The following is a 57,671-nucleotide window of genomic DNA, read 5'->3' on the forward strand; positions in this document are numbered from 1 at the left end:
TTATGCTCTGGCGCAAACGGCTCCTAAATCCATCGTCATTGCTAACCGGACGATGGAAAAAGCAAGAGATATTCAAAAAGAGTGTTTGAGAGAGCATGACAAGGTGATGAGCTTACAAGAAGCAGCTGCCGTTCTTTCAGATTTTCAAATCGTAATTAACACGACGTCTATCGGAATGAAAAATGATGGGAGCACTCCTATCGATCTCCTTCATCTTGCACCGGGTACAGTGCTCTCCGATATCATATACAACCCGTATAAAACTGCTTTTTTGCAGGAAGGTGAGAAGCGGGGAGCAATTATTGACAACGGAGTGTCCATGCTGGTTCTTCAAGGTGCTCTTTCTTTTGAGAAGTGGACAGGTATGCAGCCAGACATCGAACTGATGGAAACGATCGTGATCGAGAAATTGGGAGGAAATTATGTTAACAGGTAAACAAAAACGTTTTTTACGTTCAAAAGCAAATCCGATTCAGCCTATTTTTCAAGTAGGAAAAGGCGGAGTCAACAGTAATATGGTCAAGCAAATTGAAGATGCACTTGAGGCGCGTGAGTTAATCAAGATCAGCATCCTGCAAAATTGCGAGGAAAGCAAGGAAGACGTCGCTCAGGCATTGGTTAAAGGCGCAAAGGCCAACCTCGTGCAAGTGATTGGAAATGTCATTATTCTCTATAAAGAATCTAAAGAAAATAAAGAGATTGTACTTCCGTAAAGGATTGATTACATGGCGAGAATCGGTATTTTCGGCGGCTCTTTCCACCCTCCGCATAACGGGCATCTTCTCATTGCCCAGGAGGCATTAGCCGCATTTTCACTTGATAGGGTTGAATGGCTACCGGCAAGCCATCCGCCTCATAAGGATTTGGTATCAGGTGTTTCAGCAGAGGACCGGATCGACTTAGTGAAAGCTGCCATCCAGGGAAATTCTAAATTTTCCCTCTCTCTTATAGAGTTTGAAAGGGAAGGCCCTTCATATACTATAGATACCATCAGGGAACTGAAAAAGAGGGAACCGAACCATCATTATTTTTTCATTATTGGCGGTGACATGGCTGATTCGTTATCCACTTGGCATGGGATCGAGGAGCTTAGCCGGCTTGTAACCTTTATCGGTATTAACCGCAGTGGCCATCCCCTTGATGAAAACCAAAATCCTTATGGAGTCCAGTTGCTGGAAGTACCGGTTTTTGATGTTTCTTCGACCCTGATCAGAAAGAGAATAGCAGCTGGAGAGAACACAAAATATTTAATTCCGGATGATGTAAGAAAAATTATAGAGGTGAAGGGACTTTATGGATCGAGAAAAAGCCCTTGAAATTGTTAAGGCTCAATTAACGGAACATCGGTACATTCATACACTTGGTGTAATGGAAACGGCTATCGAGCTTGCAGACCGATATGGAGCATGCAAGGAAAAAGCCGAACTTGCAGCCATATTTCATGATTATGCCAAATTCCGTTCAAAGAATGAGATGCGGGAGATAGTCATGCAGCAGGGCATGCCAGAGAGCCTCCTTCATTATGGTACAGAACTTTTGCATGCCCCGGTCGGTGCTTATCTGGTGAAAGAAGAAGCAGGAATCGAAGACCTTGAGGTACTCGAGGCTATCGCCTATCACACGACGGGCAGAGCAGCGATGGGTACGCTTGAGAAAATTATTTTTCTTGCGGATTATATCGAACCGGGCAGGAATTTTCCGGGCGTTGATGAAGTCCGTCAACAGGCTAAGGAAAACCTGAACCTCGCTTGTATTCAGGCATTAAAAAATACTGTAGGATTCTTAATGAAACAAAACCAACTGATATACCCGGAAACAATTTATACGTACAACAGCTTGTTGGCTGAAGTGAAAAACAAAAAGTGAATGGAGGAATATAATTTTGAAAGAACAGGAACTAATTGAGTTAGTCGTAAAAGCGGTGGATGACAAACGGGCGGAAGATATTATGATGCTCGATATGAAAGGCATTTCCCTTGTTGCTGATTATTTCTTAATCTGTCATGGGAACTCCGAAAAGCAGGTGCAGGCCATTGCTAAGGAAATTAAAGATGTAGCAGCTGAAAAAGAGATCATCATCAAGCGCATGGAAGGCTATGACCAGGCGAGATGGGTCCTTGTTGATATGGGAGATATGGTTGTCCATGTATTCCATCGTGATGAGAGATCTTATTATAACCTGGAGAAACTTTGGGGAGACGCCCCTACCGTTGATCTGAATAAGATCCTTTCCTAATTGAGGAGCAGCGATGAGCTATCAACAATTTGCGTATTACTATGATCAGCTAATGGAAGATGCACCGTATGATCAATGGGTTGCTTTTTTTAAACAGGCCGTTCAGTCATATGGGGGAAACGTCAGCAGTGTCCTGGATCTTGGCTGCGGTACAGGGTCTGTGTCCATCCGCTTATCAAAACAGGGTTATGACGTAACTGGCGTTGACCTTTCTGAGGACATGCTGGTGATGGCAAATGAAAAATCCTTGCAGCAGAAGGTGCCCGTACAATACATTCAGCAGGATATGACGGAACTGGAAGGGCTTCAGGAATTTGATGCTGCCGTCATTTTTTGTGATTCACTTAATTATATTCTTTCTGAAGAAAAGGTCTTGGCTGCGTTTCAATCCGTTTATCAGCATTTAAAAGAAGACGGCCTCTTTTTATTCGATGTACACAGTCTTTATAAAATTCATAACATATTTATGGGCAGCACGTTTGGATCCAACGAAGAGCAGCTTTCGTATATTTGGCAGTGCTATGAAGGGGAAGAACCAGACAGTGTTGAACATGAGCTTAGTTTCTTTGTTCAAGAGGACGAAAACCGTTATATACGATTTGATGAAGTACATATTCAAAGAACCTTGTCAATTGAGGTTTATAAAAGGATGCTTCAAAGCACCGGATTTCGAGTTCTGGCAGTAACAGGAGATTTCTCTCAGGATGATATTCAGCCTGAAGCCGAACGGATATTCTTCATCTGTAAAAAATAAAAAATAAGCCATGGATTGGCTTATTTTTTATTTTATTCTTGAAGGAATATTTCAAATGCTGCCGAATGATTACTTTAATTCCTCTTTTACCTCGAACTGTTCACTGATTTTTTCACACTCATCGTGGTATTTTGCATGCGTACGGTCTATGACTTTATCGAAAACATCACCTGCTCCCTCGTTCAATATTCTTATTCCTTCACCAGTAATTCCGCCCTTCACGCAAACTTTCTCAATAAGTGAAGGCAAAGAAAACACTTCGTTCTCCAGCAACTTTCCCATTCCAATAATCATTTCACTGGCAAGCAATGTCGCCTGGTTTTTTGTCAAATCTGTTTTTTTAATGGAACTGTCAACAAAACATTGTACGAGATACCCAATGAATGCCGGGCCGCAGCTTGCGATATCGGATGAGATGCGTGTCACATTTTCATCGATGATCACCGGTTTAGAGATAAACGACATCAATGATAAGAGTTTCTCTTTGTATTCCGTGTGGCATTTCGAACCAAATGTGATCAATGAGGTTCCTGAAAGGGCCCGGTTTGTGATGCTTGGAATGGCGCGGGCGACACTGCAATCAAGCAAGTTTTCAATTTGTTCACAGGAAATGGGGCTCGTGATCGAGACCACGAGTTTATGTTTGGATATAAACTTTTTATTTTCAGAAAGAACATCATAGAATTGATGCGGCTTTACACAGATGAAAAGGATATCGGCAAAACGGATCACCTCTTCAGCTGTTGCTCCCACTCGGAGTTTGGGGTGGGCAGACTGCAGACGTTCTGCTTTAGAAAGCGTCCGGTTTGTGACCATTATACGTGAAGGCTGTACAGCCGATGATTCTATAAAAGATGACACTAAAATGCTCCCCATGTTCCCGGTTCCAATAAAACCTAGTTTCACTTTAACTCCTCCTCTCCCTTATCTTTCCTACCTTGATGTATATGCTTGATTTGCCCAGAATATGAAAATTGAAATAAACGTATTGAAAGGAGACGAATGATGATCAGAAAATATGATGGAGCCGTTCGCAAACTCAGGTACATTCTTCCTGCTGCGGCATGCTTGTTAGCCGCATTTTTCTATTTTGCAGGAAAAATGCCGGATGAAGTAGAGCCTGCGCAAGGCATTCCGGTCGAATTGATGGAGAATAAAGGGGCAGCGAGTAAAATAACCCCTATTGCAAAGGACGCAGATTCTCAGAGAATTGAGATCGATATAAAAGGTGAAGTCAGGAAACCGGGAGTGTACGAGATGAAGCAAGGGGACCGAGTGATTGATGCAGTTAATCGAGCAGGAGGTTTTTCGAAAAAAGCGGAGGAAAAAGGAGTTAACCTTTCAGCACGGGTGAAGGATGAAATGCTTCTTTACATCCCAGCTAAAGGCGAAGAACGGTTGCCGGTTGGACCTGATGCAGGAGGACAGGATGGTGGTGGCACAACAAAGGTTAATATTAATTCTGCAGCAGAGCAGGAGCTGGAAACGCTGAATGGCATAGGTCCTTCTAAAGCCAAAGCGATCATGGCCTATCGTGAAGAGAACGGACCGTTTAAAACAATTGAGGATTTGCTGAATGTACCAGGAATTGGAGAAAAGTCTCTGGAAAACATGAAGGAACAGATTGAGGTTGACTAAGTTATCATTGACTCAAAGCAGCGTAAATGCCTACACTAAAAATAAATAAGATTGGAGGAGAAAAGATGGACCGTATTTCCTGGGATGAATATTTTATGGCACAGAGCCATCTGCTTGCCTACAGAAGCACATGTACAAGACTTGCGGTGGGAGCAACAATCGTAAGGGATAAAAGGATCATTGCGGGTGGCTACAATGGTTCCATATCCGGGGGCGTGCATTGCATAGATGAAGGTTGTTATGTGATAGACGGCCATTGTGTGAGGACGATCCATGCCGAGATGAATGCCATTTTGCAATGTGCAAAATTTGGTGTACCAGTGGAGGGGGCAGAAATGTATGTCACCCATTTTCCTTGTCTGCATTGCTGCCGTACGATTATTCAGAGCGGAATAAAGACACTTTACTATGCCAAAGATTATAAGAATCACCCGTACGCAATTGAACAATTTAAAGAAGCAGGACTGGTTGTGAAGCAAGTCCCTTTTAATGACCATAATATCAACCCTCATTACATAGAACAGATGGAATTAACCTTTGAACTGTTGCGAGCTGTAGAGGAAGGTGGAGCGGGAGATCAAGAAAAACTTGAGGCTTTGAAAAGCAAAGTGCAGCATCTGTATCCCCGTTCTTTGCACTTGGAATAAAACATGAGAGCTGGATACTTCTACGCGATAAGTGCGGCAGCAGGCGTTTTTTTATCATCTTACCATTACATCTGGGCGATCGCTGGCATCGCTCTTTTTTATGGCAAAAAAGGTGCGAATACGTTGACCATCAGCTTTTGCTTAGCCGTATTTGTATTCTTTTACGCCTATTACCAGTTTACCGATAAGCAAAATGTGACGAAGTTTTCTGGAGATGAACGAACCTTTACCGGGACCGTCATGACCATTCCGGAGATTGACGGAGATTTACTATCCTTCAAACTTCAAACAAAACATGAGAAATTTGTTGTTCACCATATCATACCATCTCATGGGATGCAGAAACGGCTTAAACAGAATCTTCATCAGGGGATGGTCTGTACGTTTGATGGTGAACTGATCGTCCCTGAGGGGCGGGGGAATTTCGCAGGAATGGATTACGCCTTGTACTTAAAACGCCAGAGAATCCACTGGAGCATTAAGGCGGCCCATCTTTCAGTCTCTGCTTGCCGGGATAAACCGCCTGATCTTTTGGGGCATGCAGCTGCTTTTCGTGAAAAGGGCATCCGTCTGATAGAAAAAGTGGTTGAAGAGGATGTCTCCGGGATAATCAATGCTCTGGTATTTGGCTATCGTGAAAAAATACCGGTCGATATTGATGAGGCCTACCAGCGAATGGGTTTGTCACATTTGCTTGCGGTATCAGGGTTTAATGTGGCGATCATCATGGGCATGCTCTTTGCGGGCAGTCTTCGAATGGGCATCACCAGGGAAAGAGCAGCTCTAGGTATCGCTTCGGTCCTGCCTCTTTATGTTGTGATGACCGGCAGTGAAGCTTCCATCGTCCGTGCAGGTATTATGGGTATGGCGCTGCTGATGTTCCGGCGATATAGAAGGAGGATTCATCCGTTGTCACCTGTGAGTGGTGTGTGCCTTCTTATGCTTCTGATGAACCCTTATTACGTTTTTCAACTTGGTTTTCAGCTATCTTTTATGAATGTGTTTGCTTTACTGATATCATCGCGTCTGATCTTCAGCCGATATACCTCCTACTTAGCTCAAGCTTTGGTAACTACCCTCATATGCCAAATTGTTTCTTTCCCCATCATTATCTATCATTTTTATGAAACGTCATTATGGTCAGTGCCTCTGAACCTTCTGTTTATTCCTTTACTGTCTTTTGTGGTTCTGCCCCTTGCCTGTCTTTCACTTCCGATTTTGTTCCTATCGCTCAATGCAGCTAAAATAATCCTTTATCTTCCTGTCATCCTCATGAAATTCACAAATTCAATCCTTCTTCACGCGCAGAAGAACAATCTTGATTTTGTGTTTGGACAGCCTCCTGCCTATCTTATCCCGATCTATTATTTTGGGATCTTCAATTTGTTCGTACAATGGGAAAGGTATGGATGTCATAAGCGTCTGCTTTATCCTGCTTCCTTTCTTGTTTTGGCCGGTGTTTTTCATTGGAATGTTCATTCCCTTGATCCAAGCAGCACAATTACCTATTTAAATGTTGGGCAGGGAGACAGTACCTTGATTGAACTTCCATTCAGGCAAGGGGTTTACTTAATAGATACGGGAGGAACACTGAATTTTGAAAAGGAAGAATGGAGAAAAAGAAAGGTGGATTATAATTTTACGAAAGAGGTCGTTCTGCCCGGGTTAAAAGCGCGGGGAATCCGGAAGATCGATAAATTGATATTGACGCATGGAGACATGGATCACATCGGCGGGGCGGAAACGGTTCTGTCTGGAGTCAGGATAGGTGAACTGTTGTATCCAAAAGGCACAATTGACGGAGTGCTGGAAACCAGTGTGCTGAATCATGCGGCCAGTCTGGATATTCCTATTCGTGTTACTCAGCGCGGGCAAAGGTGGTCGGTTGGGGATCATCTTTTTTATGTACTTTCTCCTTATGGTGATGAGACAGAGAGCAATGCCCAATCCATCGTCCTATTAGCAAAGATGAAGCGTTTTTCCTTTCTATTCACTGGGGATTTAGAAGAAGAAGGGGAAAAGCGTATTTTAAGTGGAAATATCCCTTTAAAGGCAGATTTTTTAAAGGCTGGCCATCATGGGAGTAAAACATCGTCCTCACAGGCTTTTATCGACGCTGTTGATCCCATTTATGCCTTCATATCAGCCGGGAAAAACAATCGGTACGGACATCCACATCCGGATGTTGTGTCACGTTTCAAAAAAAATGCTGCTGTCATTTTGCGTACCGATCAGCTTGGGGATATCGAGATCCAAATGCTGGGTCACAAGTTAAAGATACATCACAGTGTAACCGGATCCAAATAAAAAGAAGCCTTTTTCAGGCTTCTTTTTATTGATTATGTAGCGATAAGTTTGATAATAACTCCAATTGCAAAGATTAACGTGAAAAAACCAAAGGACCAAACGAAGCCCATGCCTGAATCGATTAAATCATTGCGTTTGCTTTGGACGTCTTTTTCGAAATGATTCATTTCCGCAACCCTCCCGTTTCGATAATAAGTATAAGTCATTCAGATAAAAAAATCCATATTTGATTGGAAGCGTTGTCTATAAAATGCATATTCTTTTCCTTTTTTGCTAACTGTTGTCACCAATACTGCAGATTGGCATAGGATATCATAACATTACAAGGAATAGAGCGGTTTACTCGCTGTTCACTGGGAGTCCCGGGGTCTTGGTGATCAGCGTTTAATATAAATGAAGAAGCAGCAAAAGCTGCTTCTTCTTTTTGGTTTGATTCCTATTGAAAAAAACAGCTATACGGCATACGATAGGAACAGAGAAAGTTTGAGGTGAGTGGTTTTGTCGATCGTCCCATTACAAAAAAAGTTGAAACAGAAGGAATTTTCTCCGTATTATGTTCTGTACGGAACTGAATCTTATATTATTGAGCAAGCCATATCCGCCATTGTGAAGCATTCGCTGAATGAAGAGGATAAGGATTTTAACTTCTCTGTATATGATTATATGGAAACTCCTATACAAGCGATTATGGAAGATGCGGAAACGCTCCCGTTTATGGGGGACAGGCGTGTTGTCGTCGTGAAAAATGCTTATTTTCTAACGGGGGTAAAGGACAAGAGCAAAGTTGAGCATGATCTTGCAACCGTTGAAAGATATATTCAGAATCCAGCTGAGTTTACGCTTCTCGTTTTCGTGGTCCCAGCTGAGAAATTAGATGAACGAAAGAAAATAGTTAAAACGCTGAAAAAGTCAGGAGAACTGATCGCAGCTACCCCTTTAAGCGGTGATTCGGCAGTGGAATGGATTAAGGACCGGGCGATTCAGCGGCAAGTGCACATCGATACAGATGCAGCGCAATATTTGACGGCCAAGGTAGGAAATGAATTGATGGCACTCATTCAGGAAATGGACAAACTGGCATTATTCGTTGGGGATGGCGGAAATATCACGATACCCGTCATTGATGAACTTGTACCGAGAACACTGGAAGATAATATTTTTTCGCTCATTGATGATATTGTTCATAAAAAAATTGACGCTGCACTAAGAACTTTTTATGACCTAGCCAAGCAGAATGAGGAACCGATTAAAATTCTCTCCCTAATGGCAAGACAGTTTCGTATTATATATGGGGTGAAAGAACTTTTTTCAAAAGGCTATGGAGAAAAACAGATTGCAGGAGCTTTAAAGCTGCATCCCTATGCAGTAAAGCTGGCTTCCAGACAAGCGAGGCTTTTTGAGGAAGAAGAGCTTCTCAGCATGCTGGATCGCATAGCTGAGGCGGATTATGAGATGAAAACAGGGAAAATGGATAAACAGCTTATTTTGGAACTGATTATGCTGAAGATGGCAAATTAAAAAACGTCCAGCCGATTGGATATCGGCTGGACATTTTTTGTTCATGCTGTTTTAAATCATACTGTTGATATTGTTTTAGGTTGCCAAAAACCATCCATTTGGCAATTATAGGGTCATTTTTTTAAGGGAAATGAAAAATACCGATTTATGTTTAAAATTTACGCTTTTATTTTCAAGTCGTTTATACGCGACAACTTACGACAGGGTTCAACGCATTCGTTTTAAACCAGAACATCACGGACAACATGGTGTATCTTTTATTATTATTATTAATATGGATGTCATTTTTTTGAAAAGCGACTGTTAACAGTAGCTTTCAAAAAAAGACATGAAAAAAACGACCTGTAAGGCCGTTTCGTGTCATTTCCCGTGATTATGCGTTGATTCCGTTTAACGCTTTAGCAAGACGAGACTTCTGACGGGAAGCTGCATTTTTATGGATAAGTCCTTTAGTTGCCGCTTTATCAACTTTTTTAGTAGCAACTGTGAAAGCCTCTTTAGCACCTTCAGCATCTTTGTTAGCGACCTTAGTTTCAAAGTTTTTCACAGCTGTACGCATAGCAGACTTTAAAGAAGCATTATGAGCACGGTTCTTATCATTTGTTTTTACACGTTTAATAGCAGATTTAATATTAGCCAATCCATTCACCTCCCTAACATTGCAACTGGATTGCAAAAAAATAGGACACAGAGTATTTTATCAGTTTAATTCTTCAATTGCAATACAAGAATGAAATGGCTTTTTAATGGCAAAAATAGAGACAATATATCTCTATCACAGGACGGTGCCAAAATGAACAACAAAGATTTGGATCTGAACAACTATTCCATTCGGACAGACTTAGCGATCGAAGCACATGAAATGCTGGTAAATGAAGAGAAGATGAAGGAGAAGGAGAGCTCTGTTAAAGGCATCATCATTAAAGAACGGGATCATGATGGAATTAAATATACGAGGGTAGAGATAGATAAAAATGGGGCACAGGCTACCGGGAAAAAACCGGGTACATATTTAACATTCGAGATGCAGGGGATTAGGGAAAAGGATTCGGAGCTTCAGGAACGGGTGCAGGAGGTCTTTGCCCGTGACTTTAAAAACTTTATTAATGAACTTGGAATTCAGGATAATGACACGTGCCTGGTTGTCGGTCTTGGAAACTGGAATGTTACTCCTGATTCTCTAGGACCCAACGTAGTGGAAAATCTATTGATCACAAAACATTTATTTGCTCTGTCGCCTGAAAATGTGGAAGAAGGGTTCCGGCCGGTCTGTGCCATCTCGCCTGGGGTCATGGGGATAACAGGGATCGAAACGAGCGATATTATTGAAGGCGTCATTCGAAAAGTTAACCCTGATTTTGTGATCGCGATCGATGCTCTGGCTTCGAGATCTCTCGAGCGGGTAAACACGACTATTCAAATCTCTGACAGTGGAATCCATCCAGGGTCTGGTGTCGGCAACAAAAGAAAAGAGCTGAGCAAAGACACATTGGGTATCCCGGTTATCGCGATTGGTATTCCTACCGTTGTCGATGCCGTTACGATCACGAGCGATGCCATTGATTATATCCTCAAACATTTTGGCAGGGAGATCAAAGAAAAGGATAAGCCGTCCAAGTCTCTCGCACCAACATGGATGACGTTTGGGGAAAAGAAAATTCTGAAAGAGGACGATCTTCCGCCAGAAGCGGAACGGCAATCCTTCCTGGGAATGATAGGAACCCTTGATGAAGATGAAAAAAGAATGCTGATTCGGGAGGTCCTCTCTCCAATCGGACATAATCTCATGGTAACGCCAAAAGAGGTGGATACATTTATAGAGGACATGGCAAATGTTCTTGCCGTAGGATTGAACACAGCGCTTCACAGACAGGTTGACCAATCCAACAGTTCTTCCTATACGCACTGACACATAAAAGGACAAGCTGTTTCATAGGATGTAAAGAAACCAATGGTAAACGGGGTGGGTCCTGTGGGTAAATTTATGCTGAAGTGTTTTCTGATCACGGCTGTTTTGTTTTTCGGTGTCCTGCTTGGAATGCAGAGGGCCTCAGTAGGGATGAATCATTTAAAAGGCAATACGGACACAGGTAAAGCTTTAGCGATAAAGGAAAGCAAAGGACATACTGATGCTGAAGTACTGGGGGCTGCAATAGATGCTAAAGATTTAACGGCGAAACAGAAACAATTAGAAGAGTCTAAAGCCTTCAACTTCTTTTCTTCGCTGGGTGAGAAAGTGTCTGTTCTCATTTCATCTCTTTTTCGAGCGGTCATCGGTCTTATCTCCGCAATACTTTCACAGATATTTGGATCATTAAGCTGACAGTTATTTTCATTTAAGAAAAATAACTGTTTTTTCATGTTTGTTATCCAGTGGAACATTTCAAGGCGTCTCCACTTTTCATTTGGTTCAGCATTGAACAACGGTCTTTGTATTGCTATAATCTAAAATAGTGTACTTTGCGCAAAATGTAGGAGTGAAATGAATGAATCGAGAACAAAAACTGGACAGGCAATCAAGGATTCGCAATTTTTCCATCATTGCTCATATTGACCATGGAAAATCAACGCTCGCTGACCGGATCCTTGAGAAAACCAGCGCCTTGACTCAAAGAGAAATGAAAGAACAGCTTCTGGACTCCATGGACCTTGAACGTGAACGGGGGATAACCATAAAGCTGAATGCTGTTCAGTTAAACTACAAAGCTAAAGATGGAGAAGTGTATACATTTCACCTGATTGATACTCCAGGACATGTTGACTTCACGTATGAAGTATCAAGAAGCCTTGCAGCCTGTGAAGGGGCGCTTCTGATTGTTGACGCTGCCCAGGGAATCGAAGCCCAAACCCTTGCTAATGTTTATCTTGCACTAGAGAATGATCTGGAAATCCTTCCTGTCATTAATAAGATCGACCTTCCGAGTGCTGAACCGGAGAGAGTGAGGCAGGAGGTTGAAGATATCATCGGGCTTGATGCATCCGAAGCTGTTTTAGCTTCAGCGAAAGCTGGAATCGGGATTGAAGAAATACTGGAACAGATTGTCGAAAAGGTGCCAGCGCCATCTGGAGATCCGGACGGCCCGCTTCAAGCTCTTATTTTCGACTCGCTTTATGATCCATACCGGGGAGTAGTAACGTATATCCGTGTAACCGAAGGCACGGTTAAAATCGGCGATAAAATCAAAATGATGGCGACAGAGAAAGAATTTGAGGTGGTGGAACTCGGTGTGTTCACGCCAAAAGCTGTCAACAAGGATTTCTTAACAGTCGGTGACGTAGGCTACTTGACTGCTGCCATTAAAAATGTAGGCGATACTCAAGTCGGGGATACCATTACGAGTGCTGTCAAACCAGCCAGCGAACCGCTGCCTGGGTACCGAAAAATGAACCCGATGGTATATTGCGGATTATATCCAGTTGATAACGCAAAATATAATGATTTGCGCGAAGCATTGGAACGGCTTGTTTTAAATGATTCTGCACTTCAATATGAACCTGAGACCTCTCAAGCACTCGGGTTCGGCTATCGCTGCGGATTCTTGGGGCTGCTTCACATGGAGATTATTCAGGAGAGGATCGAACGTGAATTTAACATTGACCTCATTGCAACAGCACCAAGTGTAATTTACAATGTTTTGTTAACTGACGGTGAAGAGATGATCGTTGATAACCCGGCCAACATGCCGGAAGCACAGCTCCTGCAAAAGGTAGAAGAACCTTATGTAAAAGCGACGATTATGACACCGAATGATTATGTAGGGACCATCATGGAAATCTGCCAGAAAAAACGCGGGATTTTCCAGACGATGGATTACCTGGAAAATAACCGGGTAAACGTGCTTTACGAAATCCCTCTCTCTGAAATTGTCTATGATTTCTTTGACCAGCTGAAATCGAGCACGAAAGGCTATGCTTCACTTGACTATGAGTTGATCGGCTACAAGCCTTCCAAGCTGGTTAAGATGGATATATTGCTAAACGGAGAAAAAATCGATGCTCTTTCTGTCATCGTTCATAAAGATTTTGCTTATGAACGCGGAAAAGTAGTCGTTGAAAAGCTTAAAGAACTGATTCCTCGCCAGCAGTTTGAGGTACCTATTCAAGCCTCAATCGGACAAAAGATCATTGCAAGGTCCAATATTAAAGCACTTCGTAAAAACGTTCTTGCCAAGTGTTACGGCGGAGATATTTCCCGTAAAAGAAAATTGCTTGAAAAGCAAAAAGAAGGTAAGAAGCGCATGAAAACCATTGGACGAGTCGAGGTGCCGCAGGAAGCCTTCATGGCGGTACTGCGAATGGACAACGATTAATTCCACAACGAAATAAAATAAGCAACAGGACGAGACCGCATATTTTTGCGGTCTTTCACAAATTTTAGACAAGAAAGCAGGGATCATATGCCAGAAGCGGCTTATTTTCATATCCCGTTCTGTGTGAACATTTGCCATTATTGCGATTTTAACAAGGTGTTCTTAAAAGGACAGCCCGTTAACGAATATTTAACGTATATGGAAAAAGAAATGATCAACACAGTTAGACAGACCCCATATTCCAGGATGAAAACCATCTTTGTCGGCGGAGGTACGCCCACTGCACTCGATTATGAACAATTTGAAACGTTTCTTAAGATGGTGAACCGACACTTTTCTTTTGACGAACTCGATGAATTCACCGTAGAAGCTAATCCGGAACAAACCGATCGAAAGAAACTGGAGATCATGGAGGCCTATGGAGTGAACAGGCTGAGCATTGGTGTGCAGGCCTTTCAGGAACAGCTTTTAAAAGAACTTGGACGGACACATGTGAAAGAGGACGTTACTCGAACAATCTCAGAAGCAAAAGCTGTTGGCATCGAGAATATTTCTCTGGATATTATGTTCGGACTGCCCCATCAAACCGTTGATATGCTAAAAGAAACGCTCGAAATTGCATTTTCATTAAACGTCCCCCATTTCTCGGCCTACTCCCTTCAGCTTGAAAAAAAGACGGTGTTTTACAATCGTGCGGTAAAAGGGGACTTGCTGCTGCCGGAGCAGGAGGAAGAAGCCCAAATGTATGAAGTCCTTATGGAACAGATGGAGAAGCACGGTTATGTCCAGTATGAAATTTCAAACTTTGCGAGACCCGGTTATGAAAGCAAGCATAATCTGCAATACTGGGATAATAACGAATACTATGGCATAGGAGCCGGTGCCCATAGCTATGTAAATGGCAAACGAATGGCCAATGCAGGGCCATTGAAGAAATATATGTCGTTGATCGATGAGACAGGCTTTCCTTATGTTCATTCTGAAACGCTGGCTCCATCAGCTAAAATGGAGGAAGAACTTTTTATGGGATTGAGAAAAATGGATGGTGTATCTGATACCCGATTTAAACAAAGATACGGAAAGTCCATGTATGAAGTATTTGGCCCGCAGATCGAACAGCTGCTGGCAAAGGGGTGGCTTAAAAAGTCCGGTGACAGGGTATCACTGACGAAGGATGGAACGTTTTTAGGGAATGAAGTGTTTCAGGAATTTATCGGTGTGGTTTAATCGTTGACAATCTTCAGTTGCTTTTGGTAATTTAATATTAGATTTAGCACTCGCTCTTTCGGAGTGCTAACAGCCTCGGAGGTGAAAGGATGTTATCTGAAAGACAGCTTTTTATACTTCAAGTGCTGATTGATGATTACATCCAGCATGTTGAACCTGTAGGATCAAGGACCATTTCCAAAAGAGAAGATGTCCATTTCAGCCCGGCGACCATCCGGAATGAGCTGGCGGACTTGGAGGATTTGGGATTCCTTGAAAAGACTCACACTTCATCAGGCAGGATTCCGTCCGAGAAAGGGTATCGCTTTTACGTCGATCACCTTTTGAGCCCCACGGTTCTTTCGACAGCGGATATTTTTAATATACAGGCGCTATTCAACGAGAAATTGGAAGAAACCGAACGTATTTTTGAACAATCTGCTAAAATTCTTTCTGAACTTACCAACTACACATCAATCATCCTTGGACCGGAAGCGATTGAAACGACATTAAAACACATTCAGTTGATTCCTTTAGGATCCCAGCAGGCCGTTGCTATATTTGTGACGAGTACGGGACATGTTGAAAACAGGCATGTGATCCTGCCCGAAGGAATTGCGCCCGAAGAGATTGAGAAGCTGCTCAATATCTTAAATGAGAAGCTGGCAGGGGTGCCTCTCGCTGAACTTCACAAAAAAATCCAGGATGAACTCAACGTTGTTTTCAGAAAGCATCTGATGAATCATCGGCAGGCTTCCCTGTTTATTGATGATATCTTTAAATGGAGCAACAAAGATAAGATATTTTTTGGCGGTAAAACCAAAATGCTGTATCAGCCTGAATTCAGGGATGTAGAAAAAGTTCGTATTCTTTTGGACGCCCTGGAGGAAAAGGCGGTCATTGAACAGCTGCTTACAGCGAATAATGATGGCATAACCGTAACGATCGGACAGGAAAATCAGGTAGAAGCTGTCAGAAACTGCAGCCTGATCAAAGCTTCCTATTCGTTTCACGGCAAGCATATCGGCACGATTTCCTTGATCGGGCCTACCCGAATGGAATATAAACGCGTAATCGGTCTGCTTGACACGATCAGCAAAGAGTTTACGAACTTATTTAACGCTAGGTTCTAACAATAACAATAAACTCCGATTATTTTAGGGAGGTGACAACATGGAAGACAAACAAAAGGAAACTGCTGAATTTGAACAAACGGAAAACGCTGAAACGTATGTGGAAGCTGATCAAACAGCCGGCTCTGAGCCTTTGGAAAATGAAGGGGAAACGGCTGAGACAACTGAAGAGAAGCAACGAATTTCAGAGCTTGAAACCAATCTTGCTGACACTGAAAACCGATTGCTCCGCGTACAGGCTGACTTTGAAAACTTTAAGCGGCGTACACGTGAAGACAACGCCGCTCAGTTAAAATATAAATCACAGAGCCTTTTGACACAGCTGCTGCCTGCTCTTGATAATTTCGAAAGAGCATTGGATGTGAAGGTTGAGGATGCTCAAGCTGCTTCTGTCCTTCAAGGGGTGGAGATGGTATACCGCCAGCTGCTTGAGGCCATGAAGAGTGAAGGCTTGGAAGTGATCGACTCCGAAGGCTCAGCGTTTGATCCAAAACTGCATCAGGCAGTTATGCAAGTCCAGGATGAAAAATACGGATCCAATGTCGTTGTTGAAACCCTGCAAAAGGGCTACAGACTTAAGGATCGTGTCATTCGTCCAGCAATGGTTAAAGTAAATCAGTAATATTAAGTTCTTAATATTACATATAAAAGTGGAGGGTATGTAACATGAGCAAAATTATTGGAATTGACTTAGGTACAACAAACTCTTGTGTTGCCGTTATGGAAGGCGGAGAAGCAACAGTTATCCCTAATCCTGAAGGAAACCGTACAACTCCTTCAGTTGTCGCCTTTAAAGATGGCGAACGTTCAGTAGGGGAAGTTGCAAAGCGTCAGGCTGTCACGAACCCAAATACAATCATCTCCATCAAACGCCATATGGGAACAAACCATAAAGTGGATGCAGAAGGAAAAGAGTATACTCCTCAAGAAATCTCTGCAATCATTCTTCAAAAATTGAAAAATGATGCTGAGAGCTACCTTGGAGAAAAAGTAGAGCGCGCCGTTATCACGGTTCCAGCATACTTCAACGATGCACAACGCCAGGCAACAAAAGATGCCGGCCAGATTGCAGGCCTTCAAGTTGAACGTATCATTAACGAACCTACAGCAGCTGCACTAGCTTATGGTTTAGAAGAAGACAACGATCAAAAAATTCTAGTATTTGACCTTGGCGGCGGTACATTTGATGTATCCATCCTTGAAATCGGCGACGGAAACTTCGATGTAATTGCTACATCTGGTGACAATGAACTGGGCGGAGACGACTTTGACCAAGTCATTATCGACTATCTTGTTGATCAGTTCAAAAAAGAGAACGGCATCGATCTATCTCAAGACAAAATGGCGCTTCAACGTTTAAAAGATTCTGCTGAAAAAGCGAAAAAGGAATTATCAGGGGTTACACAAACTCAAATTTCTCTTCCGTTCATCACAGCAGATGCTACAGGACCTAAACACTTAGAGGTTTCCATGAGCCGTGCGAAATTTGAAGAGCTTTCATCTGACCTTGTTGAACGCACGATGGGGCCAACTCGTCAGGCGCTTAATGATGCAGGATTCTCTCCAAACGATATCGACAAAGTCATCTTAGTTGGTGGTTCTACACGTATTCCTGCTGTACAAGAAGCGATCAAGAAGTTTACTGGTAAAGATCCGTTTAAAGGGGTTAACCCTGATGAAGTAGTTGCACTTGGTGCAGCGATTCAAGGCGGTGTTATCACAGGAGACGTTAAAGATGTTGTTCTTGTTGACGTAACTCCACTTTCTCTAGGAATTGAAACACTTGGCGGCGTATTTACGAAGCTTATTGACCGAAATACGGCTATCCCTACAACGAAGTCTCAAGTGTTCTCAACAGCAGCAGACAATCAGCCATCTGTAGACATTCACGTACTGCAAGGTGAGCGTGAAATGGCTGCTCACAATAAAACATTGGGCCGCTTCCAGCTTACGGATATTCCTCCAGCACCGCGCGGAGTTCCGCAAATCGAAGTATCATTTGATATCGATTCAAACGGAATCGTAAATGTTCGTGCCAAAGACCTTGGAACGAACAAAGAACAATCCATTACGATTAAATCTTCTTCTGGCCTTTCAGATGATGAAATCGAAAAAATGGTAAAAGATGCGGAAGAAAACGCTGAAGCAGATAAAAAGAAACGTGAAGAAATTGATCTTCGAAACGAAGCTGATCAGCTGATCTTTGCTACTGACAAGACATTGAAGGATCTTGAAGGAAAAGTGGAAGAAGCTGAAGTAACAAAAGCAAATGACGCGAAAGATGAGCTTAAAAAAGCGCTTGAAGGCCAAGATATCGAAGCAATTAAAACAGCGAAAGACGCTTTGAACGAGATCGTTCAGCAGCTTTCTGTCAAGCTTTATGAGCAGGCTGCACAAGCACAGCAAGCTCAAGGCCAAGAACAAGGCGAGAAAAAAACCGATGACAACGTAGTCGATGCTGAATACGAAGAAATGAACGACGACGAAAAGAAATAATAACTGATTTTCAGTGAGGAAAAAGTCAAAGTCAGGCGAGCATCTTGGCTTTGACTTTTTTTCCGTTTTAAGATGTAATGTCTAGCTCCAGCGCCTAGTACGAAAATGAATTGCAATTTTCGTCATAGGTCCTCGGGGACGAATTAAACAATTGGTCGCTTCACTCTTACCCCTCAACACAAAAAGCGTGTTGCTGTGTAAGAATTCCAGCGCTTGTCGGACCTAGCAGGGCGCTTGCGCTTTTCTAAATAACCCTTCACATATTTAAAGATCTTTCTTGAAAAAAGAAAAGGAACAATGGTAAGATAATTTTTATGTGAAGATTCGGGAGTGGGATTTCTATGAGTAAACGAGATTACTATGAAGTGCTAGGACTGGATAAAAACGCATCCAGCGATGAAATAAAAAAAGCTTACCGGAAAATGACGAAGCAATACCATCCGGATGTTAACAAGGAAGCGGATGCAGCTGAAAAGTTTAAAGAAGTCCGTGAAGCGTACGATACATTAAAGGATCCACAAAAAAAAGCGCAGTATGACCAATTCGGGCATACCGATCCAAACCAGGGTTTCGGCGGTTTTGGAGGAGCAGGAGCCGACTTCGGCGGTTTTGGAGACATATTTGATATGTTCTTTGGCGGCGGCGGTGGTGGAAGAAGAAATCCAAATGCTCCTCGCCAGGGATCCGATCTGCAGTATAATATGAACTTGAAATTTGAAGAAGCTGTTTTCGGAAAAGAAACCGAAATTGAAATTCCTAAAGAAGAAACGTGCGGAACATGCCACGGTTCAGGTGCTAAACCGGGTACCCATCCGGAAAATTGTACCCATTGTAAAGGAACGGGCCAGCTGAATGTTGAACAAAACACACCGTTTGGCAGGATTGTCAATAAACGTGTGTGCCAATATTGCAGCGGAACAGGCAAGCTTATAAAAGAAAAATGCGGAACATGCCACGGAAAAGGGAAGGTAACGACTACAAAGAAAGTCAAAGTTAAGATTCCTGCGGGAGTGGACAATGGACAGCAGATCCGTCTTTCAGGGCATGGAGAACCAGGAGTGAACGGCGGTCCAGCCGGCGACCTTTATGTTGTCTTCAGGGTGCTTCCTCACGAGTTCTTTGAGAGAGACGGAGACGACATTTTCTGTGAAATGCCGATTACCTATGCTCAGGCCGCATTAGGTGACGAAATTGAAGTCCCTACCCTGCATGGCCGGATCAAGCTTAAGATTCCAGCAGGAACGCAGACCGGAACTCATTTCCGCCTAAGAGGCAAAGGAGTTCAAAACGTAAGGGGAAGAGGCCAGGGTGATCAGCATATCCAGGTAAAAGTTTTGACTCCTACGAAATTATCTGAGAAACAGAAACAGCTGCTCCGTGATTTTGCTGAAATCGGCGGCGATGTGCCTGATGAACATGAAGAATCATTTTTTGATAAAGTGAAAAGAGCCTTTAAAGGCGAGTAAAGGATCATAGGAATGGAGTTGATAGAATTGAAATGGTCAGAAATTAGCATTCACACTACCCAGGAAGCGGTTGAACCAATCTCAAACATTCTACACGAAGCAGGTGCAAGCGGAGTCGTCATTGAGGACCCGGAAGATTTAGTTAAAGAGAGATCATCCGTTTATGGGGAAATCTATCAACTCGATCCTAATGATTATCCTGATGAGGGAGTTATTGTTAAGGCCTATCTGCCTGTGACCAGCTTTCTCGGGGAAACGGTTGATGAGATTAAAGAAGCTATCAATAATCTCATGACCTACGATATTGACCTTGGACATAATAAGGTTACGATCAGTGAAGTAAATGAAGAAGAATGGGCAACGGCTTGGAAGAAATATTACAAGCCCGTTAAGATCTCTGAAAAAATAACCATTACGCCGACATGGGAAGACTATAAGCCGGTTAGCTCTGATGAAGTCATCATCGAACTAGATCCGGGGATGGCATTTGGTACCGGGACCCACCCAACGACTGTCATGTGTCTGCAGGCGATCGAGAAATACCTGCAAAAAGATGATGAAGTCATTGATGTTGGAACAGGATCCGGGGTTTTAAGTATCGCTGCGGCCCACTTGGGAGCAAAGCATGTTCAGGCATATGATCTGGATGATGTAGCAGTTGCGAGTGCCAGGCTTAATGTAAAATTAAATAAAGTAGCCGATTCTGTTACTGTAAAACAAAATAATCTGTTGAACGGAATTGAAGGTCCTATTGATTTAATTGCAGGAAATCTGCTCGCGGAAATTATTTTGCGATTTGTCCCAGATGCGGCAAGGGTACTTAAAAAAGGCGGTTTATTTATTACATCAGGCATCATTCAAGGGAAAAAGAATGATGTGAAGGAAGAATTGAAACGCAGCGGTTTTTCAATTGTTGAAATTTTAGAGATGGAAGACTGGGTAGCCATCATTGCACGAAATGATGGACCATTTGCGAAAGAGGTTTAACCCATGCAGAGATACTTTGTCTCATCTGCAGAGATGAATGATTCTTCCGTGACCATTATCGGAGACGACGCTAACCATATTGTTAAGGTGATGAGAATGGAAATCGGCGACCATGTCATCTGTTCTGATAATCAAGGCAGAGTGGCGCTTTGCGAAATAACGGAAATCGATCGTGATACCGTACAGACCAGCATTATAGAGTCTATTCAGGAGAGTAAAGAGAGTCCAATACGGGTTACCATTGCCCAGGGAATTCCAAAAGGGGACAAACTTGAAACCATCGTCCAAAAAGGCACAGAACTGGGTGCTATGGCCTTTTTGCCTTTTTCTTCTTCGAGGTGTATTGTTAAATGGGATGAAAAGAAAGGGCAGAAAAAAACACAGCGGCTGGAGAAGATAGCAAAAGAAGCTGCAGAGCAATCGCATCGAAGCCGTATACCCGACATTTTATCTCCTGTTTCTTTTAAGTCTTTATTAAAACAAGCCGCGGAATTTGACTATAAGATCGTTGCCTATGAAGAAGAGGCTAAAATAGGGGAGACCAAGCGTCTTTCTGAGCTTTTTAACCAAATGGCTCCAGGTGCTTCCATCCTGTGTGCCATCGGTCCAGAGGGCGGTTTGAGCGAGCAGGAAGTTGATGAGTTAAAAGAAGCCGGCTTTATCCCATGCGGGCTGGGACCAAGGATACTCCGTACGGAAACGGCAAGCTCTTATATACTTTCCGCAATATCTTACCATTTTGAATTAATGAGGTGATTGAAATGCCATCAGTGGCTTTTCATACATTAGGCTGTAAAGTAAACCATTATGAAACAGAAGCAATCTGGCAGCTGTTTCAAGGTGATGGCTACGAACGCAAGGAGTTCGAGCAGGCAGCTGACGTTTATGTAATCAATACATGTACTGTTACGAATACAGGCGATAAAAAAAGCAGGCAGGTCATCCGCCGTGCGATCCGAAAAAATCCCGACGCTGTGATCTGTGTTACAGGGTGCTATGCCCAGACTTCGCCTGCCGAAATTATGGCGATTCCTGGAGTGGATATTGTTGTAGGAACACAGGATCGATCTAAAATGCTTCTTTATATTGCTCAATATAAAGAAGAACGTCTTCCGATAAACGGGGTCAGCAACATTATGAAAGCACGCGTCTATGAGGAGCTTGATGTTCCGTCCTTTACTGACCGTACTCGTGCGTCACTCAAGATTCAGGAAGGATGCAACAATTTCTGTACGTTCTGCATTATCCCATGGGCTCGTGGCCTTCTGCGTTCCCGGGATTCAAAGGAAGTCGTCCATCAGGCGCAGCAGCTTGTTGATGCAGGATATAAAGAAATCGTCCTGACAGGCATTCATACTGCCGGCTATGGAGAAGATTTAAAGGACTACAATTTTGCCATGCTTCTTTCTGAATTGGATGAAAAAGTGGATGGATTAAAGCGTCTTCGAATATCATCCATTGAAGCTAGCCAAATTACTGATGAGGTTATTGAAGTAATGGATCGTTCCGATAAGATCGTTCCTCACCTTCATATTCCACTGCAGTCAGGCTCTAATACTGTGCTGCAAAGAATGCGAAGAAAATATACGATGGAGCTGTTTGCAGATCGGATCACGCAGCTTAAAAAAGCTTTGCCTGGCCTGGCTATCACATCAGATGTTATTGTAGGGTTTCCAGGCGAAACAGAAGAAGAATTTATGGAAACGTACAATTTCATCCGTGATCATAAATTTTCAGAACTTCATGTCTTTCCATATTCAAAACGGACAGGCACTCCGGCGGCAAGAATGGATGATCAGATTCCTGAAGATATTAAGAACGAACGCGTCCATCGGTTGATTGAACTTTCTGACCAGCTGGCAAAAGAGTATGCATCCGACTACGAAGGGGAAGTGGTAGAAGTAATCCCTGAAGAAGCGTACAAGGAAGAAGCCGGTACAGGCCTATATGTAGGGTATACACCTAACTATTTGAAGGTTAGATTCCCTGCGAATGAAGAAATGATCGGAAAACAGGTGCTGGTAAAAATCGAAAAAGCAGGCTATCCATATAGTGATGGACAATTTGTTAAAGTGATAGAGGACCAGTCATCAAAACAGATCGTTAACCTATAAAATTCACAATCGTATAGTCCGGGAAACCGGGCTTTCTTTTGCTTAATCACAACTATCTCGAATTTGTAGAGAAGTTTTGGTAAAATATATAAGAATGTACTAATGGCTGAAGGGATGATAGAAGATGTCTGCTATGGATCTTGCAAAATTAATTGACCACACAGCATTAAAACCTGAAACAACAAAGGAAGATATTCTGAAACTTTGTTCAGAAGCAAAAGAATATAATTTCTTCTCTGTCTGTGTTAATCCAACCTGGGTGTACACAGCCTTTGAACAGCTTAAAGGATCAGATGTAGCTGTCTGTACAGTGATCGGCTTTCCACTTGGAGCGAGCACGCCGGAAGTAAAGGCGTTTGAAACGAGAAATGCCATTGAAAATGGTGCGACCGAAGTGGACATGGTCATCAATATTGGAGCTTTAAAAGGGCAGGATTATGATCTTGTAGAGCGGGATGTACGGGCTGTGGTTGAAGCAGCGAAAGGAAAGGCCTTAACTAAGGCAATTATCGAAACATCGCTCCTTACGGATGAAGAAAAAGTTAAAGCGTGTGAAATTGCTGTTAAAGCAGGAATTAATTTTGTGAAGACTTCGACTGGTTTTTCTTCTGCAGGGGCTACAGCTGAAGATATTCAATTAATGCGCAAAACAGTCGGTCCTAATATCGGTGTAAAGGCTTCAGGCGGTGTACGCGACAGAGAGACCACACTGGCTATGGTTGAAGCAGGTGCATCAAGAATTGGTGCAAGTGCTGGGATTGCCATTGTAAAAGGCGAAGATTCCAATTCTGATTATTAAAACTAAGCGGTTTCTTATTGACCATTACCGATTGGTATATTATAATGGCAAAAGATATGTGACGCATTCCTGACATGGTTTTCATGCCGGAATGGTCTGGAGGGAGGGAAAGAAAATGGCAGAAACTCGTGTTCGCAAGAACGAATCCATTGATGATGCTCTTCGTCGTTTTAAAAGATCCGTTTCCAAAGATGGAACTTTGGCAGAAGTTAAAAAGCGCAAGCATTATGAAAAGCCAAGCGTGAAACGTAAGAAGAAGGCTGAGGCAGCAAGAAAGCGCAAGTTCTAAGAGAGGTGTAAGTTATGAGTCTTCTTGATCGATTAAACCAGGATATGAAACAAGCGATGAAGGACAAAAACAAGCAAAAGCTTTCTGTGATTCGTATGTTGAAGGCATCTCTTCAAAACGAGTCAATCAAGCTCGGGCACGACCTGAATGAAGAAGAAGAGCTCACTGTTCTTGCACGTGAAATGAAACAAAGAAAAGACTCCCTCCAAGAATTTGAAAAAGCCGGCCGTAATGACTTGGCGGATGCGTTGAAAGACGAAATTGTCATCATTACGGATTACATGCCGGAACAGTTAAGTGAAGAAGAAGTTAAAGACATCGTCCTGGCAGCAATTGAACAAGTTGGAGCTGTATCTAAAGCAGATATGGGGAAAGTGATGGGAGCGGTAATGCCAAAAGTTAAAGGCAAAGCCGATGGTGCTCTTGTCAATCGCCTTGTCCAACAAAATTTATCTTAAACTCGAACAGACGTCTGAAAGGTTTCTAACCTTGAGGGCGTCTTTTTGCATGCGTTAAAAGCTGGAGAAGTTCTGGTCCTACAAGAGTACATCCTGTAAAATAAATATGAGTTCTTTCCAATATTTGAAACTTTTTCACTCGTCGAGCGTAATCATTAAAGAGGGAACAAAAGGGGGGGCTAATAGTGAAAAAAGTCCGATTCGTATTTTTTCTTGCGTTAATCATGATCCCTCTGATGGTTTCAATTCAACCTGTAAGCGGTGAGGGAAGCGGTAAAAAGGTGTACGTTATCCCTGTTCAGCAGGAAATTGAGAGAGGACTGGAAGCGTTTTTAAAACGCAGTATTAAAGACGCAGAAAGTGCAGGGGCAGACCATATCATTTTTGAAATCAATACGCCTGGGGGAAGGGTGGATTCAGCAAATAACATCGCTGAAGTGATAAGAGATACTAAGATACCTACTACAGCATACATAGTGAAGGATGCCTTTTCTGCAGGAGCATATATTGCATTGAATGCAGATGAAATTGTGATGAAACCCTCCACAACGATAGGTTCAGCAGCTGTTATAGACTCGCACGGGAATACAGCTGGAAAAAAGGCAGAATCAGCATGGATCGCAGAAATGGAAGCAGCAGCAGAGTTAAATAACCGAAATCCAAAGTACGCTCGTGCGATGGCTGATGATGATATGGAGTTAAAAGAGCTCTCCCTAAAAAAAGGAGAATTATTAACATTGACTGCTAATCAGGCGGTTAAAGTCGGCTATGCAGAAAAGATTGTAAAAGACCGTTCTGAATTGCTCTCTTATTTAAAACTGGATGATGCTTCTGTCACACAAGAAGATTTAAGTTTAGCGGAAAGGGTTGCCCGGTTTGTTACCAGTCCGGTCGTTGTTCCGATCTTGCTCTCGATTGGCTTCCTCGGAATGGTTATCGAGCTGTTCACAGCTGGTTTTGGCGTAGCTGGAATCATTGGGCTTTCTTCAATGTTTCTATACTTTTTCGGACACCTTCTTGCAGGGCTAGCGGGATGGGAATCGATTGCCTTATTTATTTTAGGAATCATTTTTCTGTTGCTTGAAGTTTTTGTTCCGGGCGGTATTGTCGGGATATTAGGGCTGACTGCGGTGATTGCCAGCCTGGTCATGGCTGCAGGGTCATTAACCACCATTGTGACCTCAATCGCCATCGCCATACTCGTGACAATCATTGGAGCATTCTTGTTCCTTAGATTCTTCGGATACAAAGGCCCGCTCCGAAAACTTGTTTTGTTCGACAGCACGAGTACCGAGAAAGGCTATGTTTCAAGCAGGCAGAGGCATGATTTAACCGGAAGGATTGCAGAGTCTATTACCCCGCTGAGGCCGTCCGGAACAGCAGAACTGGATGGAGAATACTTGGATGTTGTGACTGAAGGGTCTTTCATTCAAAAAGGAAAGCGGATTAAGATTGTAAAAGTTCAAGGTTCAAGAATTGTAGTAAGAGAAGTGAAAGATCATCATGAAGGAGGAATGTAAATGTTTACAGGACCTATTGCTACACTGGTTCTAATAGGAGTCATCGTTATCGTCCTGGCCGTTTTGTTTACCTTTGTTCCAGTTGCTCTTTGGATTTCTGCACTGGCTGCAGGTGTGCGGGTTGGCATCTTTACATTGATTGGAATGAGATTAAGAAGGGTTATCCCTTCCAGAGTTATCAATCCGCTGATCAAGGCTCAGAAAGCAAGGGCTTAACTTAACGACGAATCAGCTGGAAAGCCACTACCTGGCAGGGGGAAATGTGGACCGTGTTGTAAACGCCTTAATAGCCGCGCACAGGGCGGATATCGAACTGAGCTTTGAACGGTCGGCAGCTATTGATCTGGCTGGAAGGGATGTACTGGAAGCGGTTCAGATGAGTGTTAATCCGAAGGTCATCGAAACTCCGTTCATTGCCGGTGTAGCGCTCAATGGGATTGAAGTGAAAGCGAAGGCTAGAATTACCGTAAGAGCCAACATCGAACGGCTCGTCGGCGGTGCGGGTGAGGAAACGGTTATTGCAAGGGTCGGTGAAGGGATTGTATCCACCATTGGTTCAAGTGAAAATCATAAGAAAGTGCTGGAGAACCCTGATACGATCTCACAGACTGTTCTTTCAAAAGGTCTGGACTCAGGCACTGCATTTGAAATTTTATCCATCGATATTGCGGATATTGACATCGGCAAAAATATAGGTGCTGCACTGCAGACAGATCAGGCTCTCGCCGACAAGAATATAGCACAGGCAAAAGCTGAAGAGAGAAGAGCGATGGCGGTTGCAAACGAACAGGAAATGATTGCGAAAGTACAGGAGATGCGAGCGAAAGTAGTGGAAGCTGAAGCTGAAGTTCCGTTAGCTATGGCTGAAGCGCTTCGTTCCGGAAAGCTTGGAGTTCTTGATTATGCCAACTTAACAAATGTGATGGCTGATACTTCGATGCGGGAGTCCATCGGAAAATCTGCAGATCCGAATGGTGACGATGAACTTCCAGGAAAAAAAGGAAAATAACCGATGGATCATATCCTGGATGCCATTGGTGACCTGATCCCTTTTTTAATCTTTGTGGTTGTCGGGATGTTAGGATTAATCAAAAAAAGACTGGAGCAGAAGTTTTCAACCCCTCCAAAGCGCACGGCCAAGCCGCAAAGAAGTGCCAGCACGTTTTCTCATCCTGAAACGAAAGAATCAAAGGAAAAAGCGCCTCCGTTGTATGAAGCGACCTACCAGCAAGCCAGAAGAAGTGCTCAGGAAACCTTTACAATAGAACCACTTAAGAGTAACCGTTATAAAGACAGAAGCAATGAGATCTTTACAGTTAAAGTAAAAAAAGAGAACCTTGTGCAAGGTATCATCTGGTCAGAGATATTAGGAAAACCAAGGGCCATCAATCCACTGCACGGAAGAAAAAAATAAGATTAGACGAAAAGGACTGCCAGATTTGGCGGTCTTTTTTCATTTAGGTGTGATAGTTTATCCCACGTCTTCATAAAAATGAGATGAGAGGGGTGTTGCGGATGGCAAAGTGGAGACAGCAGGTAACAAAGTGGCTTGTGGAAAAATTGGATCTCCCTGCGGATGCCATGATGGATTTGCCCCGTATTACAATGATTGGCCAGTTACATATTTATATAGAAAATCACAGGGGAGTCATAGCTTTTTCAAAAGAGGAATTAAAACTCCGTTTGAAGCAGGGCAACCTCGTGATCAAGGGCCAGGATTTTGTAATTAAAACGATATTGCCGGAAGAAATTCTGCTTGAGGGCAGCATAGATGGAGTTTATTATGACAAAGCCACGTAAACCTGTGGACAGGAGGCTGTTATGAAAAAGGACTGGCTGGAACCTATAAACAGTTATGTGAAAGTTGAAATACGGGGAGAAAACATCGAAGACTTTATTAACGAATGTCTCGCTCAAAATATCTCGATATGGAACATTAGGCGGACGAATGAGAACGCCGTAACAGCTTATCTTTATACTAAGAATATTAAGGGTTTCCGGCCCCTCTTAAAACAGACAGGGTGCAAAATTCGTTTTATAGAAAAGAACGGTTTGCCGTTCTGGGCAGCCAGAATGTGGAGGAGAAACGGCCTTATCTTAGGTCTTGCAGGCTTTTTAGTCATTCTATTCCTATTATCTAACATGGTTTGGAATATTAATGTGACAGGAGCAAATCCTAAAACAGAATACCAGTTGCTAAAAGCAGCAAAAGAACTGGGCATTAAGAAAGGGAAATTTATCTTTCTCCTGCCGAATGTCAGGCAGCTTCAGCAGCAGCTAACGAACGCCATGGATAATGTGACGTGGATCGGAGTAAGCCTTAATGGGACAACCTATAACTTTCAAGTGGTGGAAAAAGAGATCCCAAAGCGGAAAGAAGCTCTATCACCAAGACATTTAGTGGCAAAAAAAGATGCTGTGATCTATGACATGTTCGTTGAAAAGGGACAACCTGTTGTGGCTCCGCATCAATTTGTTTATAAAGGGGCTCTTCTTGTCTCTGGATATATCGGTAAAGAAGGAAAAACCAAGCTTGTCCCTGCAAAAGGAGTAGTCCTTGGTGAAACGTGGTATACGACCAATGTGACCATCCCGCTTGCAACGAAATTTCAGACGTATACAGGCAACACTGTGACACAGCATAAACTCCGCCTTTTTGGTCTCAGGATCCCGATTTGGGGATGGAAAGACGGGGAATATAAAACCAAAGATGTCAGTGAAAACGAAACACCTCTGAAGTTTTGGAAATGGACGCTCCCCGTCTCATATATTAAAAAAGTGATCAGGGAAACAGATGGTGTAAAAAGGGTCTATACGAAGGAAGAAGCTGTGCAAGCAGGCAGGGCCATGGCAAAAAAAGAAGTGAGAAAACTGCTTGCTCATGATGCTCAGATAAAAGAAGAGAAAATTTTGCGCCAGTCAGTATCTAATGGTAAAGTTAATTTATCGATGCACTACCAGGTAATTGAAAATATTGCATCTGAACAACCTATACTTATCCAACAAGGAGACTGAGTAGTTTGTCAGAACCCATTAAATTACAGCGATTACAACTAGAAAATCAAGGGGAAGCCCAAGCGCTTTTCGGACCTAACGATGCTTTTCTGAAGATAATTGAAGATAAGCTTGAAGTCACGATTGTCACTAGAGGTGAAGATATTTCTGTCAGTGGAACATCCGACACGGTTCAGAAAGTGGAGGATGTCTTAATCGTACTTCTAAACCTTATCCGTAAAGGGATCCATATTTCAGAAAGAGACATTGTTTATGCTGTTCAGCTTTCTGAACGGGGGATGCTTGAAGAGATCACCGAATTGTATCAGCAGGAGATTACAACCAACGTCAAAGGTAAACCAATCAGGGTAAAGACACTCGGTCAGCGCCATTACGTATCTGCGATGAAAAAAGGGGACCTCGTTTTTGGAATCGGTCCAGCAGGTACGGGTAAAACTTACTTAGCCGTTGTTATGGCTGTTGCTGCTCTAAAAGAAGGAAAAATAAAAAAGATAGTTCTTACACGGCCGGCGGTTGAAGCGGGCGAAAGCTTAGGATTCCTGCCGGGTGACTTAAAAGAAAAGGTCGATCCATATCTTCGCCCCTTGTATGATGCACTTCATGACCTTCTTGGGATGGAGCATACGGAACGGCTGCTGGAACGAGGCACGATCGAAATAGCTCCGCTTGCCTATATGAGGGGACGGACGCTGGATGAATGCTTTGTCATTTTAGATGAAGCACAGAATACATCGCCAGAACAAATGAAAATGTTTTTAACCCGTCTTGGTTTCGGCTCTAAGATGGTCATCACGGGGGATCTGACACAAATCGATCTTCCGAAAGGAAAAGAATCAGGCCTTAAAATCGCTGAACGGACGCTCAATGGTGTGCCAGGCATTCAATTTATATTCTTAAAGCAGCTGGATGTAGTAAGGCACCCGCTTGTTCAACGAATTATTTCAGCATACGAAAAGACAGAGAAGTAGAAAAAGCTTGAGGGTTTTTGAAAGAAAACCTGAATGCTTTTTCTTTTTTTGTGAAGAAAAGCGTTAGCACCCTGCTAAGGTCCGACAAGGGCTGGAACACTTACACAACAACACTCTTTTGTGTTGAGAAGTAAGAGTGAAGACGACTAAGATGAAAAGAAGATCTTACTTTTCATTAACGAGGACCCATGCTGAAAACAGGAAAAACGTTTTCAGCTTTATGCGCCGGAGCTGGACACCACTTCAATGCATGCTGAATTTTTTATTCTTTTTCTTTGCTATCCTCTATGTCCAGTTTTTGTTAATATGAAGATAACAATAGGAGAGACAGGCGGGGGATGGTACGAGGTGACGAAACAGATCAAAAAACGTTTGCGAATAAAAAAGGGACTGCATAATAAATGGAATTTTTTTATGTTTGGATTGCTAGCTCTTATTATCTACGCCAGCTTGCTCAGCAATGTAACCCCTGATACGGTGGATGTTGGGCCGTACTCCATTTCCCCGCGTGATATTCAATCACCGATCACGATTGAGATGAAAGAAGAAACGCTGAAAAAGCAAAACGATGCAGCGGACAAAGTAGAGAATATTTATTCCTATGATGAAGACAGTCCGCTGAAACAGGCGGAAAAGTCCAATGAAATCTTTAAGGCTATCGAAAAGATCAACGAAGCGGAGAGCAAGAATAAAAAAGATAAAGACCCACTGACACTTGACCAGAAAATAGATCAGATCAAGGGGATGGTTGGAAACGACCAGATCTCTCCCGAAGCGTATACTGCCCTGTTTAATGCCTCTCCGTCTGAACTCAGAACCGGCAGAGACCTTGCAAGCTCAGTGATCAACGACACGCTTAAAAATAAGATCAGGGTCGATCAGATCGAATTTTTCCGTGACAGGGCAGAAGATAAAATACAGCAGAATTCAAATTTTTCGAGTTCTTTAAAAAATGCTGTTGTTGAACTGACCCGAAGCAATATCATCTCTAATTTTCTGCTGGACGTTGATAAAACGAAATTGGCGAAACAAAAAGCGATCGATGAAGCGGAACCAGTCGAGATTAAAGAAGGAGAGATCATCGTCAGAGAGGGAGACGTTGTGACTCCTGAAAAATTCAGGCAGCTTAAGCTGGTAGGGCTTCTTGATAAGGAAGTTGCGATATATCCGTATTTAGGACTTTTACTTTTTGTTCTTATTTTAGTCATAGGCCTGTATTATTTTATTAAAGAATCTTTAAAAGCTACGGCGCCTCTGCAAAAAAAACAGATGCTGCTGTATGTCATCCTGATCACGTTTTCCTTGATCGTAATGAAACTGACAAGCTTCATTGATAAACTGGAGATCACAGGAATCTTTTTTGTGGTTCCGATCGCTGCAGGAGCTATGATGATTAAAATGCTGCTCAACGAATTTACAGCTATTCTTTCCAGTGTACTATTTGCAGTTTGCGCGACACTTATTTTTAATGAAGGATCTACCGGAACATTTAATTTTCCACTTGGCATCTACGTATTGCTCGGCTGTGTGGCAGGAATCATTTATCTGGGAAAACGGCATTTAAAATCAAGAATATTAAAGGCTGGTGTTCTCGTTTCATTTACCAATATTTTATCCATATTGATCATTCTGTTGCTTCAAAATGGAAAGTACTCTCCTGTACAGATTGGGGTGGAAATCGGATTTGGCTTTTTATCCGGATGCCTGGCATCTGTACTAGCTTTGGGGCTGATGCCGGTTTTTGAATCCTGGTTCGGCATCTTATCTACGACACGGCTGATCGAGCTTTCGAACCCTAATCACCCGCTGTTAAGGAAACTATTGATTGAAGCTCCTGGCACTTATCATCATTCTGTCATGGTGGCCAACCTTTCAGAAGCCGGCTGTGAATCCATAGGAGCTAACGGCCTTCTTGCCAGAGTAGGATCTTACTATCATGACCTCGGCAAAACAAAAAGGCCTCATTTCTTTATTGAGAACCAGATGAATATGGAGAATCCGCATGATAAACTGACACCGCAGCTTAGTAAGACCATCATTATTGCCCATCCGTATGACGGAGCAGAAATGTTGAAAGAATATAAGCTGCCTGGAGAAATTATTGATATAGCTGAACAGCATCACGGGACATCCCTGCTTCAATATTTCTACCACAAGGCAGTTGAACTGAGTGATGCCGAGATCCAGGAAACAGATTTCAGGTATCCCGGTCCGAAAGCTAAATCCAGAGAAGCCGCGGTAGTAGGAATTGCAGACGGTGTGGAAGCAGCTGTCCGTTCCCTCTCCAAACCGACACCGGTTAAAATTGAAGCCATTATCCGCAAGATTATTACTGAACGCCTTGAGGACGGGCAGTTTGATGAATGTGATCTTACGTTTAAAGAATTAAATACGGTAGCAAAGACACTCAGTGAAACATTGAACGGGATTTTTCATTCAAGAATTGAATATCCTGAGCAGCAAATTAAAAAGAAGGTGGTCTTATAATGAGCTTACACATTGATTTTACAGACGAAACCGAACAAATCTCCCCAGCTCAGATCGAGGAGTTAACGAACCTTTTAAATCAGGCAGCGGTCATGGAAGACATTCCCGATGAGACTGAGCTTTCTGTTACCTTTGTAACAAACGAGCGGATCCATGAGATCAACAAACAATATCGGAACAAAGATACGCCAACAGATGTGATCTCTTTTGCGATGGAAGAAATGGGTGAGGGGGAACTGGAAATAACTGGAGATGATTTACCGAGAATTCTTGGCGACATTATTATTTCAGCAGAGATTGCTAAAAATCAGGCAGAAGAATACGGACACTCATTCTTGAGAGAACTTGGCTTTTTGACCGTTCATGGTTTTCTTCACCTCTTAGGCTATGATCACCTGAACGAACAAGAAGAAAAGAAAATGTTCAGCAGGCAAGATGAAATTCTTAACGAATACGGTCTCACCAGATAAGATGCGGCCATCAGCCCGCAGATTTGTTAGAAGTTTTGGATATGCCTGGGAAGGAATTAAGGCTGCAGTTAAAGGTGAGCAGAATATTAAAATTCATCTCGCTGTGAGTTGTATCGTTTTACTGGCGGCCTATGTCCTTGAATTTTCAGCTGAGAGGTTTTCCATTCTGTTGATTGTCATTGGGAATGTGATTTGTCTTGAAATCGTAAATACGGCACTTGAACGCCTCGTCGATTTGGTCACGAATGATTACCACCCGTTAGCAAAGCAGGCCAAAGATATGGCGGCTGGTGCAGTTTTGGTTTTTTCGGTGATTGCTGTTATAATCGGATTACTGCTATTTTTAAAACCTGCCTTACACTATTTCTCTTAGATATCAGCCGCTTGAAATAAGTAAAGGCTGGTGTTGAAAGGTGGAACAAGAGATGGAAAAAGAAAAACTGATTGAGGAAGCGGTTTCAGCGAGAGATTATGCTTATGTGCCTTATTCGAATTTTAAAGTGGGTGCTGCACTCTTAACAAAAGACGGCAAGGTCTATCGAGGATCCAACATTGAAAATGCTGCTTATAGTGTAACAAACTGCGCAGAACGGACAGCATTGTTCAAAGCCGTTTCTGAAGGTGATAAAGAGTTTGCTGCCATAGCCGTAGTAGCAGATACAGATCGGCCCGTTCCGCCCTGCGGAGCTTGCAGACAAGTCATATCAGAACTATGCCCGCCAGGCATGAGAGTTTATTTGACAAATTTAAAAGGAAACATCATGGAAACGACTGTGGAAGAATTGCTTCCAGGGGCGTTTTCACCGGGGGATTTGAATGAATAAAACAGGTTACAAATCAGGCTTTGTTTCTATAATCGGACGGCCGAACGTTGGGAAATCAACGTTGTTAAATCATATCATCGGCCAAAAGATCGCCATTATGAGTGACAAGCCGCAGACAACAAGGAATAAGATCCAGGGAGTGTATACAACGGATCAAGCACAAGTTGTTTTTATAGACACTCCGGGTATTCATAAACCTAAGCACCGTTTAGGCGATTTTATGACAAAAATCGCTCAGCAGACATTAAGGGAAGTAGATTTGATTCTTTTTGTTATCAATGCAGAAGAAGGGTATGGCAGAGGAGATCAGTTTATCATTGATAAACTTCAGGACATCAAACAGCCGATCTTCCTTGTGATCAATAAAATTGATACGATCCACCCTGACCAGCTGCTTCCGCTGATCGACTTTTACAGAGGCAAGGTTGATGTACAGGAAGTGATTCCGATCTCTGCTCTACAGGGCAACAACGTGAATACGCTCATGAACCAGATTACAGAATATCTGGAGGAGGGTCCGCAATATTATCCAGAAGACCAGATTACAGATCATCCTGAACGATTTATTGCCGGTGAGCTGATTCGTGAAAAAGTACTGCACCTGACGAGAGAGGAGATTCCTCACTCCATTGCTGTTGTCATTGAACAGATGCAGCGACGTGAGGACCGTGACGTGGTATTTATAAACGCCACCATCATCGTTGAACGAAAATCTCAAAAAGGGATCATCATAGGAAAACAAGGTTCGATGCTGAAAGAGGTCGGAAAACGAGCCCGTACAGATATTGAAAACTTGCTTGGATCTAAAGTTTTTCTGGAGCTTTTCGTGAAAGTACAGAATGATTGGAGAAACAAGCTGAGTAATCTAAAGGAATTCGGATTCAACGAAGACGAATATTGATCTTCCATATTTTCCTTCACATGAAAAAGATATATAAGGCAAACCTAAGGACAAGGGAGTTTTATAAAACAACTTGAAAGGTGGAGCATTCCCATGAAAGAATTTACCTGGAAGGTATTTTGCGAAACGGGCAGTATCGATACCTATTTGTTGTTTAAAGAACTTGAGGTCGACATGTCAACAAGTGTGGCTCAGCTAGAAGATCAGCAAGCGCATATTGACTCTCCCATCCAATAGGGTGCCTTCATTAATGACCTGGTGGTGGTGTAATCATGCTGCAAAAGGTTGAAGGAATTGTTATCAGAAAAGTGGACTACGGTGAAACAAACGTAATTCTTACTCTTTTTACGAGAGAAAACGGAAAAATAGGAGTTATGGCAAGAGGGGCGAAGAAACCAAAAAGTCGCCTCTCTTCTGTTGCGCAGCTCTTTACATACGGTCATTTTGTTTTTCAGCAAAGCAGGGGGCTGGGTTCTCTGAGTCAAGGTGAAATCATCGACTCGTTCAGAGGCATCAAGGAAGATTTGTTTAAAACAGCCTATTGTGCTTATATGGTTGAATTTCTTGATAAGGTGACAGAAGAGAAAAAAACTCAGCCCTATTTATTTGAACATGTTTGGCAATCTTTCAACCTTATAAATGAAGGTGCAGATCCACAAGTTATCACGTTTATTTTTGAGATGAAAATGCTGCAGCAAGCGGGCATTGGCCCCCAAGTAAATCACTGCGCCAACTGCGGCAGAACCGAAGGGGAATTTGCCTTTTCCGTGCGGGAAGGTGGTTTTCTCTGTGACAGGTGCTATCACCTGGACACGAACAGGATTCCGCTGACTCGACCAACTGCAAGACTCCTTCGCCTGTTTTATCATTTTGATTTAAACCGGCTTGGAAATGTATCGTTAAAAAAACAGACAAAGAACGAAATTCAGTTTATTCTATCTACCTACATTGATGAGTATTCAGGGATGTTCTTCAAATCTAAAAAGTTTTTGGATCAATTGAATAAATTTGAATAATAATGTTGCTTTTATACCTTTTAGCTTCGTTTGCTCCCTTAATTAGTATATAATGTTTAATAAAGAGTATAACACATTTCAAGTTTGCTAAGGTGGTGCGAACAATCGAACTGAATAAAAGGCAACAAACAATATTGCAGATCGTAAAAGACCATGGACCTATTACGGGGGAACATATTGCAGACCGTTTGCATTTGACAAGAGCTACGCTTAGGCCTGACCTAGCCATTTTAACGATGGCGGGTTATTTGGATGCCAGACCCCGTGTTGGCTATTTTTATACAGGCAAAACAGGCTCCCAGCTATTGACTGAAAAAATCAAGAAGATACAAGTCCATGAATTTTCATCGATCCCCGTTGTGGTTCCTGAATCTTCAACCGTATATGAAGCGATCTGTACCATGTTCCTTGAAGACGTGGGAACTTTGTTTATTGTGAATAAAAACTCTCATCTTGTTGGAGTGGTTTCAAGAAAAGACTTATTGAGAGCCAGTATGGGAAAACAGGAATTAAATGCCGTCCCTATCAACATTATTATGACCAGGATGCCGAATATCACATACTGTTTTAAAGAAGACCATTTACTGGATGTTGCCCATATTCTCATCCAAAAGCAGATTGACGGGCTGCCGGTCGTAAAAAAAGCTCCCAATGACGAAGGGTATGAAGTAGTGGGAAGAATCACGAAAACGAATATTACAAAGGCCTTTGTTGAATTGGCCAGGGATGAAATGATTATTTGATCTTCGCAATCAGGAGGTAATGATGACTGACCATATAAATCGCCCAATGATTTATGTTGTATCCGATTCTGTTGGCGAAACTGCGGAGCTTGTTGTAAAAGCCGCGGCCAGCCAATTTAATTCAACTGCCATTGAGCTTAAGCGGGTTCCATATGTAGAAGATAAGGAAACCATTAAAGAAGTAGTGGCATTAGCTAAAGAACATCAGGCTCTAATCGCGTTTACACTTGTCATACCAGAAATGAAGGAGTTTCTCCTCCAGCAGGCACTGGTTTCGGGAGTGGTTGCAGTAGATATTATCGGTCCGATGATGAACCAGATGCAGCAGCTTCTTCAGCAGGTTCCGAGATATGAGCCAGGAATTGTACATCAGCTGGATGATGATTATTTCCGGAAAGTTGAAGCCATCGAGTTTGCTGTTAAGTATGATGATGGAAGAGATCCAAGGGGAATTTTAAAAGCCGATATCGTTTTGGTAGGAGTGTCAAGGACGTCTAAAACACCTTTGTCGCAGTATCTGGCTCACAAACGACTGAAAGTGGCCAATGTTCCGCTTGTTCCTGAAGTCGAGCCACCGGAGGAATTGTTCAAAGTCTCTGCTAAAAAGTGTTTCGGTTTAAGCATCACTCCTGAAAAACTAAACGATATCCGCAGAGAAAGACTGATGGCTCTTGGGTTAAATTCTGAGGCTAATTATGCCAATATCAACCGCATCAGGCAGGAGCTTGACTATTTCACTAAAACAATAGACCGGATCGGCTGTCGGGTCATTGATGTTTCAAACAAAGCCGTAGAGGAATCAGCAAATCTCATTTATAACATTTATACGGGCAAAAACTACCGATAACCATATCGCGTACGAAATCGTTTGATTTTGTACGCTTTTTTCTGCGGAAGTTATTTTTCTGGCATTATTATAAATTTTTAGCTATAATATAAAATTGTGATTAAAAGTTAGCAATGGAACCTAGAATAGGATAAGAATGTTCTTTCCAGAGCACGGGACAGACTGATTCGATTCTATGAAACAGCATTCTTCAACAAGACGTAAAACAAAAAAAGGTTTTCTTCGACATGTTTATTTTGTAGAAGGATTCTTATGGAGGATGTAGAAATTTAATTTATGTCTAATTCAAAATCAAAAGTATGGGTAGATGGAGATGCATGCCCGGTTCCGATTAGGAATTCTATTATCGAACATTGTCGGGAATTTAATTTATCGGCATTTTTTGTCATTTCATATGCCCATTATACAGCCCCTTCACCTGGTGTAGAATGGATTCTGGTCGATGCCAACCGTGAAGAAGTAGACCTGTATTTAATGAATCATTCAATGAAAGGAGATATTGCGGTTACTCAGGATTTTGGCCTGGCCAGTATCCTGGTCCCAAAAGGTGTGATTACGTTCCATCCCCGCGGTTTTTTATACCGGGAGGAAGATATGGAAAAAATGCTTTTTGAAAGGTACATTTCCGGGAAAGAAAGAAGAGCCGGCAAACGTACAAAAGGACCAGCGAAGTTTCAGGATTCTGATCTTGAACGTTTCTCCGGACAATTTAAAAAAATGTTGTCGAATATTGAAGGATTTCAATAACTCTTAACGAATAACTATAACCTGTGTGATTTTTACAGAGGAAAGTAAATAAAGCGGTGTTTAAACATGGCAGAACGAATTCCGGACGAACTGATAGAAAAAGTTCGAACATCTCAAGATATTGTTGAACTAGTCAGTGACTATGTAACTTTGAAGAAACAAGGGCGCAATTATTTTGGCTTATGCCCATTTCACGGAGAGAAATCCCCTTCCTTTTCTGTTTCGCCTGATAAGCAGATCTACCACTGTTTCGGTTGCGGAGCAGGCGGTAATGCTTTCTCTTTTCTAATGAATATCGAAGGATTTTCATTTCTTGAGTCAGTGAAGCATATTGCACAGCGAACGGGAATAGATTTACCTCAACTGGAACGGCAGTCTGGAAACAGCAAATCCTCAGATAACCGGGCAGTCATGGGCGAGGCTCATGAACTTTTGGCGAAACTATTTCATCATTATCTGCTCAATACTGAGCAAGGTTTGAAAGCTCTCGACTATTTAAAGGGCAGAGGGTTTTCGGATGAAGTCATCTCCCGGTTTCAAATCGGGTTTGCACCTGATTCCTGGGATGCGGCCACCAACTTCCTCAGCAGAAGAAACTTCTCGCTGGAGCTCTCTGAAAAAGCCGGTTTGCTTGGCAAACGGGACTTTGACGGTAAATTCTTTGACCGGTTCAGAAACCGGATCATGTTTCCAATCTGGGATAAAAACGGTAAAGTCATCGGCTTTGGGGGCAGAATTTTGGACAGCGGGGAACCCAAATATTTAAACAGCCCTGAGACCTTGCTGTTTAATAAAGGCAAGAACTTGTATGCCTTGCATTTATCCCGTCCGGAAATGAGGAAAAAACAGCAGGCTGTTCTATTTGAAGGGTATGTTGATACGATTGCTGCCTGGAGAGCAGGCGTTGAAAATGGGGTGGCTACACTTGGAACTTCTCTGACAGAAGATCAGGCAAAACTGCTGAAACGAAATGTACCTTCTGTCGTTATCTGTTATGATTCGGATCATGCAGGTGTTGAAGCCTCCTTTAGAGCTTCATCGATTTTATTAAAAGCAGGATGCAATGTGAAAATTGCGAAAATGCCAGACGGTCTTGATCCCGATGACTATATCCAAAAATATGGAGCCGAGAAGTTTAACAGGGATGTAATAGGGGCAAGTTTAACCGTAATGGCTTTTAAAATTCAATATTACAGAAGAGGTAAAAATCTCAACGATGAAGGAGAACGAATGCTCTATATCGAAGAGATAATAAAGGAAATCAGCCAATTGCCTAATGCGGTTGAAAAAGACCATTATTTAAGGCAGCTTGCTGATGAATTTAACCTCTCTCTGGAAGCTCTAAAGCAGCAGCAGTTTTATACAGCTAAGCAGCAAAAGCGAAAAAAGGATAATGTTGACACAAACAGGAATAATAATCCTAGGAATAATACTTACTATAACAAACCGCTTTTGCCTGCCTATCATAATGCTGAACGGATTCTACTTGCGCATATGCTGAAAAACACAGACGTTGCCATCAGGGTTCAGGAGTTACTGGGAGCATCATTTAACATTGAAGAACACAATGCGGTTGCAGCTTATTTATATGCCTTCTATGAAGAAGGAAATTTGCCCAATGTTGGTTTGTTCCTGCAGCGCATTGAAGATGACAGGTTAAAAAAGATTGCTTCCGAGCTGGCGATGCTGACTGTCAATGAACATCTTTCCGATAAGGAAATGAGTGATTATATAAGACAGATCACCAACTATCCTAAATGGCTGGTGATACAGGGTAAAGAAAAGCACAAAAAGGAAGCGGAACGCGGGCAGGATTTTGCCAGGGCGGCCCAAATAGCAATGGAGATACTTCAAATGAAAAAAGAATTAAAAGGCTGATTATTTTTTGTTGAAGTGTGGAAGGAGGGGATCGAATGGCTGAGAAACCAAACCGTCGCGAGACGGAGGGCGAATTAACCATCGATCAAGTAAAAGAGCAATTAATTGAAGCAGGGAAAAAGAATGGTGCGCTGACCTATACGGTCATTACCAACAAACTAGCGCCTTTTGATCAGGATTCAGAGCAAATGGATGAGTTCTACAACTTCCTTGAAGAACAGGGTGTAGAAGTAACCGATGAATCTGATTCTGATGAAGAAGAGCCTAAATTTGAAGCAGGCAAGGAAGAAGAAGAGTTTGACCTCAACGATCTCAGCGTTCCTCCAGGGGTGAAAATTAATGACCCTGTCCGAATGTACTTAAAAGAGATCGGCCGCGTGGATCTTCTTTCTGCAGAAGAAGAAATTTCCCTTGCTAAACGAATCGAAGAAGGTGACGAAGAAGCAAAACGCCGCCTTGCTGAAGCGAACCTTAGGCTGGTTGTAAGTATTGCCAAGCGTTACGTAGGCCGCGGGATGCTCTTCCTTGATCTTATTCAGGAAGGCAACATGGGACTTATTAAAGCGGTTGAGAAGTTTGATTACCGTAAAGGCTATAAGTTCAGTACGTATGCCACATGGTGGATCAGACAGGCTATAACACGAGCTATCGCTGACCAGGCAAGAACCATCCGTATTCCTGTTCATATGGTAGAAACAATAAATAAATTGATCCGCGTCCAGAGGCAGCTACTGCAAGACTTGGGCCGCGAACCGACGCCTGAAGAAATTGGTGCGGAAATGGATCTCACTCCGGACAAAGTACGCGAAATCCTGAAGATCGCCCAGGAACCTGTTTCTCTTGAAACACCAATTGGTGAAGAAGACGATTCTCACCTTGGTGACTTCATTGAAGACCAGGACGCACTAGCTCCTTCTGAAGCTGCAGCTTATGAGCTGTTAAAAGAGCAGCTCGAAGATGTACTCGATACCCTCACCGACAGAGAAGAGAATGTTTTGCGTTTAAGATTCGGTCTTGATGACGGCCGTACACGTACTCTGGAAGAAGTTGGGAAAGTCTTCGGAGTAACCCGTGAACGGATCCGCCAAATCGAAGCTAAAGCACTTCGTAAACTCCGCCATCCAAGCAGAAGCAAGAGATTGAAGGATTTCTTGGAATAAAATAGATCAGTGATAAAGTCTGCCCTTGCCGGCAGGCTTTTTTATTTTGCTCAATGATTTATTGAACGAATGCAGGAAAATAGAACATAATAACATTTTTACCAGTTATTATTATCCATTTTACTGATAAATTTTGCTGAATGCAAATCACCCGGATAAAAAAAGACTTCCAAAAGAAGGAAAAATAAACGTAAAAATAATAATGTTAATGTTGTAAAAATTCTGCCTTTATATCTATAATAAACTTGAAAGCGATTACACACAATGGTGAAATTATACAAAAGGTGGGGTCATCCATGAATTACGCATTGACAGATGAGCAAGCAATGATACAAAAAATGATGAGGGAATTTGCTGATGAAGAAGTTGCGCCTGGCGCAGAACAGAGGGACAAAGAAAAAAAGTTTCCTGTTGGAATTTTTCAGAAGCTAGGGAAGCTGGGAATCATGGGCTTGCCTTTCCCTGAAGAATATGGCGGCGGAGGGGCAGATACCATTTCTTTTGCGATCGCAGTAGAAGAACTAAGCCGTGCATGCGGTTCTGCCGGTATCACGTATTCGGCACATGTTTCTCTTGGCGGAGCTCCCCTCTATTTGTTTGGAACAGAAGAGCAGAAGCAAAAATATCTTGTGCCAATCTGTACAGGAGAATCGATGGGTGCTTTTGGTCTGACTGAACCGAACGCTGGCTCAGATGCTGGGGGAACACAAACAACCGCTGTGAAACAAGGCAATCAATGGGTGATCAGCGGAAGCAAGTGCTACATTACAAATGCAAGCTATGCCAAGCATCTCGCACTGACAGCAATTACAGGGAAAAATGACGGCAAGAAAGAGATCAGTGCCATTATTGTTCCAACTGACTCTGAAGGTTTTAAAGTGATCGATAACTATGAGAAACTGGGGCTTCATTCTTCAAACACTACTGAATTAATCCTTGACCAAGTAAAAGTTCCAGAGGAGAATTTGCTCGGACAGCGTGGAGATGGTTTTAAGCAATTTCTGATCACGCTTGACGGCGGACGTATTGGTATAGGTGCGATGGCAGTAGGCATTGCACAGGCTGCCTATGACAAGGCTCTTGCTTATTCTAAAGAGAGAAAGCAGTTTGGGACCGCTCTTTCTAAATTTCAGGCGATTCAATTCAAACTTGCTGACATGGCAATGAAGATTGAACTGGCGAGGAACATGGTATACAAAGCCGCCTGGTTAAAAGACCAAGGGAAAAGGTTTTCCAAAGAAGCAGCAATGGCGAAGCTTTACGCTTCAGAGGCTTGCATGCAGATCTGTTCGGAAGCGGTTCAGATTCACGGTGGTTACGGGTACATGAGAGACTATCATGTAGAGCGCTATTTCCGTGATGCTAAGCTGACTGAAATCGGTGAAGGAACGTCTGAGATTCAAAGAATGGTAATATCCAGAGAAATCGGCTGTTAATTCTAAAGAATGGGGTGAATTATGACAGAGCTGCAATCCGTAACTATTGGAAAATATCTTGAAGAGCAAGTGAAGAAATTCGGCTCTCGTGAAGCTGTTGTATACAGCAATTTAGGAATTCGGTATTCCTATAAAGAATTTTACGATTTAACTGCGAAAGTAGCTAAAGGATTAATGTCACTCGGTATTAAAAAGGGAGATCATATTGCAGTCTGGGCAACCAATGTGCCGGAATGGATATTGCTGCAATTCGGCTCAGCAAGAGCGGGGGCGGTATTAGTAACGGTAAATACCAGCTACCAGCAGACTGAACTGGAATACCTCCTAAAACAGTCAGATTCAAAAGCCTTATTTCTTATAGAGGGCTTCAAAAACACGTCCTATGTACAAATGGCTCAGGCTGTTCAATCCAAAAACGAACAATTCCCTCTGCTGGATCAATTCATTTATATAGGCAATGGCCAGCCAGAAGGGATGTCAAACTGGGAAGAGATGCTTCGTTCAGGAGAAAACATTTCCGATGAGGAGCTCCTAGAGAGAGAAAAATGCCTGGAGCCTTCAGATGTCATTAACATGCAGTACACGTCAGGCACGACTGGTTTTCCAAAAGGGGTCATGCTGACGCATAGTAATATTCTTGGAAACGCTCATCGTTTGGCGGCAGCCATGAGGTTAACTGAACAGGACCGTCTATGTATTCCGGTACCGTTCTTTCACTGCTTTGGGTGTGTGATCGGAACGTTAACAGCAGTTTCCGCTGGAGCAGCTATGGTACCCATCGTTCAATTCAGTGCAAAGGAAGTCCTGGAGACCGTCGAAAAGGAAAAATGCACGGCGCTTCACGGCGTACCTACAATGTTCATTGCAGAACTGAATTATGAAAATTTCCAGCAGTACGATTTAAGTTCGCTTCGGACAGGAGTGATGGCAGGATCTACTTGTCCAATTGAAGTCATGAAGAATGTCATCAGTAAAATGGGAATGTCAGAAATCACAATTGCTTATGGACAGACAGAAACCTCGCCGGTCTTTACTCAAACGACACCTGATGATCCTATTGAAAAGAGGGTGGAGACGGTTGGGAAAAAGCACCCGGGTGTTGAAATCAAAGTTATCGATCCTGCAACAGGCAAGACGGTACCTTTTGGAGAACAGGGGGAACTCTGTACAAGAGGCTACCACGTGATGAAAGGATATTATAAGATGCCTGATGCGACCAGAGATGCGATTGATCAGGAGGGCTGGCTCCATACCGGTGATCTGGCTGTGATGGACGATGAGGGCTACGTGGCCATCACAGGCCGTTTGAAGGATATGATCATCCGCGGCGGTGAAAACATTTACCCGCGAGAAGTCGAAGAATTTTTATATTCGCATCCTTCAATTCTCGATGTTCAGGTGATCGGAGTTCCGGACGAAACATTTGGAGAAAAAGTGGCTGCCTGCATCCAGCTAAAAGAGGGGCATAGTATTGGGAAAGAAGAACTGGCTGCCTATTGCCAAGGAAAGATATCCAAGTTCAAAATTCCTGAATACATGATTTTTGTAGACGAATATCCAATGACGGCATCTGGTAAAATTCAAAAGTATAAATTGCGTGAGGAGGCTAAAAAGCAAATTGAAGCAGAACAAGGTATAGTGACCTGACCGTCCGCAACTGCGGGCGTTTTTTCTTTGCTGCATCAGGTGATCATTTAATATGAAATCCATACACTATGTTTAATTCCAAGTTTGAAGGCTTTTTACAAAACTAGTAAAAGTTTAACTTTCTCTTTCCTTCGACTCTTTTTTCAAGTAAAATAGGATATGGATTGTTAGCACTTACATAAGCAGGCAAAATGTACATCAAATGTATAACAGATGAAGGAGGAAAAATGATGAAACGTAATCCGCTTATTCCTTTTATCTTTACAGGAGTAATTGGCATTATTCTCATTATCGGCATGTCATTTTGGGGAATACATAATCAGGAACAAGCGAAAAAGGAAAAAGAACAGGCTGCACTTGATCCTGCAGCAATTTTTAAACAAAACTGTTCTTCCTGCCATGGCCAAAACCTGGAAGGCGCGGTTGGTCCTAACCTTCAAAAAGTCGGAGCCAAATATTCAAAAGAGCAAATCACTAATATTCTTAAAAATGGTAAACCTGGCGGAATGCCCGCTGGTGTCGTAAAAGGCGAAGAGCAACAAATCATTGCAAAATGGCTTTCAGAGAAAAAATAAAAGAAGCTGACTTCAATCAACAGCCTTATGGCGTTATGATTGAGTCGGCTTTTTTACTTTTTTCCTGTGACATGATAATAATAAGTAGTACGATAATAAAAACAGGTGGATAAAAATGAAACGAGATAACCTTTCCTTAAGACTTAAAACAGTAGCAAATTATGTGCACCGGGAGGCAGTGATAGCTGATATTGGTTCGGATCATGCCTACCTTCCATGCTATTTAGTACTTGAACACCAAGTTGTATATGCGATTGCGGGTGAAGTAAATGAGGGTCCCTATCAATCAGCATTAAAAGAAGTACAATCAGCGAACCTCCAGACTAAAATATCAGTCCGCAAAGGAGACGGTCTTGAAGTGATCTCTCCCAACGAAACGGATGTAATCACCATTTGCGGAATGGGCGGTCAACTGATTGCCAGTATTTTAGAAAAAGGGAAATCCAAGCTGGAAGGTGTTAAAAGACTAATATTGCAGCCGAATGTAGGTGCAGACTCGGTCAGAATTTGGCTTAAAAATGAAGGATGGACCTTAACTCAGGAGGAAATTTTAAAAGAAGACGGCAAGATTTATGAAGTACTGGTGGCAGATCGCCAAGAAGGGAACCAGCCATATACTGAGAATGAAACGCTTGAACTATTGCTGGGCCCTTTTTTGATGAAGCAAAAGAATGAGGCATTCATTGAAAAATGGAGAGGCGAGCTTGAGCAGTGGACCAAAATCCTTCAGCAAATGGAATCAAGCCAATCTCCTGATTCGATGGAGCGAAAACGGCAATTGATGAAAAGAATAGAATCCGTAAAGAAGGAGCTGGAATCGTGAATAAATACGCAAACGGGCACTCGGTCATTGGTGAGCTGCATGCCTTGGCACCAAAACATCTTGCGGAAGAAGGAGACCCGATCGGATTGCAGGTCGGAAATTTGAACAAGCCTGTAAAAAAAGTCATGATTGCCCTGGATGTATTGGAAGAAGTAGTGGATGAAGCGATTGAAAAAGGAGCGGAATTGATCATCGCCCATCACCCGATGATTTACCGACCGCTGAAAAAAATTGATCTCTCCATGCCGCAGGGAAGAATGATTGAAAAGCTCATTAAAAATGACATAGCAGTATACGCAGCACACACGAATCTGGATGTAGCGAAGGGCGGAGTGAACGACTGGCTGGCTGAGGCCTTGCACCTCGAACAGACAGAAGTTCTTAAAGGCACCAAAGAGATATCCCTGGTCAAACTTGCGGTATATGTGCCGGAAGAACAGGCGGATACTGTCAGAGAAGCCATGGCCGCGGCAGGAGCAGGTCATATCGGTCAATATAGCCATTGTACGTTTAATACGTCAGGTGAAGGTACCTTCAAGCCTCTTGAGGGGACAAATCCTTTTATCGGCACGAAAGGAAAGATTGAAAGGGTAAATGAAATCAAAATAGAAACGGTGATTTCTGAAGACCTGGTGAAACAAGTCATATCCTCCATGAAGAAAGCTCATCCCTATGAAGAGGTGGCTTATGATCTGTATGAACTGAAAAACGAAGGAGAAACCCTCGGGATTGGAAAGATTGGCCGTCTTGCGGAAGAAATGCCGTTTGAAGATTTTATCCAGCACGTCAAACAAACATTGGATGTATCCGCCTTGCGTGCGGTGAAAGGGCACTCGAGGCCAGTCAGAAAGGTTGCTGTGGTAGGCGGTGATGGAAACAAGTTCATATCTGCTGCCATCATGAAGGGGGCAGATGTGCTCGTAACAGGGGATATGTATTATCATAATGCCCATGATGCCCAGGCAGCAGGCTTGTCCATAATCGATCCCGGACATAATGTGGAGAAGATCATGAAAACAGGACTCTCTACTTTTTTATCAGGAGAATTGAAAAAAAAGGGCTACACTACAGAAGTCATTTCTTCAGCAGTTCATACCGATCCATTTCTTTTCTATTAAAAAAATAAAAGGCTGACAAACCACTTGGTTATGTCAGCCTTTTTATTATTGCTTCGTTTTTACTTTTGGCAAGATCTTGCTTAAGCTTACTTTTCTTTCTTTTTCCCAAGTCGAAGGATCTTTATCGTCATATTGCTCTAAAAAAGAGATAACTTCCTTCGTGATGGGGGTAGGGGTGGAGGCGCCGGATGTGATGCCGACGATGTTCACATCTTTAAGCCAATCCAGTTCAATTTCAGTGACATCGGCAATACGGTAAGCTGGTGTTCCTGCAATTTCCTGTGAAACTTGTGCCAGACGGTTCGAATTGTTGCTTTTCGGATCGCCTACAACAAGAACAAGATCACATTCTTTTGCCTGCTCTGCAACAGCTTCTTGTCGGACCTGTGTAGCCAAACAGATTTCTTTATGAACCTCGGCGTTTGGGTATTTTATCAGCAGCTGTTTAATGATCTCAGCTACATCCCACTGGCTCATCGTCGTCTGATTCGTAATAAGAATCTTGGCGTTCTCAATCGTCAGGTTGGCAATGTCCTGCGTGTTTTCAATCAAATGAACCGCATGGGGAGCGATGCCAATCGCACCTTCCGGCTCAGGGTGGCCCTTTTTGCCAATATAAATGACTACATATCCTTCTTTTTCTTTTTCCCGGATTAAGTCATGTGTTTTGGTAACATCTGGACACGTTGCATCAATTTCGATCAGCCCTTTTTCATGAGCGATGCGCCTCACTTCTGGAGATACTCCATGAGCTGTGTAAATAACAGTGCCCGACTCAATGTTGCGGATGATGTCCAAACGGCTCTTCCCGTCCAGCGTAATAATTCCCTCTTCTTCAAAAGCATCGGTAACATGTTTATTATGAACAATCATGCCCAAAATATAGATAGGCCGGGGCAATGATGGATCTTTAGCCGCCTGTCTTGCTAATACCATGGCATCAACTACGCCATAGCAATAACCTCGAGGAGATATTCTAACAACCTTCATTTTCATCTCTCCCTTATAAACTAAAAAGATCGGCTGTTCAGATGAAATGGTCTGAACACCTCTTCCCATTATAAAGGAGAGCGTATAAGAAAACAATGAAGCGGACTTTGAGCTAAATGAACAGCTTTGGTGGAGGCTGCAGGCGTGTGACCGGTCTTTTACTCGATGATTTCGGCGGCTTTCCAACATTTTTTACTTTTCTGGCTGCAGGACCGATAATAATTTTAGCGTCTTCTGGAGTGCCTGCCGGTATATCATAAGGAAAGCTGCTTTCTTCCAGCATCTCGCTGTCTACTGCAACTTTTACAGGCTTAGCTTCAGTTTTGGGTTTCTCTTTCTTTTTAGGTTTGCTTTGAGGAGCTGCTTCTTTTTTTGCTTTTGTTCTTTCGTCTCTGGCTTCTTTTTTTTCTTTTATCGTTTTGTTTGTGTTATCTCTAAATTCTTTTAAGGACTTCATCATGTCCGGTAGATTTTTTACCATTGGCCCGTACTGTTTTACCATGGGACCCATTGTTTCAGCAACCTGCAGCATTTTTTGAACGTTTTCCACCATGGTCAGAACGTTCAACGGCGATCTGGCCGCACCGCCTAGACCGGCTAGAGAACGCATGCCCGCTGGAGGAGTGAATCGCTGTCCAGGCGGTATACCCGCCGATCGTCCGCGCTGAGGACCTATAGGGGGATATGGATGCATTGTTTGACCCTCCCTTCAGAAAAATACCCTTCACTTAAAGATATGAAAGTCTGGCTCAAAGGTGTGCGGATGTCTTGGCAAAACGGCAGAATTCCTTTTCTTCATAGCTAATTTTCAAGACTTCATCTATAATACTAAAAGTAGACAATACAAATGGAAAAAAGTCAGGTGATAAAAAATGAAAACAGCGTTTGACCGTTTAAATATAAAACCGTTTTTATTAAACGCAATGATCGAGCAAGGATTCAAAAAACCGACAGATATTCAGGAGCGAGTTGTTCCGGGAATTCTGAACGGTTATGACATTATCGGACAGTCACAGACCGGTTCAGGTAAAACTTTAGCTTTCCTTTTGCCGGTACTGAATAAGATCAATACCGAAAAAAATGAAATTCAAGCGATCATCACGGCGCCTACCCGTGAACTCGCACAGCAGATCTTTGACGAGTATGAAAAGCTGTCGGAATACTTTCCTGAAGATGATTTCATCCGGGCGAAGACGGTCGTTGGTGGAACCGACCGAAAAAGAATGGCCGACCGTCTGAAGAATGCTCCGCATTTGATCATCGGTACACCAGGGCGCATTAAAGACTTGGTGAACAATGAAGGAATCAATATCTTTTCGGCAACGACGCTCGTTGTTGATGAAGCTGATCAAATGCTCGATATGGGATTCATTGAAGATGTCGACCAGGTGGCAGCACGTATGGCAACAAAAATTCAAATGCTTGTGTTTTCCGCGACAATCCCGGAAAAGCTGCAGCCGCTGCTTAAAAAATATATGAATAATCCGCGCCATGTTCATGTGAGCCCTGAACAGACGACAGCGAAAGAAATCAAACATGTTTTGATTCCGCTAAAGCATAAGGACAAGATAAAGACTTTGATCGAAGTTGCAAAAGCGTATAATCCTTACCTTTGTTTAGTCTTCGTCAACACGAAGAAAACAGCAGATGAAGTAGCGGATGCCATGCTCGCAGAAGGCATGAATGCCGAGCGGCTGCACGGCGATGTTCCTCCGCGTGAACGGAAGAATATCATGAAACGAGTGCAAAAAGCAGAGTTTCAATATGTTGTAGCGACTGACCTGGCAGCGAGGGGCATTGATATTAAAGGGGTAAGTCATATCATTAACTTCGAGCTCCCAGCCGATTTGGATTATTATATCCATCGTACAGGCCGGACAGGCCGTGCTGGAATGTCAGGCATCGCGGCAACCATCATTGAACCTTCTGATCAGCTCGCTATTCAAAAACTGCAGAATCGAAAAATTCTGTTTGTTCAAGAAGAGCTGAAGAACGGGGAATGGAAAGAGGTGCCCCTTCGAATAAGAAAGGCCACTGTCCAAAAAGGAAGCACAGGTGCAAGTGTACAGAAACCTAAAAAAGTGAAGCCAGGCTATAAAAAGAAGATGGCAGAAGAAAAACGCAGAATGGAAAAAAGGCAAAATCGCAATAAAAGATAATCATCAAGGTTAGAGAAGGAGATCAGGTATGCTGAAACTAGGATCACACGTATCAATGAGCGGAAAGAAAATGCTTCTTGGGGCAAGTGAAGAAGCAGCTTCCTATGGAGCCAATACTTTCATGGTTTATACTGGTGCGCCTCAGAATACCCGCAGAAAAAAGATTGAAGATCTGAACATTGAAGCGGGTATCAAGCATATGCAAGAAAATGGCATGACAGAATTGGTCGTGCACGCACCATACATCATTAACATCGGAAACTCAGTCAAACCGGAAACTTTCCAGCTGGGCGTTGACTTTCTTACTTCTGAGATCGAACGTACAGCTGCCATTGGCGGAAAGCAAATCGTTCTTCATCCCGGAGCCCATGTTGGTGCGGGAACAGAAGATGGGATCAAGAAAATTATTGAAGGTTTGAATGAGGTGCTGACACCTGAACAAAATGTTCAGATTGCACTGGAGACTATGGCAGGAAAGGGTTCGGAATGCGGCTGTACGTTTGAAGAATTGGCCTCTATTATTGATGGGGTTCACCTTAACGGTAAGCTTTCCATCTGCTTTGATACTTGTCATACGCATGACTCTGGATATGATATCATCAATGATTTTGATGGAGTGCTGAACACATTTGACAAATTGATCGGCCTTGATCGTCTGAAGGTTCTTCATATCAATGACAGCAAGAATGAGCGCGGCGCCCGAAAGGACCGCCACGAGAACATCGGATTCGGAAAGATCGGTTTTGATGCATTAAACTATATCGTCCACCATCCGCAGCTTGGCTATGTCCCTAAAATATTAGAGACACCTTATGTTGGAACAGATAAGAACAATAAAAAACCTCCATATCAACTGGAGATCGAAATGCTGAAGAATAAAGAGTTTGTTCCGACTTTGCAGGAACAGCTCCTAACTGTATAAAAAAAGAGGCGGAAAAACGCCTCTTTTTTATCTGTTTAAATAATTGTTGATTAAGTATTGGATGTAATTTGCTTTCTCGCGGCTCACTTCTGCGGCAATCGCTTCAATGATTTCTGCACGCTGGGCAGCATTTGTTATGTTAATGTTGTATCTTCTTAAAATCCCGATCACTTTATTGGCTTCCTGCATGGAAACCGGAAACTGATACTGTCCTGCCAATTGAACGAGTTCCTGGGCAGTAAGCTGATTTAATTTCGAGTTGACCATGTGGACCATAAAAGGATTCATTTTATCCCCTCCTATTCACCCTATCCTATGAAGGAGCGGAAAAAAAGTGAACAGAAAAAAGCCGCTTAGAGCGGCTTTTTAGTAATTTATATCACAGAATGAAACATGAAATTTATCAGAAATAATAAGGCGATTACATACAGTGGTGCAGGGATCTGCTTGCGCTGCCCCACTGCCATTTTCAAAACGGGATAAGCAATGAAACCGAAGGCCAGCCCGTCAACAATGCTGTATGTTAAGGGAATGAGCGCGATGATCAAAAACGCAGGAAATCCTTCTGTAAAATCAGAAAGCGGGATATGCTGTATATTTTGGACCATAAGACCACCAATAATGATCAGTACCGGCGCGATTGCTCCGTCTGGTATCATGCTGAGGAATGGAGTGACAGCAATCGAGGCAAGGAACAAGATCCCTGTAACGACACTCGTCAAACCCGTTCTGCCTCCTTCGGAAATCCCAGCAGCACTCTCTACTGTAGAAATGGTAGGGCTTGTACCAAGTACGCCTGAAATGAGAGATGCCACGGCATTTGCCTGAAAGGCTTTTGGGAATTTTCCGCGATCTGGCAGAAGGCCGTGAAGGAGCCCCATGTTTTCAAATGTAACAATCATCGTAAGTGAAAACGTAGCAATCCAGAATGGAAGGCTGAAGATTCCTTTGAAATCTGCTCCGAAAAAGAGCTCCATAAAGGGCGCCAATTCAAGCTTATTATGAGTATCTTCCGTGCCATGCGCCCAGCCGGTTAGGTAACCGATCAGGCAAGTAAGCGCAATTCCAATCAAGAAGCTGCCTTTCACATTTCTTGAAAAAAGAAACAAGGTTACGACCAGCCCTATGATGGTGAGCAAAGTTGTCGGATGCCCTAAGTGTCCAAGCTTCACAAAAGTAGTAGAACTGGCTTCAATAATTCCGCCTTTTTGCAGGCCGATAAATGCTAGAAATAATCCAATGCCAACCGTTATACTATGCTTTAAAGAAGCTGGAATACTTTCTGACAGTACATCCTTAAGCCGGGTTGAGGCAACAGCCAAAAATAAAATACCTGAGATGATAACAGCAGCAAGCGCTTCTCTCCATGAAAGCCCCATACCTTGTATGATGGTATAGGTAAAAAAGGCGTTTACGCCCATACCCGGCGTTAAAATGATCGGAGCGTTCGCATAGAATCCCATAAAAAAGCATCCGGCTACAGAGGTCAGGATAGTGGCAAGAAGTACGCCGTAATAAGGCATTCCTGCATCAGCCAGTATTAAAGGATTGACGATAATAATATAAGCAATGGTGAAAAATGATGTAACACCAGCAAGTACTTCCTGTTTTATGGAACTGCTGTGTTTCTCTAACTGAAAAAATTTTGATACGTTCAAGTGTTTCCCTTCTTTATTTACTTATCCCTCTCCCACCCAGCAGCCAAGAGCTGCCAATTAAAAATTATAACGCAATGCCTCCTTCTTGACTACTCCTTCTTTTTAAAGGTTTCAAAGTGGAGGGGAAGTAGCATTAAACAGAGCAAAGGATGATAGAAATGACATATAAAGCAGTATGTTTTGATATGGACGGTGTATTGGTTGATACGATGAAAGACCATGCAAAGGCGTGGAACTATGCCTTTGGTGAGCAGGGCCACATCATTAGTGAAGATTACTTTTACGAGTTGGAAGGAATGCCGGGGATGCAGACCATTCTTCATGTCAATAACCGCCATCTGCTCAAATTATCTGATACTGAACAAGAAGAAATCTATCATAATAAACGGTCGCATTTTATACAAAATTCTACCTATGCCTTCTATGACGAAACCGTTGAAGCCATCCTGGCTTTAAAGGAAGCAGGGATACCGATCGCTCTTGCGACAGGGAGCAGAAAAGAGTTTGTACAGGAAGTACTTGAAAAGCTGCGGATCTCATTTGATGCTGTAATTACAGGCGATGATGTTGAAAAAGGTAAGCCTTCACCAGAGCCTTATGAAAAAGTGTTTAAGCAGTTTTCGTATTCAGCTGAAGAATGGATTGTCGTTGAAAACGCACCGCTTGGTATTCAGGCCGCTGATGATTCCGGTGCCTATGTTCTTGCGCTACTGACCACACTTCCTGAAGAAAAGCAGTCCAGGGCAGATGAAATTCTCAAAGATCATGGGAGGTTGAAGGAGTACTTGCTGAGAAAGCTGAGAGGATAAGCTCGCTATTTTACAAAATGAGAGGTTTCTTGTATACTTTATTGGAATTTAAATCGTAACCGTTACTATTAGATGGAGGCGCGTATGTCACAGCAAGCTGTTAAACCAGCCGTTAAGATAGAGGATCTTTCCTTCCATTATGGAGACCGAAACGTTCTTGAACATATTACATTTGAGATTCCTGAAGGATCGTTTATGGGACTTGTCGGTCCGAACGGCTCTGGCAAATCCACCTTGATCAAATGTATTTTAGGGCTGTTAAAACCGCAATCCGGCAAAGTTTTTTTGTTCGGAGAGCACTTGAGCCAATTTAGAAACTGGGATGAGATAGGGTACGTGTCCCAAAAAGCCAATAGTTTTAATACAGCTTTTCCAGCGACTGTCTATGAGGTGGTATCGATGGGGCTGTTCGGCAAGGTTGGCCTGTTCCGGTTTTTGACCAAGAAACATAAGCAGAAAATCATTGAGGCGATTGAAACCGTAGGCATGACACCTTACATGAACCGAAATATTGGTGAACTTTCGGGCGGCCAGCAGCAAAGGGTGTTCATCGCGAGAGCGCTTGTCAGCGACCCGAATCTGCTTATCCTGGATGAACCGACTGTCGGTGTCGATTCTGCATCGGTTTCCAGCTTCTATCAGATGCTGAAAAACCTGAACCGCGAGAAAGGCCTGACACTGCTCCTTGTTACACATGATGTAGGTGTCATGTCTGACTATGTCACCCATGTGGCCTGTTTGAATAAACAGCTGCACTTTCATGGAAATACAGCTGAGTTTGAGAAAACCTCTAAAGAAGGCTTTTCACAAATGTATGGGCACCATGTCCATGTAATAGAACATCAACATTAACCGGAGGAAGAGTGGATGTCATTCCCGTTTTTTCAATATGATTTTTTGCAGAATGCATTTCTTACAGGAATTATGATTGGTCTATTGGCCCCTGTACTTGGTGTATTTATTGTTGTTAGAAGACAATCTTTAATTGCAGATGCACTGTCGCATATTACATTGGCAGGAATTGCAGCAAACCTTTTGCTGGGCCGTAACGTCGGATTCTTCAGCGGGCTTAATCCTCTATATATGGGGATGGTCTTCTCGGTCGGGGGCGCAGTGGGGATCGAACAGCTGCGCAAAGTATATAAGCATTATGAAGAACTTGCCATACCAATTATCATGTCAGCCGGAATCGGACTGAGTGTTATTTTTATCTCACTTGCGAATGGTTTTAACACGGACTTATTCAATTATTTATTCGGAAGCGTACTGGCTGTTAAAGAATCCGATGTATGGACAATCTTTTTTATTCTTTTGCTTGTGTTTGCATTTGTACTGTTTTTATATAAAGAATTATTTGTGCTCTCCTTTGATGAGGAGCAGGCTGCTGTTTCTGGGATTAGAGGAAAGTGGATACAGTTTCTATTCATTGTCATGGTGGCTCTTGTCATTGCTTCTTCCATGAAAATTGTAGGGATTTTGCTTGTTTCTTCTTTGATGACATTGCCGGTTGCAGCCAGTATCCGGCTTGCGAACGGGTTTAAGCAGACATTTGTTTTGTCTGTCATCTTTGGCGAAACAGCGGTCATTCTTGGCCTCATTCTGTCTTATTATCTGGACTTTGCCCCTGGCGGCACTATCGTAATGATCTCGGTTATCATTTTATTGCTGTCGCTCTTGTGGAAAAAGCTGCGTTCCAGAAGAAAAATAGCGATTAACCAATAGTGGAGGTGCAGTATGGACGTTTTAACCGCCATTGATTTATTGAAAAAAAAGGGCTATAAATATACCGATAAACGGAAAGACATCCTTCAATTGTTTTCCGATGAAAAAAGGTATCTAAGCGCCAGAGATGTTCAAGATTCACTGAAAGAGAATTATCCTGGATTGAGTTTTGATACCATTTACCGCAATCTTTCTACCTTCTCAGACCTGGATATATTAGAAGAGACTGAACTGGAAGGGGAGAAAAAATTCCGGTTCACTTGTCCTACACAGGAACATCATCATCATTTGATCTGTTTGAAGTGCGGAAAGACAAAGGAAATCAATGCCTGTCCTATGGAAAATGTAACCACAGATTTGTCGGACTTTACCGTTACCGGACATAAATTCGAAATTTATGGTATCTGCCAGGTATGTGTAAACTGATCGAGGATTGAGGTATGACTTTCCTCTAAATGTGGCATCCTAGCCGTAAAGGAGGAGAGTCATTTTGCCAACAGTAAAATGTAATGTAGCCAACTGCACATATTGGGGAGAAGGCAACAATTGTGTAGCCGATGCCATCCTTGTTGAAATCGATAAGCATGCCAACAATAGATACGATATGGAAGCAAGCGGTGATCTGAGCGGAGATGCCAATCACAAAGACAACGCCGATAAACCGGCTGAAACCTGCTGCCATACATTCAAGCGAAAACAATGATAAAAAAGGAGCGTTTACCGCTCCTTTTTTATTTGCCGTTTCAGCTTTTCATTAAATTAACAACTATATTTACCTTGTTTAAAGCCATACTAAAAACGCTCCACCAAAGAAAGTGAGGGATTCGGTATGGCAGAAGATAAAGAATTTGAATCGGAATACAGAAGAGAACCTGTTAACCGGGATTCGGATTACAGAGAGGAAATGGCTGCTGATGTTGTCCCGATCACGAGCGGAGCAGCTCTTCCTGAGTATGATCGTCCCCGAGACGAACGTGAGCATGTAGAAAGAGAAAGACATGAAGAAAGAGATGACCGCGGCCAGGCAGGAAGGGTAATCGGAATGTTTTCCGTTATCCTGTCTGTTCTGTCATTGTTCATTCTTCCTGTCCTTTTCGGGGCTGCCGGTATTATCGGCGGTTTTATTGCAGCTAGGCGGGGAGCAACTACTTCAGGTTACTGGGCGATCGGAATTGGGATTGCTTCCATTGTCATCAGTTTATTATTTGCCCCCTTCTTTTAAATACAGGAGCAAAAAAAGCCTGCCGGTTCAACCGGCAGGCTTTTTGTTATTTTACAAATTCAGCTTGTTGTTTTGCATGATGTTCTTCAGCCAATTTATCGATTTCTTTTTTCAGCTCATCAAGCAGCTGATCTTCAGGAATCTTGCGTACAATTTCTCCGTGGCGGAAAAGCAAACCTTCGCCTCTTGCGCCTGCGATGCCAATATCAGCTTCGCGCGCTTCTCCTGGTCCGTTAACGGCGCAGCCGAGTACAGCAACCTTAATCGGCGCACGAATTTTAGAGATATATTCCTCTACTTCATTGGCGATTGAAATCAGGTCAATTTCAATTCTTCCGCATGTAGGACAAGAAATCAGTGTAGCTGCATCAGAAAGCAATCCGAACGATTTCAGCAGCTCTCTTGCCACCTTCACTTCCTCAACAGGGTCTGCACTTAAAGATATACGGAGTGTGTTTCCGATTCCTTTGCTGAGGATAACACCCAATCCTGCTGCACTTTTTACGGTTCCGGCAAAAAGAGTACCGGATTCGGTGATGCCGAGATGGAGAGGATAGTCAAAGGCTTGTGCTGCTTTTTCATACGCTTCTATTGCCAAGTTAACATCAGAAGCCTTCATGGACACGATAATGTCATGAAAATCAAGATCTTCGAGAATCTTAATATGATCAAGTGCACTCTCAACCATGCCTTCTGCTGTCGGGTATCCGTATTTTTCAAGATATTTCTTCTCGAGAGAGCCCGCGTTAACACCGATACGAATCGGAATACCTTTAGCTTTTGCTGCTTTAACGACAGCTTCTACTTTTTCTTTGCGCCCGATGTTGCCCGGGTTGATTCTGATCTTGTCGGCGCCGCCTTCAATCGCTTTAAGAGCGAGCTTATAATCAAAATGAATATCAACGACAAGCGGAATGGATATTTGTTTTTTTATATCGGCAATAGCCTCTGCTGCGCGCATGTCAGGACAGGCGACGCGGACAATTTGGCATCCTGCCTCTTCCAGGCGTTTGATTTCTGCAACAGTAGCTTCAACATCATGTGTTTTTGTAGTCGTCATGCTTTGAACGATTACCTGGTCGTTGCCGCCGATTGTTAAAGGGCCGACTTTGACAGGTCTCGTTTTTGAACGATGCGTAATTTCACTCATTGGTGAACCGCTCCTTTAATTTCTAGTATGACAGATAAAAAGCAACATCTGTACAGTAGTACATTTTATCAAGGGTTCCTTTAGTTTGGCAAGAAATCTAGTGTTTTAGTTCTTTATAGACCGGAAAATTATACATCTTTCCAACTTGAATGCTTTCAGGCCGGATATTGTGATTATATCTCTGAAAGTCCTTAATAATCTCAGGAATTGGCTTGGAAAGGGGAGCGGGGTTCACCTTTTCAATGATCGAAAGAACGGTATCTCCAGAAGAAACTTTCACTTTTTTATAAGGTGTGCTATTTTTTATACTGACCGCAGAAACGGGGGCTGGTTTTGAGCTATAGGACTGTAGAGTTCCAATTTTGAGATCATAAGCAATGGTATAAACAATAACTAGTGACAGGCAGAAGAGCAGAAATTTTTTCAAAGGCTTGTCCCCCTTTTGATATATGGAGAATATATATGCTGCGGCCTCTCGGTTTATTCCTTTAGACACCTATTTTTCA

The 57,671-nt window shown here is 42.7% G+C and carries 63 protein-coding genes and 1 pseudogene (1 of these 64 only partly in view); 55 read left to right on the forward strand and 9 right to left on the reverse strand.

Features of this window, described 5'->3' with window-relative positions; translation table 11 throughout:
• The 6 genes in view from aroE to P4361_RS09630 are tightly spaced (at most 16 nt apart) and all read left to right on the forward strand, a layout consistent with a single transcriptional unit that may run on beyond the window.
• Positions 1–436, forward strand: the 3' portion of a protein-coding gene (aroE, locus tag P4361_RS09605) for a shikimate dehydrogenase (protein ID WP_328089208.1). 407 nt of this gene lie to the left of the window's left edge; 436 of the gene's 843 nt are visible here — the last part of the coding sequence; its start codon lies beyond the left edge, outside the window; it ends in the stop codon at positions 434–436.
• A complete protein-coding gene (yhbY, locus tag P4361_RS09610) occupies positions 423–713 on the forward strand; it encodes a ribosome assembly RNA-binding protein YhbY (protein WP_053357809.1) in 291 nt (96 codons plus the stop codon). Before aroE ends, yhbY begins: the two co-directional genes overlap by 14 nt.
• Positions 714–725: 12 nt before the next feature.
• Entirely contained in the window at positions 726–1,316 is a 591-nt protein-coding gene (locus P4361_RS09615; RefSeq protein ID WP_082316194.1) for a nicotinate-nucleotide adenylyltransferase, read from the forward strand.
• Positions 1,294–1,866 carry a bis(5'-nucleosyl)-tetraphosphatase (symmetrical) YqeK gene (gene yqeK / locus P4361_RS09620; protein WP_328089209.1) on the forward strand — a complete coding sequence of 191 codons (573 nt, stop codon included), beginning with the start codon at positions 1,294–1,296 and terminating at the stop codon, positions 1,864–1,866. The genes P4361_RS09615 and yqeK overlap by 23 nt, the downstream gene beginning before the upstream one ends.
• A 16-nt stretch (positions 1,867–1,882) precedes the next feature.
• Positions 1,883–2,236 (forward strand): ribosome silencing factor, encoded by a 354-nt coding sequence (gene rsfS / locus P4361_RS09625; RefSeq protein WP_062234829.1) that lies wholly within the window; start codon positions 1,883–1,885, stop codon positions 2,234–2,236.
• A 13-nt stretch (positions 2,237–2,249) separates the two neighbouring features.
• Positions 2,250–2,990, forward strand: a complete 741-nt coding sequence (locus P4361_RS09630) for a class I SAM-dependent methyltransferase (protein ID WP_328089211.1) — start codon at positions 2,250–2,252, stop codon at positions 2,988–2,990.
• 69 nt (positions 2,991–3,059) lie between these two features.
• Here P4361_RS09630 and comER read toward each other — a convergent pair whose 3' ends face one another.
• The gene (comER, locus tag P4361_RS09635; RefSeq protein WP_053357813.1) at positions 3,060–3,896 is read right to left on the reverse strand and encodes a late competence protein ComER; all 837 of its coding nucleotides are present in this window, start codon (positions 3,894–3,896) and stop codon (positions 3,060–3,062) included.
• Positions 3,897–3,992: 96 nt separating this feature from the next.
• On the opposite strand from comER, the gene P4361_RS09640 reads away from it, so the two are divergent.
• The 3 genes from P4361_RS09640 (at position 3,993) to P4361_RS09650 (ending at position 7,582) form a co-directional block, all read left to right on the forward strand.
• Positions 3,993–4,628 carry a helix-hairpin-helix domain-containing protein gene (locus tag P4361_RS09640; protein WP_328089213.1) on the forward strand — a complete coding sequence of 212 codons (636 nt, stop codon included), beginning with the start codon at positions 3,993–3,995 and terminating at the stop codon, positions 4,626–4,628.
• Positions 4,629–4,693: 65 nt separating this feature from the next.
• On the forward strand, positions 4,694–5,275 hold the full coding sequence (locus P4361_RS09645; protein WP_053357815.1) for a ComE operon protein 2: 582 nt from the start codon (positions 4,694–4,696) through the stop codon (positions 5,273–5,275).
• A 3-nt stretch (positions 5,276–5,278) separates the two neighbouring features.
• The gene (locus tag P4361_RS09650) at positions 5,279–7,582 is read left to right on the forward strand and encodes a DNA internalization-related competence protein ComEC/Rec2 (protein WP_328089214.1); all 2,304 of its coding nucleotides are present in this window, start codon (positions 5,279–5,281) and stop codon (positions 7,580–7,582) included.
• A gap of 32 nt (positions 7,583–7,614) precedes the next feature.
• Here P4361_RS09650 and P4361_RS09655 read toward each other — a convergent pair whose 3' ends face one another.
• On the reverse strand, positions 7,615–7,749 hold the full coding sequence (locus tag P4361_RS09655; protein WP_082316196.1) for a YqzM family protein: 135 nt from the start codon (positions 7,747–7,749) through the stop codon (positions 7,615–7,617).
• Between the two features lie 331 nt (positions 7,750–8,080).
• On the opposite strand from P4361_RS09655, the gene holA reads away from it, so the two are divergent.
• Positions 8,081–9,100, forward strand: a complete 1,020-nt coding sequence (holA, locus tag P4361_RS09660) for a DNA polymerase III subunit delta (RefSeq protein ID WP_053357817.1) — start codon at positions 8,081–8,083, stop codon at positions 9,098–9,100.
• Between the two features lie 373 nt (positions 9,101–9,473).
• On the opposite strand, the gene rpsT is transcribed toward holA, so the two are convergent.
• Positions 9,474–9,740, reverse strand: a complete 267-nt coding sequence (gene rpsT / locus P4361_RS09665) for a 30S ribosomal protein S20 (protein ID WP_053357818.1) — start codon at positions 9,738–9,740, stop codon at positions 9,474–9,476.
• A gap of 153 nt (positions 9,741–9,893) precedes the next feature.
• Here rpsT and gpr point away from each other — a divergent pair, with 153 nt between their 5' ends.
• From gpr to P4361_RS09850, 37 genes and pseudogenes are all read left to right on the forward strand, one after another.
• A complete protein-coding gene (gene gpr / locus P4361_RS09670; protein WP_328089218.1) occupies positions 9,894–11,009 on the forward strand; it encodes a GPR endopeptidase in 1,116 nt (371 codons plus the stop codon).
• A gap of 75 nt (positions 11,010–11,084) precedes the next feature.
• Entirely contained in the window at positions 11,085–11,423 is a 339-nt protein-coding gene (locus P4361_RS09675) for a DUF3679 domain-containing protein (RefSeq protein WP_305585006.1), read from the forward strand.
• Positions 11,424–11,586: 163 nt separating this feature from the next.
• The gene (lepA, locus tag P4361_RS09680; protein WP_062234847.1) at positions 11,587–13,410 is read left to right on the forward strand and encodes a translation elongation factor 4; all 1,824 of its coding nucleotides are present in this window, start codon (positions 11,587–11,589) and stop codon (positions 13,408–13,410) included.
• A gap of 87 nt (positions 13,411–13,497) precedes the next feature.
• A complete protein-coding gene (hemW, locus tag P4361_RS09685; RefSeq protein WP_328089219.1) occupies positions 13,498–14,637 on the forward strand; it encodes a radical SAM family heme chaperone HemW in 1,140 nt (379 codons plus the stop codon).
• Positions 14,638–14,726: 89 nt separating this feature from the next.
• Positions 14,727–15,749, forward strand: a complete 1,023-nt coding sequence (gene hrcA / locus P4361_RS09690; RefSeq protein WP_091004589.1) for a heat-inducible transcriptional repressor HrcA — start codon at positions 14,727–14,729, stop codon at positions 15,747–15,749.
• A gap of 40 nt (positions 15,750–15,789) precedes the next feature.
• Entirely contained in the window at positions 15,790–16,371 is a 582-nt protein-coding gene (grpE, locus tag P4361_RS09695) for a nucleotide exchange factor GrpE (protein ID WP_062234851.1), read from the forward strand.
• Between the two features lie 44 nt (positions 16,372–16,415).
• Positions 16,416–18,245, forward strand: a complete 1,830-nt coding sequence (gene dnaK / locus P4361_RS09700) for a molecular chaperone DnaK (RefSeq protein ID WP_256226080.1) — start codon at positions 16,416–16,418, stop codon at positions 18,243–18,245.
• 341 nt (positions 18,246–18,586) lie between these two features.
• Positions 18,587–19,711: a molecular chaperone DnaJ gene (dnaJ, locus tag P4361_RS09705; RefSeq protein WP_053357826.1), complete on the forward strand. Its 1,125-nt coding sequence runs from the start codon at positions 18,587–18,589 to the stop codon at positions 19,709–19,711.
• A gap of 27 nt (positions 19,712–19,738) precedes the next feature.
• On the forward strand, positions 19,739–20,698 hold the full coding sequence (gene prmA / locus P4361_RS09710) for a 50S ribosomal protein L11 methyltransferase (RefSeq protein WP_328089220.1): 960 nt from the start codon (positions 19,739–19,741) through the stop codon (positions 20,696–20,698).
• A gap of 3 nt (positions 20,699–20,701) precedes the next feature.
• On the forward strand, positions 20,702–21,454 hold the full coding sequence (locus P4361_RS09715; RefSeq protein WP_328089221.1) for a 16S rRNA (uracil(1498)-N(3))-methyltransferase: 753 nt from the start codon (positions 20,702–20,704) through the stop codon (positions 21,452–21,454).
• 5 nt (positions 21,455–21,459) lie between these two features.
• Positions 21,460–22,812, forward strand: coding sequence for a tRNA (N(6)-L-threonylcarbamoyladenosine(37)-C(2))-methylthiotransferase MtaB (gene mtaB / locus P4361_RS09720; RefSeq protein ID WP_053357829.1), 1,353 nt, complete (start codon positions 21,460–21,462; stop codon positions 22,810–22,812).
• 133 nt (positions 22,813–22,945) lie between these two features.
• Positions 22,946–23,611 carry a deoxyribose-phosphate aldolase gene (deoC, locus tag P4361_RS09725; RefSeq protein WP_091005261.1) on the forward strand — a complete coding sequence of 222 codons (666 nt, stop codon included), beginning with the start codon at positions 22,946–22,948 and terminating at the stop codon, positions 23,609–23,611.
• 115 nt (positions 23,612–23,726) lie between these two features.
• A complete protein-coding gene (gene rpsU, locus P4361_RS09730) occupies positions 23,727–23,900 on the forward strand; it encodes a 30S ribosomal protein S21 (protein ID WP_007202240.1) in 174 nt (57 codons plus the stop codon).
• Between the two features lie 14 nt (positions 23,901–23,914).
• Positions 23,915–24,358 carry a GatB/YqeY domain-containing protein gene (locus tag P4361_RS09735; protein ID WP_053357830.1) on the forward strand — a complete coding sequence of 148 codons (444 nt, stop codon included), beginning with the start codon at positions 23,915–23,917 and terminating at the stop codon, positions 24,356–24,358.
• Positions 24,359–24,543: 185 nt separating this feature from the next.
• Positions 24,544–25,878, forward strand: a complete 1,335-nt coding sequence (locus tag P4361_RS09740; protein ID WP_328089228.1) for a nodulation protein NfeD — start codon at positions 24,544–24,546, stop codon at positions 25,876–25,878.
• Positions 25,879–26,887: pseudogene (floA, locus tag P4361_RS09745) on the forward strand (flotillin-like protein FloA).
• A gap of 3 nt (positions 26,888–26,890) precedes the next feature.
• Positions 26,891–27,292 carry a hypothetical protein gene (locus P4361_RS09750; protein WP_328089229.1) on the forward strand — a complete coding sequence of 134 codons (402 nt, stop codon included), beginning with the start codon at positions 26,891–26,893 and terminating at the stop codon, positions 27,290–27,292.
• A 101-nt stretch (positions 27,293–27,393) separates the two neighbouring features.
• Positions 27,394–27,678 carry a sporulation protein YqfC gene (yqfC, locus tag P4361_RS09755; RefSeq protein ID WP_053357834.1) on the forward strand — a complete coding sequence of 95 codons (285 nt, stop codon included), beginning with the start codon at positions 27,394–27,396 and terminating at the stop codon, positions 27,676–27,678.
• A gap of 21 nt (positions 27,679–27,699) precedes the next feature.
• Positions 27,700–28,893, forward strand: a complete 1,194-nt coding sequence (gene yqfD, locus P4361_RS09760) for a sporulation protein YqfD (protein WP_053357835.1) — start codon at positions 27,700–27,702, stop codon at positions 28,891–28,893.
• Positions 28,894–28,898: 5 nt separating this feature from the next.
• Positions 28,899–29,861 carry a PhoH family protein gene (locus P4361_RS09765; protein ID WP_053357836.1) on the forward strand — a complete coding sequence of 321 codons (963 nt, stop codon included), beginning with the start codon at positions 28,899–28,901 and terminating at the stop codon, positions 29,859–29,861.
• A 348-nt stretch (positions 29,862–30,209) separates the two neighbouring features.
• A complete protein-coding gene (locus P4361_RS09770) occupies positions 30,210–32,348 on the forward strand; it encodes an HD family phosphohydrolase (protein WP_328089230.1) in 2,139 nt (712 codons plus the stop codon).
• The gene (ybeY, locus tag P4361_RS09775; protein WP_328089231.1) at positions 32,348–32,818 is read left to right on the forward strand and encodes an rRNA maturation RNase YbeY; all 471 of its coding nucleotides are present in this window, start codon (positions 32,348–32,350) and stop codon (positions 32,816–32,818) included. The genes P4361_RS09770 and ybeY overlap by 1 nt, the downstream gene beginning before the upstream one ends.
• Positions 32,784–33,191 (forward strand): diacylglycerol kinase family protein, encoded by a 408-nt coding sequence (locus tag P4361_RS09780; protein WP_269431897.1) that lies wholly within the window; start codon positions 32,784–32,786, stop codon positions 33,189–33,191. The genes ybeY and P4361_RS09780 overlap by 35 nt, the downstream gene beginning before the upstream one ends.
• Before the next feature lie 52 nt (positions 33,192–33,243).
• Positions 33,244–33,642 (forward strand): cytidine deaminase, encoded by a 399-nt coding sequence (locus tag P4361_RS09785; RefSeq protein WP_062234887.1) that lies wholly within the window; start codon positions 33,244–33,246, stop codon positions 33,640–33,642.
• Entirely contained in the window at positions 33,635–34,543 is a 909-nt protein-coding gene (gene era / locus P4361_RS09790; RefSeq protein WP_328089232.1) for a GTPase Era, read from the forward strand. The genes P4361_RS09785 and era overlap by 8 nt, the downstream gene beginning before the upstream one ends.
• A 93-nt stretch (positions 34,544–34,636) precedes the next feature.
• Positions 34,637–34,780: a YqzL family protein gene (locus P4361_RS09795; RefSeq protein WP_082316197.1), complete on the forward strand. Its 144-nt coding sequence runs from the start codon at positions 34,637–34,639 to the stop codon at positions 34,778–34,780.
• 35 nt (positions 34,781–34,815) lie between these two features.
• Positions 34,816–35,559 (forward strand): DNA repair protein RecO, encoded by a 744-nt coding sequence (gene recO, locus P4361_RS09800; protein ID WP_328089234.1) that lies wholly within the window; start codon positions 34,816–34,818, stop codon positions 35,557–35,559.
• Positions 35,560–35,651: 92 nt separating this feature from the next.
• A complete protein-coding gene (locus P4361_RS09805; RefSeq protein ID WP_082316198.1) occupies positions 35,652–36,302 on the forward strand; it encodes a helix-turn-helix transcriptional regulator in 651 nt (216 codons plus the stop codon).
• Between the two features lie 22 nt (positions 36,303–36,324).
• Complete coding sequence (locus tag P4361_RS09810; protein WP_175501848.1) at positions 36,325–37,149, forward strand: pyruvate, water dikinase regulatory protein; 825 nt, start codon at positions 36,325–36,327, stop codon at positions 37,147–37,149.
• Positions 37,150–37,425: 276 nt separating this feature from the next.
• Positions 37,426–37,896: a YaiI/YqxD family protein gene (locus P4361_RS09815; RefSeq protein ID WP_256226069.1), complete on the forward strand. Its 471-nt coding sequence runs from the start codon at positions 37,426–37,428 to the stop codon at positions 37,894–37,896.
• Between the two features lie 66 nt (positions 37,897–37,962).
• Positions 37,963–39,774 (forward strand): DNA primase, encoded by a 1,812-nt coding sequence (gene dnaG / locus P4361_RS09820; protein WP_062234897.1) that lies wholly within the window; start codon positions 37,963–37,965, stop codon positions 39,772–39,774.
• Positions 39,775–39,809: 35 nt separating this feature from the next.
• Positions 39,810–40,934, forward strand: a complete 1,125-nt coding sequence (rpoD, locus tag P4361_RS09825; RefSeq protein WP_053357843.1) for an RNA polymerase sigma factor RpoD — start codon at positions 39,810–39,812, stop codon at positions 40,932–40,934.
• 296 nt (positions 40,935–41,230) lie between these two features.
• Positions 41,231–42,370 carry an acyl-CoA dehydrogenase gene (locus P4361_RS09830; RefSeq protein WP_328089235.1) on the forward strand — a complete coding sequence of 380 codons (1,140 nt, stop codon included), beginning with the start codon at positions 41,231–41,233 and terminating at the stop codon, positions 42,368–42,370.
• A gap of 21 nt (positions 42,371–42,391) precedes the next feature.
• The gene (locus P4361_RS09835) at positions 42,392–44,017 is read left to right on the forward strand and encodes an AMP-binding protein (RefSeq protein WP_328089236.1); all 1,626 of its coding nucleotides are present in this window, start codon (positions 42,392–42,394) and stop codon (positions 44,015–44,017) included.
• Between the two features lie 230 nt (positions 44,018–44,247).
• A complete protein-coding gene (gene cccA, locus P4361_RS09840; RefSeq protein WP_053357846.1) occupies positions 44,248–44,592 on the forward strand; it encodes a cytochrome c550 in 345 nt (114 codons plus the stop codon).
• A 115-nt stretch (positions 44,593–44,707) separates the two neighbouring features.
• On the forward strand, positions 44,708–45,415 hold the full coding sequence (locus tag P4361_RS09845; protein WP_053357847.1) for a tRNA (adenine(22)-N(1))-methyltransferase: 708 nt from the start codon (positions 44,708–44,710) through the stop codon (positions 45,413–45,415).
• Positions 45,412–46,533: a Nif3-like dinuclear metal center hexameric protein gene (locus P4361_RS09850; RefSeq protein ID WP_328089237.1), complete on the forward strand. Its 1,122-nt coding sequence runs from the start codon at positions 45,412–45,414 to the stop codon at positions 46,531–46,533. The genes P4361_RS09845 and P4361_RS09850 overlap by 4 nt, the downstream gene beginning before the upstream one ends.
• Before the next feature lie 45 nt (positions 46,534–46,578).
• Here the strand turns inward: P4361_RS09850 and P4361_RS09855 are convergent, their stop codons facing one another.
• Entirely contained in the window at positions 46,579–47,523 is a 945-nt protein-coding gene (locus P4361_RS09855; protein ID WP_062234911.1) for a 4-hydroxy-3-methylbut-2-enyl diphosphate reductase, read from the reverse strand.
• Positions 47,524–47,635: 112 nt separating this feature from the next.
• The gene (vrrA, locus tag P4361_RS09860) at positions 47,636–48,217 is read right to left on the reverse strand and encodes a VrrA/YqfQ family protein (protein WP_062234914.1); all 582 of its coding nucleotides are present in this window, start codon (positions 48,215–48,217) and stop codon (positions 47,636–47,638) included.
• A 178-nt stretch (positions 48,218–48,395) separates the two neighbouring features.
• On the opposite strand from vrrA, the gene P4361_RS09865 reads away from it, so the two are divergent.
• Both P4361_RS09865 and P4361_RS09870 read left to right on the forward strand, forming a co-directional pair.
• Positions 48,396–49,682 carry a DEAD/DEAH box helicase gene (locus P4361_RS09865; protein ID WP_256226065.1) on the forward strand — a complete coding sequence of 429 codons (1,287 nt, stop codon included), beginning with the start codon at positions 48,396–48,398 and terminating at the stop codon, positions 49,680–49,682.
• 28 nt (positions 49,683–49,710) lie between these two features.
• The gene (locus tag P4361_RS09870) at positions 49,711–50,604 is read left to right on the forward strand and encodes a deoxyribonuclease IV (protein ID WP_328089240.1); all 894 of its coding nucleotides are present in this window, start codon (positions 49,711–49,713) and stop codon (positions 50,602–50,604) included.
• Between the two features lie 27 nt (positions 50,605–50,631).
• Here P4361_RS09870 and P4361_RS09875 read toward each other — a convergent pair whose 3' ends face one another.
• The gene (locus P4361_RS09875; protein WP_053357853.1) at positions 50,632–50,892 is read right to left on the reverse strand and encodes a DUF2624 family protein; all 261 of its coding nucleotides are present in this window, start codon (positions 50,890–50,892) and stop codon (positions 50,632–50,634) included.
• An 86-nt stretch (positions 50,893–50,978) separates the two neighbouring features.
• Positions 50,979–52,262: an NCS2 family permease gene (locus tag P4361_RS09880; RefSeq protein WP_053357854.1), complete on the reverse strand. Its 1,284-nt coding sequence runs from the start codon at positions 52,260–52,262 to the stop codon at positions 50,979–50,981.
• A gap of 158 nt (positions 52,263–52,420) precedes the next feature.
• On the opposite strand from P4361_RS09880, the gene P4361_RS09885 reads away from it, so the two are divergent.
• The 6 genes from P4361_RS09885 to P4361_RS09910 all read left to right on the forward strand — a co-directional run bounded on the left by P4361_RS09885 (position 52,421) and on the right by P4361_RS09910 (position 56,015).
• Positions 52,421–53,071 carry an HAD family phosphatase gene (locus tag P4361_RS09885; protein ID WP_328089244.1) on the forward strand — a complete coding sequence of 217 codons (651 nt, stop codon included), beginning with the start codon at positions 52,421–52,423 and terminating at the stop codon, positions 53,069–53,071.
• An 84-nt stretch (positions 53,072–53,155) separates the two neighbouring features.
• Positions 53,156–53,923: a metal ABC transporter ATP-binding protein gene (locus P4361_RS09890; protein WP_062234925.1), complete on the forward strand. Its 768-nt coding sequence runs from the start codon at positions 53,156–53,158 to the stop codon at positions 53,921–53,923.
• Positions 53,924–53,938: 15 nt separating this feature from the next.
• Positions 53,939–54,793 carry a metal ABC transporter permease gene (locus tag P4361_RS09895; RefSeq protein ID WP_091004627.1) on the forward strand — a complete coding sequence of 285 codons (855 nt, stop codon included), beginning with the start codon at positions 53,939–53,941 and terminating at the stop codon, positions 54,791–54,793.
• A 12-nt stretch (positions 54,794–54,805) separates the two neighbouring features.
• Complete coding sequence (locus P4361_RS09900; RefSeq protein WP_062234930.1) at positions 54,806–55,219, forward strand: Fur family transcriptional regulator; 414 nt, start codon at positions 54,806–54,808, stop codon at positions 55,217–55,219.
• A gap of 64 nt (positions 55,220–55,283) precedes the next feature.
• Complete coding sequence (locus P4361_RS09905) at positions 55,284–55,496, forward strand: DUF1540 domain-containing protein (protein ID WP_053357859.1); 213 nt, start codon at positions 55,284–55,286, stop codon at positions 55,494–55,496.
• A gap of 126 nt (positions 55,497–55,622) precedes the next feature.
• Positions 55,623–56,015, forward strand: a complete 393-nt coding sequence (locus P4361_RS09910; RefSeq protein WP_053357860.1) for a hypothetical protein — start codon at positions 55,623–55,625, stop codon at positions 56,013–56,015.
• Between the two features lie 46 nt (positions 56,016–56,061).
• Here the strand turns inward: P4361_RS09910 and ispG are convergent, their stop codons facing one another.
• The gene (gene ispG / locus P4361_RS09915; protein WP_062234938.1) at positions 56,062–57,165 is read right to left on the reverse strand and encodes a flavodoxin-dependent (E)-4-hydroxy-3-methylbut-2-enyl-diphosphate synthase; all 1,104 of its coding nucleotides are present in this window, start codon (positions 57,163–57,165) and stop codon (positions 56,062–56,064) included.
• 97 nt (positions 57,166–57,262) lie between these two features.
• A complete protein-coding gene (locus P4361_RS09920) occupies positions 57,263–57,592 on the reverse strand; it encodes a hypothetical protein (protein WP_328089246.1) in 330 nt (109 codons plus the stop codon).
• Positions 57,593–57,671: the final 79 nt, after the last annotated feature.

This window comes from Fictibacillus sp. B-59209 (assembly GCF_036216745.1).
Lineage (GTDB): Bacteria > Bacillota > Bacilli > Bacillales > Fictibacillaceae > Fictibacillus_C > Fictibacillus_C marinisediminis.

Excerpts from the sequence above, each read along its gene's own strand:
- yhbY (WP_053357809.1), top strand. The coding sequence starts at position 423 with ATGTTAACAGGTAAACAAAAACGTTTTTTACGTTCAAAAGCAAATCCG.
- P4361_RS09615 (WP_082316194.1), top strand. The coding sequence starts at position 726 with ATGGCGAGAATCGGTATTTTCGGCGGCTCTTTCCACCCTCCGCATAAC.
- yqeK (WP_328089209.1), top strand. The coding sequence starts at position 1,294 with ATGGATCGAGAAAAAGCCCTTGAAATTGTTAAGGCTCAATTAACGGAA.
- P4361_RS09630 (WP_328089211.1), top strand. The coding sequence starts at position 2,250 with ATGAGCTATCAACAATTTGCGTATTACTATGATCAGCTAATGGAAGAT.
- P4361_RS09640 (WP_328089213.1), top strand. The coding sequence starts at position 3,993 with ATGATGATCAGAAAATATGATGGAGCCGTTCGCAAACTCAGGTACATT.
- P4361_RS09645 (WP_053357815.1), top strand. The coding sequence starts at position 4,694 with ATGGACCGTATTTCCTGGGATGAATATTTTATGGCACAGAGCCATCTG.
- P4361_RS09650 (WP_328089214.1), top strand. The coding sequence starts at position 5,279 with ATGAGAGCTGGATACTTCTACGCGATAAGTGCGGCAGCAGGCGTTTTT.
- P4361_RS09655 (WP_082316196.1), bottom strand. The coding sequence starts at position 7,749 with ATGAATCATTTCGAAAAAGACGTCCAAAGCAAACGCAATGATTTAATC.
- gpr (WP_328089218.1), top strand. The coding sequence starts at position 9,894 with ATGAACAACAAAGATTTGGATCTGAACAACTATTCCATTCGGACAGAC.
- P4361_RS09675 (WP_305585006.1), top strand. The coding sequence starts at position 11,085 with ATGCTGAAGTGTTTTCTGATCACGGCTGTTTTGTTTTTCGGTGTCCTG.
- lepA (WP_062234847.1), top strand. The coding sequence starts at position 11,587 with ATGAATCGAGAACAAAAACTGGACAGGCAATCAAGGATTCGCAATTTT.
- hemW (WP_328089219.1), top strand. The coding sequence starts at position 13,498 with ATGCCAGAAGCGGCTTATTTTCATATCCCGTTCTGTGTGAACATTTGC.
- hrcA (WP_091004589.1), top strand. The coding sequence starts at position 14,727 with ATGTTATCTGAAAGACAGCTTTTTATACTTCAAGTGCTGATTGATGAT.
- grpE (WP_062234851.1), top strand. The coding sequence starts at position 15,790 with ATGGAAGACAAACAAAAGGAAACTGCTGAATTTGAACAAACGGAAAAC.
- dnaK (WP_256226080.1), top strand. The coding sequence starts at position 16,416 with ATGAGCAAAATTATTGGAATTGACTTAGGTACAACAAACTCTTGTGTT.
- dnaJ (WP_053357826.1), top strand. The coding sequence starts at position 18,587 with ATGAGTAAACGAGATTACTATGAAGTGCTAGGACTGGATAAAAACGCA.
- P4361_RS09715 (WP_328089221.1), top strand. The coding sequence starts at position 20,702 with ATGCAGAGATACTTTGTCTCATCTGCAGAGATGAATGATTCTTCCGTG.
- mtaB (WP_053357829.1), top strand. The coding sequence starts at position 21,460 with ATGCCATCAGTGGCTTTTCATACATTAGGCTGTAAAGTAAACCATTAT.
- deoC (WP_091005261.1), top strand. The coding sequence starts at position 22,946 with ATGGATCTTGCAAAATTAATTGACCACACAGCATTAAAACCTGAAACA.
- rpsU (WP_007202240.1), top strand. The coding sequence starts at position 23,727 with ATGGCAGAAACTCGTGTTCGCAAGAACGAATCCATTGATGATGCTCTT.
- P4361_RS09735 (WP_053357830.1), top strand. The coding sequence starts at position 23,915 with ATGAGTCTTCTTGATCGATTAAACCAGGATATGAAACAAGCGATGAAG.
- P4361_RS09750 (WP_328089229.1), top strand. The coding sequence starts at position 26,891 with ATGGATCATATCCTGGATGCCATTGGTGACCTGATCCCTTTTTTAATC.
- yqfC (WP_053357834.1), top strand. The coding sequence starts at position 27,394 with ATGGCAAAGTGGAGACAGCAGGTAACAAAGTGGCTTGTGGAAAAATTG.
- yqfD (WP_053357835.1), top strand. The coding sequence starts at position 27,700 with ATGAAAAAGGACTGGCTGGAACCTATAAACAGTTATGTGAAAGTTGAA.
- ybeY (WP_328089231.1), top strand. The coding sequence starts at position 32,348 with ATGAGCTTACACATTGATTTTACAGACGAAACCGAACAAATCTCCCCA.
- P4361_RS09780 (WP_269431897.1), top strand. The coding sequence starts at position 32,784 with ATGAAATTCTTAACGAATACGGTCTCACCAGATAAGATGCGGCCATCA.
- P4361_RS09785 (WP_062234887.1), top strand. The coding sequence starts at position 33,244 with ATGGAAAAAGAAAAACTGATTGAGGAAGCGGTTTCAGCGAGAGATTAT.
- era (WP_328089232.1), top strand. The coding sequence starts at position 33,635 with ATGAATAAAACAGGTTACAAATCAGGCTTTGTTTCTATAATCGGACGG.
- P4361_RS09795 (WP_082316197.1), top strand. The coding sequence starts at position 34,637 with ATGAAAGAATTTACCTGGAAGGTATTTTGCGAAACGGGCAGTATCGAT.
- recO (WP_328089234.1), top strand. The coding sequence starts at position 34,816 with ATGCTGCAAAAGGTTGAAGGAATTGTTATCAGAAAAGTGGACTACGGT.
- P4361_RS09810 (WP_175501848.1), top strand. The coding sequence starts at position 36,325 with ATGACTGACCATATAAATCGCCCAATGATTTATGTTGTATCCGATTCT.
- P4361_RS09815 (WP_256226069.1), top strand. The coding sequence starts at position 37,426 with ATGTCTAATTCAAAATCAAAAGTATGGGTAGATGGAGATGCATGCCCG.
- dnaG (WP_062234897.1), top strand. The coding sequence starts at position 37,963 with ATGGCAGAACGAATTCCGGACGAACTGATAGAAAAAGTTCGAACATCT.
- rpoD (WP_053357843.1), top strand. The coding sequence starts at position 39,810 with ATGGCTGAGAAACCAAACCGTCGCGAGACGGAGGGCGAATTAACCATC.
- P4361_RS09830 (WP_328089235.1), top strand. The coding sequence starts at position 41,231 with ATGAATTACGCATTGACAGATGAGCAAGCAATGATACAAAAAATGATG.
- P4361_RS09835 (WP_328089236.1), top strand. The coding sequence starts at position 42,392 with ATGACAGAGCTGCAATCCGTAACTATTGGAAAATATCTTGAAGAGCAA.
- cccA (WP_053357846.1), top strand. The coding sequence starts at position 44,248 with ATGAAACGTAATCCGCTTATTCCTTTTATCTTTACAGGAGTAATTGGC.
- P4361_RS09845 (WP_053357847.1), top strand. The coding sequence starts at position 44,708 with ATGAAACGAGATAACCTTTCCTTAAGACTTAAAACAGTAGCAAATTAT.
- P4361_RS09855 (WP_062234911.1), bottom strand. The coding sequence starts at position 47,523 with ATGAAGGTTGTTAGAATATCTCCTCGAGGTTATTGCTATGGCGTAGTT.
- vrrA (WP_062234914.1), bottom strand. The coding sequence starts at position 48,217 with ATGCATCCATATCCCCCTATAGGTCCTCAGCGCGGACGATCGGCGGGT.
- P4361_RS09865 (WP_256226065.1), top strand. The coding sequence starts at position 48,396 with ATGAAAACAGCGTTTGACCGTTTAAATATAAAACCGTTTTTATTAAAC.
- P4361_RS09870 (WP_328089240.1), top strand. The coding sequence starts at position 49,711 with ATGCTGAAACTAGGATCACACGTATCAATGAGCGGAAAGAAAATGCTT.
- P4361_RS09875 (WP_053357853.1), bottom strand. The coding sequence starts at position 50,892 with ATGAATCCTTTTATGGTCCACATGGTCAACTCGAAATTAAATCAGCTT.
- P4361_RS09885 (WP_328089244.1), top strand. The coding sequence starts at position 52,421 with ATGACATATAAAGCAGTATGTTTTGATATGGACGGTGTATTGGTTGAT.
- P4361_RS09890 (WP_062234925.1), top strand. The coding sequence starts at position 53,156 with ATGTCACAGCAAGCTGTTAAACCAGCCGTTAAGATAGAGGATCTTTCC.
- P4361_RS09895 (WP_091004627.1), top strand. The coding sequence starts at position 53,939 with ATGTCATTCCCGTTTTTTCAATATGATTTTTTGCAGAATGCATTTCTT.
- P4361_RS09900 (WP_062234930.1), top strand. The coding sequence starts at position 54,806 with ATGGACGTTTTAACCGCCATTGATTTATTGAAAAAAAAGGGCTATAAA.
- P4361_RS09910 (WP_053357860.1), top strand. The coding sequence starts at position 55,623 with ATGGCAGAAGATAAAGAATTTGAATCGGAATACAGAAGAGAACCTGTT.
- ispG (WP_062234938.1), bottom strand. The coding sequence starts at position 57,165 with ATGAGTGAAATTACGCATCGTTCAAAAACGAGACCTGTCAAAGTCGGC.